At 40.4% G+C, this 57,671-nt stretch carries 55 protein-coding genes (2 of these 55 only partly in view); 33 read left to right on the top strand and 22 right to left on the bottom strand.

Features of this window, described 5'->3' with window-relative positions; translation table 11 throughout:
- Both L3V38_RS09210 and L3V38_RS09215 read left to right on the top strand, forming a co-directional pair.
- Window positions 1-95 carry the final stretch of a LysR family transcriptional regulator gene (locus L3V38_RS09210; RefSeq protein WP_237119194.1) on the top strand. Its footprint begins 790 nt before the window's first position, so only the last 95 of its 885 coding nucleotides appear in the window; its start codon lies off the left edge, out of view; it ends in the stop codon at window positions 93-95.
- A 45-nt stretch (window positions 96-140) separates the two neighbouring features.
- Window positions 141-392 carry a TIGR03643 family protein gene (locus L3V38_RS09215; RefSeq protein ID WP_130151843.1) on the top strand — a complete coding sequence of 84 codons (252 nt, stop codon included), beginning with the start codon at window positions 141-143 and terminating at the stop codon, window positions 390-392.
- Window positions 393-394: 2 nt separating this feature from the next.
- On the opposite strand, the gene L3V38_RS09220 is transcribed toward L3V38_RS09215, so the two are convergent.
- The 3 genes from L3V38_RS09220 to L3V38_RS09230 all read right to left on the bottom strand — a co-directional run bounded on the left by L3V38_RS09220 (window position 395) and on the right by L3V38_RS09230 (window position 3,586).
- Complete coding sequence (locus L3V38_RS09220; protein WP_237119195.1) at window positions 395-1,711, bottom strand: PAS domain-containing methyl-accepting chemotaxis protein; 1,317 nt, start codon at window positions 1,709-1,711, stop codon at window positions 395-397.
- A gap of 198 nt (window positions 1,712-1,909) precedes the next feature.
- Window positions 1,910-3,229, bottom strand: coding sequence for a PAS domain-containing methyl-accepting chemotaxis protein (locus L3V38_RS09225; RefSeq protein ID WP_237119196.1), 1,320 nt, complete (start codon window positions 3,227-3,229; stop codon window positions 1,910-1,912).
- Between the two features lie 102 nt (window positions 3,230-3,331).
- Complete coding sequence (locus L3V38_RS09230; RefSeq protein WP_237119197.1) at window positions 3,332-3,586, bottom strand: YfhL family 4Fe-4S dicluster ferredoxin; 255 nt, start codon at window positions 3,584-3,586, stop codon at window positions 3,332-3,334.
- A 589-nt stretch (window positions 3,587-4,175) separates the two neighbouring features.
- Here L3V38_RS09230 and L3V38_RS09235 point away from each other — a divergent pair.
- From L3V38_RS09235 to L3V38_RS09275, 8 genes are all read left to right on the top strand, one after another.
- Window positions 4,176-4,676: an N-carbamoyl-L-amino acid amidohydrolase gene (locus tag L3V38_RS09235; protein ID WP_237119198.1), complete on the top strand. Its 501-nt coding sequence runs from the start codon at window positions 4,176-4,178 to the stop codon at window positions 4,674-4,676.
- Window positions 4,677-4,840: 164 nt separating this feature from the next.
- Window positions 4,841-5,314 carry a hypothetical protein gene (locus L3V38_RS09240; protein ID WP_237119199.1) on the top strand — a complete coding sequence of 158 codons (474 nt, stop codon included), beginning with the start codon at window positions 4,841-4,843 and terminating at the stop codon, window positions 5,312-5,314.
- A gap of 107 nt (window positions 5,315-5,421) precedes the next feature.
- Window positions 5,422-5,688: a hypothetical protein gene (locus L3V38_RS09245; protein ID WP_237119200.1), complete on the top strand. Its 267-nt coding sequence runs from the start codon at window positions 5,422-5,424 to the stop codon at window positions 5,686-5,688.
- Window positions 5,689-5,823: 135 nt separating this feature from the next.
- Complete coding sequence (locus tag L3V38_RS09250; protein WP_237119201.1) at window positions 5,824-6,498, top strand: hypothetical protein; 675 nt, start codon at window positions 5,824-5,826, stop codon at window positions 6,496-6,498.
- 85 nt (window positions 6,499-6,583) lie between these two features.
- Window positions 6,584-7,669 (top strand): addiction module component, encoded by a 1,086-nt coding sequence (locus tag L3V38_RS09255; RefSeq protein ID WP_237119202.1) that lies wholly within the window; start codon window positions 6,584-6,586, stop codon window positions 7,667-7,669.
- A gap of 639 nt (window positions 7,670-8,308) precedes the next feature.
- Window positions 8,309-8,683 (top strand): hypothetical protein, encoded by a 375-nt coding sequence (locus L3V38_RS09265; protein ID WP_237119203.1) that lies wholly within the window; start codon window positions 8,309-8,311, stop codon window positions 8,681-8,683.
- Between the two features lie 142 nt (window positions 8,684-8,825).
- Entirely contained in the window at window positions 8,826-9,296 is a 471-nt protein-coding gene (locus L3V38_RS09270) for a GNAT family N-acetyltransferase (protein ID WP_237119204.1), read from the top strand.
- Between the two features lie 110 nt (window positions 9,297-9,406).
- Window positions 9,407-9,553 (top strand): hypothetical protein, encoded by a 147-nt coding sequence (locus L3V38_RS09275; protein ID WP_237119205.1) that lies wholly within the window; start codon window positions 9,407-9,409, stop codon window positions 9,551-9,553.
- A 347-nt stretch (window positions 9,554-9,900) separates the two neighbouring features.
- On the opposite strand, the gene L3V38_RS09280 is transcribed toward L3V38_RS09275, so the two are convergent.
- The 4 genes from L3V38_RS09280 to L3V38_RS09295 all read right to left on the bottom strand — a co-directional run bounded on the left by L3V38_RS09280 (window position 9,901) and on the right by L3V38_RS09295 (window position 14,522).
- Window positions 9,901-11,334 (bottom strand): S41 family peptidase, encoded by a 1,434-nt coding sequence (locus tag L3V38_RS09280; RefSeq protein WP_237119206.1) that lies wholly within the window; start codon window positions 11,332-11,334, stop codon window positions 9,901-9,903.
- 197 nt (window positions 11,335-11,531) lie between these two features.
- Complete coding sequence (locus tag L3V38_RS09285) at window positions 11,532-12,023, bottom strand: DUF6653 family protein (protein ID WP_237119207.1); 492 nt, start codon at window positions 12,021-12,023, stop codon at window positions 11,532-11,534.
- A gap of 162 nt (window positions 12,024-12,185) precedes the next feature.
- Window positions 12,186-13,787 (bottom strand): ATP-binding protein, encoded by a 1,602-nt coding sequence (locus tag L3V38_RS09290; RefSeq protein WP_237119208.1) that lies wholly within the window; start codon window positions 13,785-13,787, stop codon window positions 12,186-12,188.
- 12 nt (window positions 13,788-13,799) lie between these two features.
- Entirely contained in the window at window positions 13,800-14,522 is a 723-nt protein-coding gene (locus L3V38_RS09295) for a response regulator transcription factor (RefSeq protein ID WP_237119209.1), read from the bottom strand.
- A gap of 567 nt (window positions 14,523-15,089) precedes the next feature.
- Here L3V38_RS09295 and L3V38_RS09300 point away from each other — a divergent pair.
- The 4 genes from L3V38_RS09300 (at window position 15,090) to L3V38_RS09315 (ending at window position 18,650) form a co-directional block, all read left to right on the top strand.
- The gene (locus L3V38_RS09300; protein WP_237119210.1) at window positions 15,090-16,004 is read left to right on the top strand and encodes an alpha/beta hydrolase; all 915 of its coding nucleotides are present in this window, start codon (window positions 15,090-15,092) and stop codon (window positions 16,002-16,004) included.
- Window positions 16,005-16,063: 59 nt separating this feature from the next.
- Complete coding sequence (locus L3V38_RS09305) at window positions 16,064-16,999, top strand: alpha/beta hydrolase (protein WP_237119211.1); 936 nt, start codon at window positions 16,064-16,066, stop codon at window positions 16,997-16,999.
- Between the two features lie 107 nt (window positions 17,000-17,106).
- Window positions 17,107-17,727, top strand: a complete 621-nt coding sequence (locus tag L3V38_RS09310) for a flavodoxin (protein ID WP_237119212.1) — start codon at window positions 17,107-17,109, stop codon at window positions 17,725-17,727.
- Between the two features lie 17 nt (window positions 17,728-17,744).
- Window positions 17,745-18,650, top strand: a complete 906-nt coding sequence (locus L3V38_RS09315) for an AraC family transcriptional regulator (RefSeq protein ID WP_237119213.1) — start codon at window positions 17,745-17,747, stop codon at window positions 18,648-18,650.
- A 12-nt stretch (window positions 18,651-18,662) separates the two neighbouring features.
- Here L3V38_RS09315 and L3V38_RS09320 read toward each other — a convergent pair whose 3' ends face one another.
- The 5 genes from L3V38_RS09320 to L3V38_RS09340 all read right to left on the bottom strand — a co-directional run bounded on the left by L3V38_RS09320 (window position 18,663) and on the right by L3V38_RS09340 (window position 27,504).
- Window positions 18,663-21,986 (bottom strand): EAL domain-containing protein, encoded by a 3,324-nt coding sequence (locus tag L3V38_RS09320; protein WP_237119214.1) that lies wholly within the window; start codon window positions 21,984-21,986, stop codon window positions 18,663-18,665.
- A gap of 124 nt (window positions 21,987-22,110) precedes the next feature.
- Window positions 22,111-23,496: a tRNA 5-hydroxyuridine modification protein YegQ gene (gene yegQ, locus L3V38_RS09325; protein ID WP_237119215.1), complete on the bottom strand. Its 1,386-nt coding sequence runs from the start codon at window positions 23,494-23,496 to the stop codon at window positions 22,111-22,113.
- Between the two features lie 214 nt (window positions 23,497-23,710).
- Entirely contained in the window at window positions 23,711-24,196 is a 486-nt protein-coding gene (locus L3V38_RS09330) for a hypothetical protein (protein WP_237119216.1), read from the bottom strand.
- Window positions 24,197-24,271: 75 nt separating this feature from the next.
- Window positions 24,272-26,893, bottom strand: coding sequence for a hypothetical protein (locus L3V38_RS09335; protein ID WP_237119217.1), 2,622 nt, complete (start codon window positions 26,891-26,893; stop codon window positions 24,272-24,274).
- Window positions 26,893-27,504: a hypothetical protein gene (locus tag L3V38_RS09340; RefSeq protein WP_130151873.1), complete on the bottom strand. Its 612-nt coding sequence runs from the start codon at window positions 27,502-27,504 to the stop codon at window positions 26,893-26,895. The genes L3V38_RS09335 and L3V38_RS09340 overlap by 1 nt, the downstream gene beginning before the upstream one ends.
- 516 nt (window positions 27,505-28,020) lie before the next feature.
- Between L3V38_RS09340 and ndk the strand changes: the two genes are divergently transcribed.
- The 10 genes from ndk to L3V38_RS09390 all read left to right on the top strand — a co-directional run bounded on the left by ndk (window position 28,021) and on the right by L3V38_RS09390 (window position 38,813).
- On the top strand, window positions 28,021-28,452 hold the full coding sequence (gene ndk / locus L3V38_RS09345) for a nucleoside-diphosphate kinase (protein ID WP_036972405.1): 432 nt from the start codon (window positions 28,021-28,023) through the stop codon (window positions 28,450-28,452).
- Window positions 28,453-28,627: 175 nt separating this feature from the next.
- Window positions 28,628-29,758: a bifunctional tRNA (adenosine(37)-C2)-methyltransferase TrmG/ribosomal RNA large subunit methyltransferase RlmN gene (locus L3V38_RS09350; RefSeq protein WP_062567705.1), complete on the top strand. Its 1,131-nt coding sequence runs from the start codon at window positions 28,628-28,630 to the stop codon at window positions 29,756-29,758.
- 114 nt (window positions 29,759-29,872) lie between these two features.
- A complete protein-coding gene (gene pilW, locus L3V38_RS09355; protein ID WP_237119218.1) occupies window positions 29,873-31,531 on the top strand; it encodes a type IV pilus biogenesis/stability protein PilW in 1,659 nt (552 codons plus the stop codon).
- Window positions 31,528-32,406 (top strand): RodZ domain-containing protein, encoded by an 879-nt coding sequence (locus L3V38_RS09360; RefSeq protein ID WP_237119219.1) that lies wholly within the window; start codon window positions 31,528-31,530, stop codon window positions 32,404-32,406. Before pilW ends, L3V38_RS09360 begins: the two co-directional genes overlap by 4 nt.
- Window positions 32,407-32,411: 5 nt before the next feature.
- Window positions 32,412-33,530 (top strand): flavodoxin-dependent (E)-4-hydroxy-3-methylbut-2-enyl-diphosphate synthase, encoded by a 1,119-nt coding sequence (gene ispG / locus L3V38_RS09365; protein WP_130151876.1) that lies wholly within the window; start codon window positions 32,412-32,414, stop codon window positions 33,528-33,530.
- Window positions 33,531-33,662: 132 nt separating this feature from the next.
- Entirely contained in the window at window positions 33,663-34,937 is a 1,275-nt protein-coding gene (gene hisS / locus L3V38_RS09370; protein ID WP_237119220.1) for a histidine--tRNA ligase, read from the top strand.
- A gap of 24 nt (window positions 34,938-34,961) precedes the next feature.
- Window positions 34,962-35,582 (top strand): tetratricopeptide repeat protein, encoded by a 621-nt coding sequence (locus L3V38_RS09375; RefSeq protein WP_237119221.1) that lies wholly within the window; start codon window positions 34,962-34,964, stop codon window positions 35,580-35,582.
- 9 nt (window positions 35,583-35,591) lie between these two features.
- Window positions 35,592-36,770 (top strand): outer membrane protein assembly factor BamB, encoded by a 1,179-nt coding sequence (bamB, locus tag L3V38_RS09380; RefSeq protein ID WP_130151879.1) that lies wholly within the window; start codon window positions 35,592-35,594, stop codon window positions 36,768-36,770.
- 75 nt (window positions 36,771-36,845) lie between these two features.
- Window positions 36,846-38,315, top strand: coding sequence for a ribosome biogenesis GTPase Der (der, locus tag L3V38_RS09385; RefSeq protein ID WP_237119222.1), 1,470 nt, complete (start codon window positions 36,846-36,848; stop codon window positions 38,313-38,315).
- A gap of 117 nt (window positions 38,316-38,432) precedes the next feature.
- A complete protein-coding gene (locus L3V38_RS09390; RefSeq protein WP_237119223.1) occupies window positions 38,433-38,813 on the top strand; it encodes a glyoxalase in 381 nt (126 codons plus the stop codon).
- Here L3V38_RS09390 and L3V38_RS09395 read toward each other — a convergent pair.
- Entirely contained in the window at window positions 38,810-39,235 is a 426-nt protein-coding gene (locus tag L3V38_RS09395) for a MarR family transcriptional regulator (protein ID WP_130151881.1), read from the bottom strand. The genes L3V38_RS09390 and L3V38_RS09395 overlap by 4 nt on opposite strands.
- A gap of 190 nt (window positions 39,236-39,425) precedes the next feature.
- On the opposite strand from L3V38_RS09395, the gene L3V38_RS09400 reads away from it, so the two are divergent.
- Window positions 39,426-40,424 carry an NADP-dependent oxidoreductase gene (locus tag L3V38_RS09400; protein WP_237119224.1) on the top strand — a complete coding sequence of 333 codons (999 nt, stop codon included), beginning with the start codon at window positions 39,426-39,428 and terminating at the stop codon, window positions 40,422-40,424.
- Between the two features lie 45 nt (window positions 40,425-40,469).
- Here L3V38_RS09400 and L3V38_RS09405 read toward each other — a convergent pair whose 3' ends face one another.
- Window positions 40,470-40,985: a zf-TFIIB domain-containing protein gene (locus L3V38_RS09405; protein WP_237119225.1), complete on the bottom strand. Its 516-nt coding sequence runs from the start codon at window positions 40,983-40,985 to the stop codon at window positions 40,470-40,472.
- Window positions 40,986-41,006: 21 nt separating this feature from the next.
- Window positions 41,007-41,594, bottom strand: a complete 588-nt coding sequence (locus L3V38_RS09410) for a DUF4202 domain-containing protein (protein ID WP_237119226.1) — start codon at window positions 41,592-41,594, stop codon at window positions 41,007-41,009.
- A 279-nt stretch (window positions 41,595-41,873) separates the two neighbouring features.
- Here L3V38_RS09410 and L3V38_RS09415 point away from each other — a divergent pair, with 279 nt between their 5' ends.
- Window positions 41,874-44,282, top strand: coding sequence for a bifunctional diguanylate cyclase/phosphodiesterase (locus L3V38_RS09415; protein WP_237119227.1), 2,409 nt, complete (start codon window positions 41,874-41,876; stop codon window positions 44,280-44,282).
- Here the strand turns inward: L3V38_RS09415 and L3V38_RS09420 are convergent.
- Window positions 44,257-44,721 (bottom strand): thioredoxin domain-containing protein, encoded by a 465-nt coding sequence (locus L3V38_RS09420; RefSeq protein ID WP_237119228.1) that lies wholly within the window; start codon window positions 44,719-44,721, stop codon window positions 44,257-44,259. The genes L3V38_RS09415 and L3V38_RS09420 overlap by 26 nt on opposite strands.
- Before the next feature lie 151 nt (window positions 44,722-44,872).
- Here L3V38_RS09420 and L3V38_RS09425 point away from each other — a divergent pair, with 151 nt between their 5' ends.
- The 3 genes from L3V38_RS09425 to cueR all read left to right on the top strand — a co-directional run bounded on the left by L3V38_RS09425 (window position 44,873) and on the right by cueR (window position 48,310).
- Window positions 44,873-45,208, top strand: a complete 336-nt coding sequence (locus tag L3V38_RS09425) for a zinc ribbon domain-containing protein YjdM (protein WP_130151886.1) — start codon at window positions 44,873-44,875, stop codon at window positions 45,206-45,208.
- Window positions 45,209-45,526: 318 nt separating this feature from the next.
- Complete coding sequence (locus tag L3V38_RS09430) at window positions 45,527-47,893, top strand: heavy metal translocating P-type ATPase (protein ID WP_237119229.1); 2,367 nt, start codon at window positions 45,527-45,529, stop codon at window positions 47,891-47,893.
- Between the two features lie 12 nt (window positions 47,894-47,905).
- Entirely contained in the window at window positions 47,906-48,310 is a 405-nt protein-coding gene (gene cueR, locus L3V38_RS09435) for a Cu(I)-responsive transcriptional regulator (RefSeq protein WP_237119230.1), read from the top strand.
- Window positions 48,311-48,389: 79 nt separating this feature from the next.
- Here cueR and arsJ read toward each other — a convergent pair whose 3' ends face one another.
- The 4 genes from arsJ to L3V38_RS09455 form a co-directional block, all read right to left on the bottom strand.
- A complete protein-coding gene (gene arsJ / locus L3V38_RS09440; protein ID WP_237119231.1) occupies window positions 48,390-49,598 on the bottom strand; it encodes an organoarsenical effux MFS transporter ArsJ in 1,209 nt (402 codons plus the stop codon).
- Window positions 49,599-49,603: 5 nt separating this feature from the next.
- Window positions 49,604-50,614, bottom strand: a complete 1,011-nt coding sequence (locus L3V38_RS09445) for an ArsJ-associated glyceraldehyde-3-phosphate dehydrogenase (RefSeq protein WP_237119232.1) — start codon at window positions 50,612-50,614, stop codon at window positions 49,604-49,606.
- A 76-nt stretch (window positions 50,615-50,690) separates the two neighbouring features.
- A complete protein-coding gene (locus L3V38_RS09450) occupies window positions 50,691-51,455 on the bottom strand; it encodes a metalloregulator ArsR/SmtB family transcription factor (protein WP_346729898.1) in 765 nt (254 codons plus the stop codon).
- A gap of 167 nt (window positions 51,456-51,622) precedes the next feature.
- Entirely contained in the window at window positions 51,623-52,432 is an 810-nt protein-coding gene (locus L3V38_RS09455; protein WP_237119233.1) for a sulfite exporter TauE/SafE family protein, read from the bottom strand.
- 377 nt (window positions 52,433-52,809) lie between these two features.
- Between L3V38_RS09455 and L3V38_RS09460 the strand changes: the two genes are divergently transcribed.
- The 4 genes from L3V38_RS09460 to L3V38_RS09475 all read left to right on the top strand — a co-directional run bounded on the left by L3V38_RS09460 (window position 52,810) and on the right by L3V38_RS09475 (window position 56,090).
- Window positions 52,810-53,787 carry a DUF1852 domain-containing protein gene (locus tag L3V38_RS09460; protein WP_130151900.1) on the top strand — a complete coding sequence of 326 codons (978 nt, stop codon included), beginning with the start codon at window positions 52,810-52,812 and terminating at the stop codon, window positions 53,785-53,787.
- An 11-nt stretch (window positions 53,788-53,798) separates the two neighbouring features.
- On the top strand, window positions 53,799-54,827 hold the full coding sequence (locus L3V38_RS09465; protein ID WP_130151901.1) for a methionine synthase: 1,029 nt from the start codon (window positions 53,799-53,801) through the stop codon (window positions 54,825-54,827).
- Window positions 54,828-55,094: 267 nt separating this feature from the next.
- Window positions 55,095-55,604, top strand: a complete 510-nt coding sequence (locus L3V38_RS09470) for a M23 family metallopeptidase (protein WP_237119234.1) — start codon at window positions 55,095-55,097, stop codon at window positions 55,602-55,604.
- 150 nt (window positions 55,605-55,754) lie between these two features.
- The gene (locus tag L3V38_RS09475) at window positions 55,755-56,090 is read left to right on the top strand and encodes a hypothetical protein (protein ID WP_130151903.1); all 336 of its coding nucleotides are present in this window, start codon (window positions 55,755-55,757) and stop codon (window positions 56,088-56,090) included.
- Between the two features lie 594 nt (window positions 56,091-56,684).
- Here L3V38_RS09475 and L3V38_RS09480 read toward each other — a convergent pair.
- Complete coding sequence (locus L3V38_RS09480) at window positions 56,685-57,065, bottom strand: hypothetical protein (RefSeq protein WP_237119235.1); 381 nt, start codon at window positions 57,063-57,065, stop codon at window positions 56,685-56,687.
- Window positions 57,066-57,183: 118 nt separating this feature from the next.
- Window positions 57,184-57,671 carry the 3' portion of a hypothetical protein gene (locus L3V38_RS09485; protein WP_237119236.1) on the bottom strand. It continues 100 nt past the right edge of the window, so 488 of the gene's 588 nt are visible here — the last part of the coding sequence; the start codon falls outside the window, past its right edge; the stop codon is at window positions 57,184-57,186.

The raw sequence follows: 57,671 nt of genomic DNA on the forward strand, positions 1-57,671 counted from the left end.
TATGGGCGGTGTATTTATCACGTAACTTCCAGCAAAATGTAGTGAGGGCGTTCATCGACTTTTTAGCAGAGCACTGGCAACAAGATATCTTATAATCTAAATCCGCTGCAGCTACGTATAAGCTACAAAAAGGAGCCGTAATGCAGCACTTAGATCATGAAATATCTCGTATTATAGAGATGGCGTGGGAAGACAGAACCCCGTTTGAAGCAATAAACCAACAGTTTGGCTTAAATGAAAAAAGCGTTATCACGTTAATGCGTGAGCAATTAACAAACTCAAGTTTTAAACTTTGGCGAAAACGCGTATCTGGGAGGCAAAGTAAGCATATAAAACTTCGCCACCCTGATATTCTACGTGGTTATTGCAAAACCCAATACAAGCACAGGTAACACTATTTAAGTTGGTCAGCGAACTGACCAACCGCATCCACCACTTTTTGCGCGCCGTTTTGAATGTCACTCATCACTTTTCCGGATTCAGTTGCAAGGCTGTAGCCCTGCTCAGCTTTACTTTTTCCTTGCTCTATCACCTCTACCGTATTTTGCGTCAGTGCCCTGTTTTGCTGTACAACATCAACAATTTCAACTGTCGCTTTCGAAGTGCGTGAAGCTAGCTGCCTTACTTCGTCGGCAACAACCGCAAAGCCTCTGCCTTGCTCACCGGCCCTTGCAGCCTCGATTGCCGCATTTAGAGCAAGTAAATTAGTTTGATCTGCGATACTGCTAATGCTCTGTACAATATTAGCTATATGCTGAGATTGCTTATCAAGTGCTGCTATTTCCGTTGCTGCTTGCTCCATTTTTTTTGCAAGTTCGTCCATTACATTCACCATATCACCTAATACCTCAGCGCCTTGATGAGCGATTTGGTCAGTTTCTGTTGAGGTGTTATATGCAATTTCAGCAGCTTGAGATACAGCTATTTCACGATTAATTTGCTCTGTTATCACTGTTGCAAATTTTACGATTTTATAAAGCTCCCCCTGCTCACAAAAAACAGGATTGTAGCTTGCTTCAAGCCAGACAGGTTCACCATATTTATTAACACGTTTAAAGCGCGATGCAATAAACTCGCCCCTTTGAAGCTTTTTCCAAAAATCGGCGTAGTCTGCTGAGTTTGCCTCCTCGGGTTCGCAAAATATACTGTGGTGTTTTCCCACTATTTCTTGTTTTGTGTAGCCAACGCCTTGTAAAAACTGCTCATTGGCAGTAATTACATGGCCAGATAAATCAAACTCAATCACCGCCATTGAGCGATGAATCGCTTTTACTAAATCTTGGTTTTCTCTTGATGTTTCTATGGTTCGGGTAAGTGCACTGGCATGCAAAGTAAACTGCTGGAACTGCTGCTGCCTATTAATAACCGGATGCAAAATAACCCGCAACCACGCTTGTTCATTATGGGCATTTACAAGCTGTACAGCACCTACCCATGCCTCTTTATCATCAAGCGCTTTTTTAAAGCTGTGGTAATGGCGTGTCGTTCTTGCCAGTTCAGGCACTAAACTAAGAAGTGGTTTGCCTATCAGTTGATTCTTCTCATAACCTAGCTCAACGGTTGCTTGTTCATTCAGTGACAAGATATGTGCATTTTTATCTAATTCTAAAGTAAGCATTTTACTGTCGAGCGTATTTTTTACTTGTGAAACAGTAAACAACTCATCGTCTAATTCAGTAACTTTATTCTTTAATGATTGACTAAAAAACATGGGACTCTTCACGTTAAGGTAAGAAAAAATACACCTTGGTCTGATGTATAGGCATGCACATAGCAAAATAGTATATGCATGCTTACTTTAACGTATTCGTTACAGTAAAGTCCCTATTTTTGCGATAATAGGAAAATTCTTAAGACGAAATAAGAATTAACTTAACAATTTGAATATAAAAAAGAAAAATACGCATATTTAACTTGTTAGTTGATTAGCAAACTGCCCAACGGCATCAACAACTTCCTGCGCTCCTTGCTGAATATCTTCCATAACTTTTCCTGATTCATTCGCTAATACTTGCCCCTGCTCAGCTTTAACTTTACCTTGCTCTATCACTCGCACGGTATTTTGCGTAAGAGACTGATTGTCTTTTACGACATCAACAATTTCTTCTGTTGCTTTAGACGTACGAGACGCCAATTGCCTTACTTCATCAGCCACAACAGCAAAACCACGCCCTTGCTCTCCGGCACGAGCAGCTTCAATAGCAGCGTTTAACGCCAATAAATTGGTTTGCTCAGCAATACTACTAATGCTTTGCACAATATTGGCTATTTGTTGTGATTGCTTATCAAGCGCTGCGATTTCCTGTGCTGCCTGCTCCATTTGCTGCGCAAGCTCATCCATCACAGCCATAGTGCTTTGTAAAACGTGTGCACCTTGTTTGGCTAGCTTATCTGTTTCTGTTGATGTGCCATAAGCAATTTCTGCTGCTTGAGAAATAGCATGCTCACGGTTCACTTGATCAGTAATGACAGTGGCAAACTTCATTACTTTATACAACTCACCAAAATCATTCGTAATAGGGTTATAAGACGCTTCAAGCCATACGTCATTGCCATAACGGTCAACGCGCTTGAAACGCTCAGCAATAAATTCCCCCCGTCTGAGGCGCTGCCAAAATGCTTCATATTCTGCGGATTTAGCGACCTCGGGTTCACAAAACATACTGTGATGTTTACCTACAATATCGTCTTTTTTATAACCCATGGCTGCTAAGAAAGGCTGATTCGCATTGAGTACATTACCATTTAGATCAAACTCAATAACGGCCATTGAACGGTAGATAGCATTAATAACATCCCGTTGCTCACGGGAACTGGCAATTGCATCAGTTAGCACCGTGCCGTAAATCGCAAAATAGTCCAGCTCCCCTTCTGCGGTATGAACTGGATGAGCAATTAAACGTAACCATTCGAGCTTGCCATCGAATCGAGCTATTTGTAGATGACCGACGCCATGCTCTTGACGATCAATTGCACGTTTTAGCGCTATAAATTGATCACTACTTTTAGATTGAGGTGTAATTATGTTTTCAAAAGGAGAGTTAATTAGCTGCTCAAGAGAGTAGCCTAATTCATCTAAAAAGTTTTGGTTAATATAAGCCATAACCCCATCAGCATTGAGCCTAAGAACCAGCATTTCTTCATCAATGCCTGCTGTTAGATCTTTAAGCGGGTAGAGCTCTGCTTTTAATGCTGCAATTTCAGCTTCTAAAGACTTACCAAACCACATAACACACCTTAATTAATAATAACGTATTGTTGTACCTAGAATTGTAGAACAATTAGCGCAAGCTGCTACTTTAAAATCATTAAAAAGAATGAGTGTACAATACTAAGACGCTTGAGAAGTGAGTTTGACGTACTTATCAGCAAGTTCATCAAGTGATTCTCGATGATTTGGATCAGGTTTAATGCAATCGATTGGGCAAACACTCACGCAAGTCGGATTATCGTAATGGCCAACACACTCAGTGCATTTATTAGGATCGATTTGATAAATCTTCGCGCCCATGTAAATAGCCTCATTCGGACACTCAGGATCGCACATATCACAATTAATACATTTGTTATTGATGAGTAATGCCATGACACACCTTTAAGCATGAAAATGAGTATTGCCATTAAAATCCACATTATGGATTTCGGACGCAACGAAATTGCAGCCGCGTAATATAGATTGCAGCGAATGAAATTTCCTTGATCTAGATCAACCTTAGAAGTACCAAGGACTCTCTTCGACTGATGTTCTAGAGTTACTGCATCAGCGATTATTTACCGAGCTAAATTGTTTGATGAGGAAGTAAGATGCTTTTTATGGAAGCTAAACAGATTTTTGGTGCCTGCAACAGTTATTAAGAAGTAACTCGTTTCTGTTCCAAAATGAGTTAACGTAATTGATTTAAAGGTGGCTTTAAGCAAACAGCAAACATTGAATATTTTCTTTTGATATGGTTTTTATATTCAGAATTTACAACTTTCCCCTATATTCAGGAAAATGAGCAATTTGCGCATGTTTATCGTAAGACCACTTTACCAAACTAAAAATATTTTGTTAGCTAGTAAAAGGTTAGTTAATTTGATAAAAATGTAGTAATCATAAGGATGGGCAGTTGTGTGGTAGAAATTTGCGCAATTTGCGCACTATTAAATTGTTAGGGCTCACAACAGGACAAGTCATGATTGAGAAACAATCCCCTTACCTTGCTCATCAACATAGGCTTGCTGATGTAATCGCTGCAATCCAGGTAATGGGTACATATAGGTATTCGGGACGCAAGGTAGAGTCATGGGTTAATTTGCTCGGCGAAAAGCCAAAGAGCGCGAATGACTGGCAATCCATTTTTAATGAGCATCCCGAATTTTTTCGGGCCGGTAAAGGCGATGACGATTTTCAGTCTCTAGTCGTTCGGCGCGCTCAACCTAAAGTCTATAACACAAAGACTGAAGAAGTAATTACGGTAGAGCAATTTAAGGCATTGCCGAAAGACAATAGGTCTCATATCTCCCGTTTGCCTCTGTCCTCGGAACAAATCCTTGCATTAATAGATGTAGCAGTGAAGCTACAAACTCAAGCAGTTGTTCGTCGTAAGGAGCTTCGATGGTGGGTGCCGGTGGTCATCGGCGTGTTGTCCTCATTGGTTGGTGTATTTGTCGGAGCGGCAATTAAAGGTGGATAGCGCTAAGTCACGCCCTAACAATCGCAGGCAATCCAACAGCTTTTCCGTTGCGCCTGCGGCTCCACTACAAAGCTGCGGTTGCTGCGGGCGTTACATGCCTTCTGTAGGTTAAGCATATTACGGAGATATAATTCCAATGGAAGATAATTTATTAATTGCTGTTGTTGGTAACAGGAATTCAGGTAAGACGACCACGTGGAAGGAGCTATTCGGGAGCAGTAAAAACAGGAGTTAATCTAAGAAAGCTTTATATAACAGAAACTGAATATGTAGAAGTTTTCTTAGTTAGTGGCTCACCTGAAGAAAGGGAAATGTACGTAGGGGATTTAATTACGGTGGAAAGGCCAAGAATTGTACTATGTTCTATGCAATACATTGAAAGTGCACGCGATACATTCAATTATTTTTTTGAGAATGAATATTCTGCGTATACTCACTGGCTCAATCCAGGTTATTCCGATGTCGAGTGTAAATATTTTGATAGCCTGGGTTTGGTGAATTGGTTACTTGAGAAAGAACACTTTATTTCTATTAAAAATGCAAAACACTCTCCTGAAGTAAGGGTTCAGCAAATAAAAGAACATATTTATGGTTGGGCGAAATATCGTGATTTAATTATTGTGGATGAGGGCACATAACAAGTTGCTTAAAAGGAAAAAAACAGTTGGTTTTTGCTCCTTCGTCGCTTATTTTAACCAACTGTTTTTAGCCTCTTAGCGAGGCGTTAGGTATACAAGGAAGATAGGTGCCAATTTACATTAAAGTCGAAGGCTCAAAGGAAACGATAGCCACATTGTCAAAAGGTGTTTGGGATCTTCCATCTCAAATACAGGAACTAGAATCTTGGATTTTTGAAAACTCATCAAATCTCCCTTCTTCAAATTACATCGCTGATGTTGGTTTCAGCATCAGAGAAAATGCTTGCGGTGGCGGAGCTATTCTCTCACCTAAGGCTATGAGTATAATGGGAAAGCTAGGTTTAAAACTGTACTTATCTGAGTACGGTGAGTAATGTATACCTAACAAGTGCATTAAGTGACGGGACTGCTAAAGTTTGGCTCGGTTTCGCTTCGCTACACAAGTTTAGCCAAACATTATCAGCCCCTTATGCGGGCGTTAAGTTCCTTTTATTAATCCGGAGATCCATTTGAGTAATTGGTTTGAAAATCATCCTGCTAGATCTGTTATTGGCCATTCAGTTATTGTTGCGGCAGCAACTTGGGCTGCTTTCTACTTTGTATTCGATGAAAACAAGATAAAGCTAATCGAAGCTAAATCTAAAAAAATAGCAGCAGAAGCAAAAGAAGTTAATGCTAGAAACACTGTTCTTCTAACTAGACTAGACCAGTTAACAAAAGACAATGATAAATATCTTAGGTGGTTGGAACAAACTCCTAATACATTACCTTTCTATGAGCTAGAAATATCGAAGTTTGAAAAAGAAATTGAGTCGTTAAAAAGCGAGCTAACCAATAGACCTAAAATAAATAATCCATTTGAATACAAAAAGCCGGATAGTTACGAATTTGGTTCAAGGAAAAGCGTTGGTGATACATTTTTAGATCCAAAAACAAAAGCATCATTAGGTATACAAAAAATAAATATAGATAAATTTGCATCAGTAAAAATTACACTTCCGGATGGAGTTAAGCATTCTACTGAAAATGCAAAACCTGGTGATACGTGGGATTTTGAACTTAATGGTATTAGTTATTCGCTTCTTTTAGAGTCCTTAGATTGGACTGCTCAACGCTTTACCGTGAAAGTTTATGAGAGGCCAAGTAAAAGCGGAACTTCACAAACGCATCAACGCATGGACTAATAAAGCTTGGCTTGGTTCGTGCCTCACCAATTATAGCCAAGCTTTATTAGCCCGTTATACGGGCGTTAGGTTTATGGAAGGTTAAATGAAAATACAGAATTTAGAATTAGAGTTTTTTCTAGAAAAAAATAATATAAGTGCTGATGATTGGAACTCAAGCGATATTGAGTGGCAAACCTTAATGGATATTGGAATAGACCATCAGTCAAAGGAAGAGCAACGAAAGGAAACGGCGGAGCTTTTTGCTAGAATAATTCAGCGCTGTTCAAAAGTTCACTCTGTTAGGTGGAGAGTTAAAGACTCTGAGCATTTAATGGAGAAAATTGTTCGGAAAACAATTAACGGAGCGGACTCATTTAATAGCGACTACATTGGCATTAATAAGGATAATTATCATGAAATAATTACAGATTTAGTCGGTATAAGAGCACTTCATTTGTTTAAAGACGATTGCTTAGAAATTGATAGTTACCTTTGTGGTATATGGAATACTAAAGAAAAGCCAACTTACTACGTTAGAGATGGTGATGAAACTAAGGATGAACTTGAACAGTTTGATGTTAAGCAGCATCCTGCGGGTTATAGATCATTGCACTATGTGTTCGAATCTCAGCCGCTTAACCAAATTGTTTATACAGAAGTTCAGGTAAGGACTATTTTTGAAGAGGGCTGGAGTGAGATTGACCATAAGATCAGATATCCTAACTTTTCGGATAATCCACAAATATCTTATTTTTTACGCATATTTAATAGATTGGCGGGTAGTGCTGACGAAATGGGGTCTTTTGTAAAAGAGCTCGTGAATGAATTCGAGTCGACAGCGAGAGACCTGGAAGCTGTGAAAAAAGAGAATGAAGCTTTTAAGAAAGAGAATGACAAAAATATAGCAGAGATCGATAGACTTTTTACAGAGTTAGATTCATCTAATGGTAAACATCAGTCTCAAACTAATCTTATTAAGGACTTGAAAGCTCAGGTTGAGAAGCTTAAAGCTCAAACGCAAAATAGTGCTGATAAAGTACATATTACAAGACATTCTACGGGGTCAGGAAAAACTACTACTACCTCCGCACATTTGCTGAAACTTTTAGGACAATATCAATATAATGCTGAAGTAGAGCAAAAATCTAAAAGGCCAACAGTAAAACCAAAGTCGGTAAAAAAAACTTAATAAACTGCTCAAGAGGGATTCGCAACGCGTGGTATTTTTACTATGCGTTGAATTTAGTGATTAAGGTGGTTTGCGGTGGCTTCGGTATTGCGTTGCTCACCCCTTAGCAGGGCGTTAGACAAAATTTTGAAGGACAATAATCTAGGATTTATCTACGACTTTCTAGGTGAAAGAGATAATGGCTTAGTTTTGCCTTTTTTCGCCAAGTGGACTTCCCAAAATCATTCAAAGAAAATGCTTTGGAGTCGAATTTGAGCGTAGTACGGAATTTACTCAAAGCATAACGGTTGAGCAGCTAGGTAGCTGCTTAAAATCAGTTAGTTAACCCGCTTAATTGCTCGGACTAGCGGCCTCCGTGTACGTAAAAATATAATTGCTTATTAATGAAAATTTAGGTGTAATGAATACATAATAAGCGCTGAGAAATGCAGGGAAAGCTTACTTAACACTATCTAAGCTGATTAAATTAGCGAGGAAAGTGAGAGCCTCCAAAAAGCCTATTTTTTATAAGTAAAGCCATAGCATAAACAACACCAATTCTGACACACCGAGCTGGTAGCGGCTCAGTCCAATAAGCGATTATGCAACTCAAACAGCGTGTTGCATAAATACTAAAATGTTATGTGGATGGAGGAGAAAATGGAAAGTCTTTTATATTTCGCAGCTTTCTTGCTAATGGTTGTATCTATTGCTCATTCTTACCTCGGAGAACGCTTTATCCTTTCTAGGTTGTTTAAGCGTGACAACTTGCCAAAGATCTTAGGAAGCGATGATTTTACTAAACGTACGTTGAGATTTGCATGGCACTTAACGTCAGTTGCCTGGTTGGGGCTAGCTGGCATTATTGTGGCTCTAGCGCAGCCAGAGTTTGGTAAACAACTGGTTGGCCAAATAATCGCTATTACATTTGGTGTGCACTTTCTGACGGCCCTATTAGGATCAAAAGGAAAACACCTATCATGGATACTGTTTGGTGCAATTACCGTTTTGGTGTTGGTGGGAGCATCCACATAACAAACTGCTCAAGAGGGATTCACAACGCTTAGCATTTTTGCTGCTTCTTCAAATTTAGTGTTTATGGCACAATGCTTTAGGTAAGGTGGTAGCGTTGTTCACCCCTTACTTGGGTGTTAGGTTCCTTCAGGAAAGTTTAGTAATGATTCGAAAAGCAGAAAAATCAGACTATGAAGAAATGGACTTAGTATTCAGAGAGTCAGCCAAAGCACTTTGCATTAGAAACTATGAAACATCACAAGTTTTAGATTGGGTTGGTCAACCTTGGGCTGAGCGTTTTATCGAAAGCGCAAATAAAGGTAATGATCAATTCGTAAAAATCAGTAATGGAAAAGTAGTATGCTTTGCTGAACTGAATATTAAAAACCTAAAGTTAAATTCTATATTTGTTTTACCTACATATGTAGGTAAAGGCATTGGGCAAGAAATGCTGAACTTTATATTTAGCGAAGCTCAAAAAGCAGGCTTACAATATTTAGATCTTGATGCTTCTTTAAATGCTGTTAATTTTTATATGCGTAATGGTTTTAAAAAGTACGGCATTAGTAAATTTACAACTCAAAATGGCGTTGTTTTGGACTCTGTGCAAATGAGGTGTGTACTCGGAACATAATAAGCTGTTCAAGCGGGACTGTTAGATTTTTCGAGGTTTAAATGGATTTCACTTTTATCAAAGTCAAAGAAGACGATATTCCTTTTTTATTGGAACTTAGAATAAACACCATGAGTGAACATTTCGATAAAGCAAATATAAGCCTATCTATCGCCGATCATTTAGAATTGGTAAAAGAGAACTTTGAGTGTATGTATTTTGTACTTTTCGGCGATGTAAAAATAGGGATGCTAAAATACGAAGAGATGGGTGTATAGGCAAAATTCATCAACTTCAGATCATGCCTAAACAACAAAACAAAGGGTATGGACGAGCTATCTTATCTTGGTTTATCAAGCACTCAACGTGTAAAGTATTAGAGCTTAATGTATTAAAACAAAATCGTGCTTTAAATTTATACCTTTCTCTGGGCTTCGTAAAGGTTGGAAAGGACAAATATGAGTATCATTTACGCCACAAACTCTAACAAAATCTCTCAAGGCGCTCGCTTCGCTCGAAGGGATAGCAACACGTCTTTGTACAAAAACAAGTTGTATGCCTGCTTACTCATTTCAATAAATCAGAATACATTGAGAAACGACTCAATGTATTCTAATTATAAGCGCTAGTCTTGAGAGAGAAGCCATTCTACAGCTGCGTCAAAACCTTTATCTGTTCCATTAACGCGATCTTGCAGGTTAAAAAATGACGTTTGAATCATCGGTGGGATACCTGTTTGCTCATATAACACGCGCTTATTTGATAATTGTTTCATATTAGACAGTCCAAAGATAAAACCATTCGGTAGTGATTTAATTAAACTACCCGATAACATTCCTTGCGTTGCCTCTCCTATTAATGTCACTTTTTCTGATGTACTAAGCATCACAGTTGCAAGCTCAGCAGCAGAAGCCGTTGTATTGCTTATCAGCACTACAACGGGTTTACCATAATTGTGTGCTGCAGGTGTGAGTGTTACAAACTGCTCAGGGGTAAACTGATTTCCGTAACGAGTACTTTTAATGTAGCCCGTTTGTGGGCTGGCAATAAAATACTCAGCGAGTGCCTTTGCCAAATAAGTATAGCCGCCACCGTTAAATCTTAAATCAATAATCACACCATCTGTTGATTCAAAATCAGCGATAACTTGCTTCATTGTGCTATGCAGTAAAGCAAGTGCTTCAGGGTGCTTATTCTCTTCGGTATAGTCGTTAAAGCTATCAATAAACAGATAACCTAACTTTTCGTGTGTCCCCCAAATAATGTGGTCGTTAGCTGCAAATGATAAAGTATCTGAGGATAAATTACTTAAAATAGCAGCCTGAATGAGGTCTTCACTCTCTTTGATGTACTCTGCTAAGGCACTATTTTGAGATATAGTTAACGGCGGCGTTAAATCATTTTTAGTAAGAAATTCGTTTCGTAGGCGCTCAAATAATATAGGCTTTTCTGACTGACGATAAACGGCCACTTTATCGCCGTCTGAGATAAAAGCATGTCCATTTTGCAACGGCTTAATTGCCTCAGACATTATTTCAAATAACTCTGCTCTTGAGGTTTGCTCTGATACAGCCCACCTAGCTTGTTGAGCTACCTCGGTCCAATCTACACCCACAGATTCAAAGCTATAATGGTATTGTGAAAAGGTTTGCAGAAACATCTCTAATATCACTTCGGGGGAGTTGTTATCAATCCCTGATGTTAAATCAAAAATATCATGGCGACATATTTCAGGCAGTTTTGATGATGATTCGTACTCAATGCCAAAGTCATTATCATCCACCGACAAGCCTGGGTATGTTGGGCTGAATAGTTCGTTGTCTGCTATTTGATAACGGCTTAAAAACTCGCTTTTACTTAAGGTTTCGATTTTAGAAAGTAAACAGTAGTCTGGTGTAAACTCATAATGCATAACAGCATCAGCCACGATATGAAGTGCAGAACCATAAGGCTCGGATACCCAATAACCTTGCTCGGGTTCAGACAGTCTACTTTCATCACACCCTCCCAATAAAAACAAAACAGGTAGTGCTAGTGTACCTAATCGACTCAGTTTCATAACATCCTCTTAATGCCAGTTTATCCAGTTCGTGATTAGTCGCTAGAAATTTTACTTACGATGAGCTACAAATCTCATCGCTTCCATTTCATGGCTAAACGAACCAGTATTGATTAAATTGTCTGCATGATAATCAAATGGCGTAGTAAATATCGGGTCGTTATGTGTCGAAATAAGACAGTTTGTGACAGTGCTCGTTAAAACGTGTCAAGGTTTACGTTGTCATGGTAAAGCCACACCATGCGGTCTAAAAACCAGCTTTTAGCTAAATAAGTTATTAAAACCCCATAAACACAGTGAGTAATATTAAAGCTATATGCCCCCCACAAACTTATGAAAACACCCACTGAAGCCGTTATTTTCAGAATCTGATACAGTCGTATTTGATGATGCTCAGGCAAGCTACTGCGATCACGGTTTAAGTATACCTGTTCGCCAAGCACAGCTTTCGTTGCCCAGCTAGACGCATCTTTAGGTTTTGAGAAAATAATGGGATTAATAAACGTCCAAACAACAGCTAATATCAAAACGACTATCATCAAAGTGATGCTGTAATTTCTTAGCCAAATAGCAGCTAAAAAGAGGGGCAATACGCTGTATCGAGACCACACACTTAAAGGGTTTGCATGCCTACCCCAACCATCGTGATCGAGCCTAAATAAGCGAGCCAACTTGCGTTCAATTGTCATACTGTGCTCCTTGGTATAAAAGAGTTTTGATAAGTTTCATACTATGTACAAATCAAAACCAGCAAGTAGCAGTATAACGAATAGAATACAGGCTTAATGTGACAAACTGGGACAGTGTTTTATTCGTCAGCCCCCTCTTTATACCTCACATTACTTAACAACTCACTCAGAGCATCTATACTCAGATGGCAAGTTAAAAACAAATAGTGCACCACCTAAAGCAGAACGCCCCGCAGTAATAGTGCCGCCATGCCACCTAGCTATTTGACTCACAATGGCGAGCCCTAAGCCATAGCCGTTATTTGACTCTGCTCTTGTGCTGTTAAGCTGCTCAAAAGGCATAAAAATGCGTTCCAGATCAGCCTCATTTATACCTGGGCCATCATCACTTACCTCAATTGTAAATTGCTCCGCTTGTAGGTTATATACAAGGGCGACTTCAACCTGAGAGTGAGCATATTTGCATGCATTGATGACTAGGTTGCTAACTGCACGCTGCATAGCAGTTTTATCAACATAAGCCAGCTTATCTCGACATTGAGGTTCGATATTTAACGTGTGTTGGATTGTCGGGTATAACTGAAAAATATTGTGGCATTCCCACTCTAATATTGAAGAAAGGTTATAACTTGCAAAATTAGCTAATTGTATTTTGTTGCTGTACCGAGATAACTGCAGTGTTTGATTAACCAAATGCTCAACATCATCAATACTGTTAAGAATAGTTTGTCGATACTGGTTATTTTGCTCTTTTGACGTTGAGTCATCAAGCATCTCAAACGCAAATCTAATTCGATATAACGGAGTGCGTAAGTCATGCGCTATAGCATTAGTGAGTGTTTTTTGGCCTTCAAGCAGCTGCTCTATTTTCTTCGCCATTTGATTAAATGTACTACCTAAACTAGCAACAACAGATATTTTTGATACTTCCGCCCTACTGTGTAGGTTTCCTTTACCAAACTCCGATGCAGCAACCAGCAGGTTTCGAAGATCACGCCATAATGGATATACCCATAAAAACATACAAACAGAAATCAGCAGTACAAACACGACTATCAATATCAGTACCACTGAAAGATCCACAGAAGTCGTTGGTATTAAATTAGCGTTCAAATACCCTTTTTTTGCTGGTAGCTGAGCATAAAATGATAGATCCCCTGAAGACTCTTCTCGCCAGAAAAAACCATCTTGCTCAATTTGTTGTTGTTCATCCAATGTGGGATTAAGTAAGTTAGGTGCGATGATTTCCATATCAAAAGAAAATGTTACCGACAATTGCTCAAGAAGCGACGGCCAGTCCTGCGAAGGTGTATTTTCAAATGCTTGTTGAAGAAGGTATATAGACCCTTGAGCGCCGCGTCTGATTTTTTCTTCTGCTGAAACATCAGTAAAAAACTGTAAGACTTGATCGCTTTGGGGTACTGTTTTTAAAAGACTTTCAGGCTCTGCATTAATGAATAGTATTTCACCTTGCTGTAAAAGTGCTTTTTTCTTATCACTCAAAGACAAGCTAGTTAAAGGCACGAGCCTAATATCAAAACCAAATTTCTGTTTCAGTGAAGCAATACTTTTTTGCCTCTCAGATTCAGGAATAATCGTTAATCGCGACTCAATTAACCTCAGTGTACCTTGATAGATATGAATAAACCGCTGACCTTCAATATGCTCATTAAATCGCACTATTGGATTATACTGGCTAGGATATAAAAGAAAGAATAGAGGGCCAAACACCAGCAACCATAATCCTGCAAACGATTTAAGCATACGCCATACCCTCTAATATACGCATAACTGATACCCCAGTCCTCTCACAGTTTTTATCATCTCTTCAGAGTGGTACATATGTAGTTTCTTTCTTAACCTTGACACGCGCCGATCAATAGAGCGGTCTAATCCATCGTATTCAAATCCTCTAATTGTCTGGATTATGTCATCGCGTGACACCACCTTACCTATTGAGCGAGCCAGTAACACCAATAGTTCAAATTCTGCACTCGTGAGTTCAACTGAATGACGATTTAATGTGACTGAGCGGTTGCTCAAATTAATGACTAAGGGGCCACATTCTATAGCCGTATGAACTTCGTCATTAGGATGATATGGGTTTGCTCTTTGTGAACGACGAAGTAAAGCATTAATTCTCGTTAGGAGTAACCGAGGTTGAACTTGTTTTACTATGTAGTCATCAGCCCCTATCTCAAGGCCCAACATTTGGTCAATATCATCGTCCAGTGCAGTTTGCATCATAATAAAACCGTGATACTCACTGCGGATCTGGCGGCAAACATCCAAACCATTCATCCCGGGGAGCATAATATCCAAAATAACGAGGTCAGGTTGGCAACGTAAGATTTCCTTTGCAGCCTCCGCCCCATTAGAAAACACCGACACATTAAATTGATATCGCTCTAAAAAGTCTCTGATTAAACAGGATAACGCTAAGTCGTCTTCAACAAGGAAAATAGATTTTTTGGGGTTGGCTTGTGGTGATAAATTCATCCTTTTCCTCTATCAAAGAACTGAGGGCTTCAAGAACCCGATTAAACTTCACAGCATCATTTAACCTGCAATGTGTACTGAAGAATGCTAATCTTTGTTATACTATCACTCGGTTTCTAAACTCGCTACTGTTACGATTTCATGTCTAAGTGTGCAGCATTTCCCCTCTTAGCGCTTGTCGACCAATAAGAAATGAACATCACTTCCTGTAAAGTAACTATTTAATTAAAGCAAAACAGGCAATTTGGCTTCCATTATCCACTAAAGTATACAGCTACTCTTCTAGGCAACTAGAACCTGTATCTTCACTGATAAAAATGAACGACAAGCAATATTATTGTATGTTAGTTAAAATAACCATAAGCACAAACAATCACCACTTCGCTTTTATTTAAATTACTGCACTTATTGTCTTTCGGCATTTTAGACAAACACCCTGTCATTTTAGGCAAACATTCGTTTCAACCGACTTCTATACTTAATCTCAATGAAGGACGCAAAGCAAACAGCTCTGCAATCGAGAATAGTCTCTGTCCTTACTTATTAACCCAACGAGGATATACGCTCATGAACAAAGTTACTTTTCCAAACACTAACGGTTTAGATATTACTATCGCTGGCTTATTAAATTTACCTGCTGATTTTGATGAAACGAAAACCTACCCAGCCGTTGTCGTATCGCATCCAGGTGGTGGTGTTAAAGAGCAAACAGCAGGGACTTACGCACGTAAACTAGCTGAGCAAGGTTTTGTCGCTATTGCGTACGATGCATCTTACCAAGGTGAAAGCACTGGCGAGCCACGCCAACTTGAAAACCCACATGTTCGTACCGAGGATGTAAGTGCAGTAATCGATTACTTAACGACCTTACCTTATGTAGATAATGATCGCATTGGCGCAATGGGTATCTGTGCAGGGGCAGGTTACACCGCAAATGCTGCAATTAACGACCGTCGTATTAAAGCCGTTGGCACAGTAAGCATGGTAAATATTGGCCAAATGTTCCGTAATGGCTGGGATAACAATGTAAAAGACAGCGACGCTATCCCATATATCCAAGCTGGCTCTGATTCTCGCACATCGGATGCAAGTGGTAACGACATTGCGACCATCCCAATGGCACCGCTGAAAGAAGAAGATGCACCAAACGAAGAGCTTCGCCAAGCGTGGGAATACTACCACACAGACCGCGCAGCTTATTGCACTGCACCGGGTTTTGCGACTGCACGCAGCTTAAATCAAATCATCACTTATGATGCATTCTTTAAAGCTGAAGCATTTTTAACACAACCATTACTGACCGTTGTCGGCAGCAATGCAGGCAGCAAGTGGATGAGCGATGACCTAATGGCGCGCACTGCATCAAGCAGCAAAAACATGCACATCGTTGAAGGTGCAAACCACATGGATTTATATGATGGCGAAAGTGAAATCACTGAAGCTATCAGCGTATTAGCCCCGTTCTTTACAAGCAATCTGTAATTATTAATACGTATGAGCCCAAACAGGGCTCATACCTAAACGGTATTTAGGAGAAAAACATGAACATTCAAACAGTTAGTATTCAAAACCACGATATGGCATGGGCTATCTCAGCACTTGTTTTAACACCTGCTAATTTTGATGAGTCAAAAACCTACCCAACCATGATCAGTGTTCACCCATTTGGTAGCTGTAAAGAACAAACCTCAAGTAGTGTATATGGTAAAGCACTTGCTGAAGCGGGTTATGTGGTTATTGCCTTCGATGCCAGCTATCAAGGTCAATCTGGCGGTACACCTCGCTTTATTGAAAACCCATCACAACGTGTTGAAGATATTAGCCATGTTATTGATTATGCAGTGACACTCCCTTATGTCGATAACGAGCGCATTGGCAGCATTGGGGTATGTGGTGGGGGTGCTTATGTATTTAACTCAGCACTGACTGAAAAGCGCGTGAAAGCCGTTGTGGGCATCACACCAGTTAATTTAGGTCGTTTATTTAGAGAAGCATTCACCGAGTTTAACCCAGTCGGCGCACTTGAAGCGATGGCAGCACAACGGACTGCTGAAGCACTTGGTGGTGATTTACAAGTTAACGAATTACTCCCACCAAGTATTGAATTTGCCCGCGACAATGGCCTGACTGAACGTGATGTTTTCGAAGCGACCGATTACTACAAAACATCGCGTGGTCAAAGCGAAGGTGGCGCAACACGTATGTTATTTTCTCATGCACAAAAAACCCTCACGTGGGATGCCTTCGCGTTTGCCGAAACATTAATGACTCAACCTATGATGGCTGTAATTGGTCAAAAAGTAGGGGCATTTGGCGCGTACCGTGACGGTAAAGAAATTTACGGAAAGTCATTTGCATCAAAAGACCGACAACTCGTTGAACTAGAAGATTGGTCACACTATGACCTGTACGATAACCCTGAGCCAGTTGCGTTAGCGATGCAGCAAATACTGCCTTTTTTAACCAAGCATTTATAAATCGGGCGCTTATAAACTGAGCATGCATAAAACAAAGAAGTTAGGCCCATGCTTGGCCTAACTTACTTTTGTTGTTGAATTGAATTTGCGATTTTAGGAGTTAACGAATGATTAAATGGCTATTTATAATACTCGCAGTAGTCGTATTAGGGCTTTTATCTCTTGCCATTTGGGTCACACAAACTGAAAAATCACAGCATGCTAAAAACAGCTTACGTCTACACAATGCGGAGCCGAGAATCACGCTTGATGCCAAAACAGCCGTTGTGGTTTTTTCTCGCTCTGGGAATACTGGGGTTTTAGCAGATCACATAGCGCAAAAGCATAACGCGGAGCTGTTTGAGATAACGGCTACCGATTACGAGTTAGGTATTCCTGGTTGGATAGCAGCTCTCAATGATGCCAGAAGCAACGTAGCAACAATTACCCCGAGCAATATAAACCTTGAGAAGTATCAAACCATTTATTTAGGCTCACCTATTTGGCTTTATAGCCCTGCCCCACCGATTTGGCAGTTTGCAAAAAATAATGACTTTCCAGGTAAAAATGTGATTTTATTTAATACCTTTAACAGTAAGTTCGAACAGCATTTTATTGATGATTTTGAAAAGCTAGTTCGGGCAAATGGCGCAAAAACGTTTTCTCACAGGTACGTGAATCGTGGCCGTATGGGCTCTCAAATTAGTAGCCAAGATATGCTTGATAAATTTGACAGCCAAGATAACTAACCGTGAGTTTTTAAAACATGATAGACACCAACCATCAAGAGATTGCTAAACCGCTCGCGCAAAAGATTATGTTATTCGCTAATAAAGCGGGTGATATTACCTCTCATACGCCAGAGCTCACATTGCACATTCGTAACGCACCAACCGACCCCTTGCATTGTATTTACACATTAAGCCTTGCGGTGGTGCTGCAAGGTGCAAAAATGCTTTCAGTTGAAAACAGTGTACTGTCCTGCTCTGGTGGGCAAACCATGTTAACGACTTTCGATTTACCCGTGGTATCCCATGTGACCGAAGCAACACGCCACCAGCCATTTGTTGCCATGGTACTAAAGCTTGATTACAACTTAATTTTGCAAACAGCCGCAGAACTTAAACTGCCAAAGCAATCACGCAACGAAACGTTTGAGCCGATTTCTATTCATAATATCGATGCTGGCCTAACTGATGCACTCACTCGGTTATTCGAGCTTGAATATAATCCCGCACTTCGCGACGGCTTACAGCCATTACTCATGAAAGAAATTGTTATTCGCCTTTTACAGGGATCTCATGGGCCTCACCTTAGAAAACTAGCATCAGAGGGGTCACCAAGTAGTCATATAGTTAGAGTTGTGAGCTGGCTTAAAACCAACTTTATGCGCCCAGTACAAATTGAAGAGTTAGCAAAACAAGCGCATATGAGCTCATCAACATTTCGCCAGCACTTTAAAACCATTACTGGCACCAGCCCATTGCAGTATTTAAAAACCTTACGCCTGCAAGAAGCTCGCGATCAAATGCTGATCAATGGTCTTGATGCTGGTCAAGCAAGTGGTGTGGTCGGTTACGAAAGCCCTTCGCAATTTAGTCGCGAGTACAGCCGTTTATTTGGCCTGCCTCCGCAAAAAGATATGCAAAGGTTAAGGCAACAACAAATTTAAACAAACTCGTTATTATTTGCTAATTAAAGCCAGCTTAGATTGCTTACCTTTCACAAACTCATACAGCATTTTAATTGGCAGGGGTTTACTGAAGTAATAGCCTTGTACTTGGGAGCACTCAAGCTCTTTTAGTATGTTCAGTTGCTGCGGGGTCTCGACCCCTTCGGCAATTGACTCCATATTTAACGCGCTGGCTAAATCAATCATAGCCTTAACAATTGCCTTATCAGCATCGCTGGGGTTTTCTAAATCATCAATAAACGATTTATCTATTTTGAGCTTATCGAGTGAAAAGTCTTTTAAATAATTCATCGACGAATAGCCTGTACCAAAATCATCAATCGACATTTTAAAACCGGCTTCACGCAATTTTGTGATGGTGTTTAAGGCAAATTGAGGGTTACCAATGGCAATGGTCTCGGTCAACTCGAGCTCAATACATTCAGGGCTAACGGAATGTGTTTGCAAAACCGCAATTAAATCACCAAGTAAATGCTTTTTAATGAATTTAGTCGCCGATAAGTTAATCGCAAACGTCAGTTTATGCATACCACTTTCTTGCCATTGACGAACAGTTTTAACGGCATTTTCAAATACCCAGTCATCAATTTCACTGATGCGCCCGCAACTTTCAGCGATAGGAATAAATTCAGCGGGTGATACATCACCCAGTATTTCTGAGTGCCAACGTAGTAACACTTCTGCGGCAACGGTTATACCCGTTGCAAGTTCGATCTGTGGCTGAAACACCAACGAAAACTCATTATGTTCAATCGCATAATTAAGCGCATTTATAATCTGTAGCTGTCGCAGCCCAGACTTATTCATCTCCTCAGCGTAAAATAGCGTATTATTACGACCTAGCTTTTTAACTTCGAACATCGCTGATTCTGCCATTTGCAATAACGGCTCAAACTCTTTGCCATCAATAGGATATAAAGCAATACCAATAGAGGCCGTAACAACAATTAATTCATCATTGACCAGTAACGGCTCGCTTATCACCCTTAATAATTCTTGTGTACTTTTATTTATGGCGCCTGTCGATGTATAGGGAGTAATAAATGCAAAACGATCGCTTTGTAAACGCGCCACCATTATATGCTCCCCTAAAAAGCTGCGGATTCTGGCGCTTAACTTTTGCAGCACAAGGTTGCAATGAGCTATCCCCATTGCTTTGTTTAGTATTTTAAAGTTATCTAAACCAATTAATATAAATGCAGCTTTCGAATCTTCGTGTGGCTTGGCAATTCCTTCAAATTCCATTTTTAATCTGTCTTGATTTGCCAGTCCAGTTAGTTGGTCAAAATAGGAAAGTTGATGAATGCGTGTTTCACTCTCAACTTCTTTAGTCATATCATGTTGAAATGATATGTAATTACTCACCTTGCCTTGTTTATCTAAAATTGGATAAATGGTTGTTTGCTCAACAAGGGTTTTGCCATGCTTAGTCATATTAACTAACGCCCCTACCCAAGCTTGTTTATTTTTAAGCTGCTGCCACATATCTTTATAAACAGAGGGGTCTGTTTGCCCTGCACTGATTGTTTGAGGGCTTTGTCCTATTAGCTCATCGTAGTCATACTGGCACATGTCTAAATAAGCGCGGTTCATATACTCAATTTTGGCATCTGTGTTGGTAAACATAATGGGGTGTGGGTTTTGTTCAACCGCTTGTGACAGAATATGCATGCGTTTATTTAGGTTTATTTTATTAAACCACTGCCAAACAGACTCAGCCCATACTGTAAGCATGTTTTTGTCATGCACTGTGAACACTTTTTCGATATGTTGCAAAATGATAGCCATATGACATTTTCCATACCGAAGAATTGGCACAACTAAAAAAGAGTTTGAATCGCTTGGTAAACCAAATTCTTTTGCTTGTTTACGATTAACAATAACAGCTTCGCCAACGGCCACTTTTGCTTGTAGTTTTTCGGTACACACGGCAAATGTAGAACCGTGTTCAGCTCTATAGGCAAGTTGCTTTTGTTCATTACAGATAAACAGCGCAGCGCCATCACAGTTTGTTATCGCACGTGCTTGCTCGACGGCATAATTTAGCAATACATCTTGGTCATCTTGAAAAGAGATTTCGGTCAAATGTAGCAGACCTCGATTAAACTTACTTTGCTGTATAAGTGCAGCTACGCGGCCCACTTTTTCAGATACATCGCGAGCATTCACTAAATAGGTAGGGCCATTATTATCATATTCAAATAATGTGATAGAAAACTCAAAATGAATCACACGCCCCTTAGATGCAATAGGTAATGGATTCAACAAACACACCCCAGAACATTTTGACTCTTTTAACCCCTTTATAAACTCTTGCGCATCTAAATCCGAAAATAGCTTTAGGATGTTTTTTCCTATCATGCCTTTAATGAAAATATGATTATCAGAATTATCACTAAAAACCTCACGAAATGTGCCATTTTCTTCAAGCTCGAATACTGAATCGGGTAAGGCAGTCAGCGTTGCTGATAATTGCTTAGTTGAGTTTTCAAGTGCTGCATAGGGCTTAGTAACGGTTTCTACAAAGAGAATTTTATAGAGTAAGAAATAAGTTAACCCTTTATAAACGTGACCAAAAAAGTTAAAGATATTGGTCGTGTGAGAGGTGTCATTAAATACTACAAAACATGTTTCGCTCAAAATAGCGAGTACGCACACAAGGGTTTTACCTGCTATGTTCAAATTTGCTCTAGGCTTACTTAACTGAGAGGCGAACATAAAAGCTGCACTGGTATAAAGGACTAATACACTCAGCTCTATTATAAATTTTACGTGACTTGCCCCTTTTCCTTGAATGTATATAGCTGATAACCATTGCGGCGAATAGAACATTGCGCTAGCAATACAGAAACTGAAGAGCAGTAATGAAGTTAATAATATATTGGCATTAAGAGGCTTATATTTAAACCAGATCCCCATCGCAATAATTAAAAATGCTGCGGCATTAAAAAGTCGTGCAATTAACCAAAAATTAAGCACTAAACTCATTTGCTCTGCACTTTCATGCATATTGTCATAAGCTAAAAAGTGCAAGGAGTCGAAAATAGCAACACACAACATTGTGCATGCAAGCAACAACAACTGATAATTTTTAGTAAAATGCCAAGTATTCCAACCAATGGCGAAAATCAAAAACGAAATAACAACCGAAAACAACTCTACGCTGGTATGCATAGCAACATAAAATGGTATTTCAGCAATTAAACCAAACCACTCTAGTAGCAATACAACTGCACTCAAAACAATACCCGCAGCAATATATGGCAGCGTGTGTAAAAGCTCTCGATGATGGGATTTATGGACTAAAAATTTCACCACAATTTTTAATTAAATTTGTTATTTGCCTTATAAAAAGGATAGTAAAAATAATTATTAGCGACAGTGAAATAGCAAAAAAGGTGAATAAAATGCGCTAAGTATGACCTAGCGCATCTTGTTGTTAAGCTTTATTGAATGGATTGCGGGTATCTTGGTCGGCATCTAGATTACGCATCAAAATTGCGTGATCTAAGTCGATGTCTTCTGGCAAAGGAATTTTTACAATATGGCCCGAGCCTTTTGCATCGCTAATGGCTTCGCCTTTTTTATTTTCCATAAACTCAAGGTTAAAATTGATATTGCCTTTTGGCGTCATTAGCTCAAGTGAATGACCAGTACAGAATTTATTTTTCACATCAATTTCAACTAAACCATTGTTAGTGCGGCCTAATACTTCACCGACAAATTGCTGCTTATCAGATACCGAATGACCGTACTCATAATTTTGATAGTCTTGGTGCGCATGGCGCTTTAAAAACCCTTCGGTATAGCCTCGATGCGCTAAGTTTTCGAGGGTTTTAAATAAGTTTGCATCAAATGGACGGCCTGCAACCGCATCATCAATGGCTTTACGATACACTTGCGCAGTACGTGCAACATAATAGAAAGACTTTGTACGGCCTTCAATTTTTAAACTATGTACGCCCATTTTAGTGAGTTGATCAACATATTGAACTGCACGTAGGTCTTTTGAATTCATAATGTAAGTACCATGCTCGTCTTCAAAAGCAGGCATGTATTCGCCAGGACGCCCCTGCTCTTCCAGCATAAATACTTCGTTACTTGGTGCGCCATCCCCAAGTGTTGGGATCACCGCTTTAGGGTCGATTTTATGTACCATTTCACCGGTTTCATTTTCGATGCCTGGTTTTACATCGTAATTCCAACGACATGCATTAGTGCACGTTCCTTGATTTGGATCGCGTTTATTAATATACCCTGATAACAAACAACGACCAGAATACGCCATGCAAAGTGCACCGTGAACAAACACTTCAAGTTCTGTATTCGGGCATAGCTGGCGAATTTCAGCGATTTCTTCAAGCGATAATTCGCGCGATAAAATGACACGCTCAATACCTTGCTTTGCCCAAAAATTCACTGTGGCATAGTTCACCGCATTGGCCTGAACAGATAAGTGAATTGGCATGTCAGGCCATTTTTCACGAACCAACATAATAAGCCCAGGATCAGACATGATCAGCGCATCAGGCTGCATAGCAATGACAGGCTCAATATCGCGTAAATACGATTTTACCTTGGCATTGTGGGGAGCAATGTTCGACACCACATACAATTTTTTATTTTGTGCGTGCGCTTCATTGATACCTATTTGTAGGTTATCTAGGTCAAACTCATTGTTACGAACACGAAGGCTGTAACGAGGCTGACCTGCATAAACAGCATCTGCACCATAGGCAAAAGCATAACGCATATTCTTTAAACTACCCGCAGGTGATAACAACTCAGGCGTAAAAGGACGAGGGGTCAAAATAGGTGACGACATGAAAGCTCCACACATCGAACCGAGTACAAGTCGGTTGCATGAATTAATAGAATAATTGAGCGCGGGAGTATAATAATCTGCCTATTTTTTTTATTGATCTAGATCATAATTGGCGAAGCTCTCTTATCACACACCATCGATTACACAGCTATAAAGAGATGCCCAAATCGGTCGCCATCTCTTTACAGCAGACTCAGTTTTAACTTAATAAAGGTTATACACCACTCAAACGGTCACGACGCTTGTTCCACAGTAAAAATTGATAGCCAAGTAAACCATCTGCTTGAATATTGATTCGTCCACCTGCTGCTTTCATCACTTTTAAAGCACCACTTTTATTATTAAACTGAAATTCAAACGTATAGGTACTTTGCGTTTGTTGTTGTAGGCGAATATCTATTTGTTGCTCATGCTGACCTTGCAAACTAACCAGCTTGCCATCTACAAAGCGGTATTTTATGGGCTTGGTTGTTGCAATTAATTTGGGCATTAATTTAGCAATATTCTCATCCCAGTAAGCTGATTTTTTAGCGTACTCTAAAGACGCTGCTTCATCTAACTCCCACACTGTAGCAAGCTCTTCAGGGAAGGTTTTGTTCGTGTTGAGTTTATCTTGCTGTAAGCTCGATTGCGCACCTGAGTTAAATGTAATGAAGCAAAAAATCAACAGATATAGTGTGTGCATCGCATGTTTATACATTACCTGCTCCTTTTATAACTTAATTAGAAAAGGCTCACTGTAGCAGTGAGCCTTTGGGATCTTACGGAGTAAATACTAGTCTGCTATATGTGCGCAGCGACCAAATTCAGCGCCTTTCTCAACCGCCTTAACAACTTGCTTAGGGAAGCTAAGCTCATAATCAGTGCCGTTATCACACACGAATGCTTTGTTTGCATCAACCTCAATTGATAAGGTTAACCCTGCAATACCGGCCATCATCTCAGAACCATTGGCACTCAAACCAAATATATTGTCTGTTAACAAGCCTTTCGCTTCGCTTACACCTTGTTTTGAGAAAAACTCTTTTGATGACATCCAGCCAATTCCCTCAAGATAAATAGCACCAACAAAACCACCTGCTAGCGGGCTGCCTGCACGACCAGTGATCATTGAAAGATCTTCATTTGCATCAAGCACTATCACTGAAGGAAGGCCAAAGCCTAAGTCAACAAGTTCATCATGGCTGTAGCCTAAGCCACAATAATCAGTCCAAAGGTTAATCGCAGGCACATGTTCACACCAACGTAGGCTGCCAATTTCCTTCGTGTTACCCGTTGTTGTATCCCAAACTTTAACACCTTGTGGACGTCGATTTTCAATCGAACCAAATGCAACGTAACGACCATCTTCAGAAATAACAGAGTTATCAATTGCCCCATACTCAGTGTATGTATCAACTAGTTGACCATTTACCCATGCTATTTGGGTGTAGCCATTAGTCGAACCGGTAATCGTTGTGCCATTGCCTGATACCCTATCAGCTCTAACCCAAGCAGTACGGCGGATCTCTGTGTCTCCATCCATGATTGCAGCTTCCTTACCTGAGCCATAGGAACGATCTACCGCTTTTACACCTTCTAAAAGAGTCGCCTTACCTGTACTGGCATCCCATACGGTAGGGATACCTATTGAAAACGAGCCTTCACCTGGCGCACAGCTGTTACTGCCATCGTATGGGAATCGCGTAGTACCAACGACAACCTTACCTGAGTCATCTATATCCCAAATACTATGTGAACTATTACCTTGCTGGCTTGAAAGTGAGCAGGTGTTGCCTGTTAAATCTTCGAGCATGGAAACCTTGCCTGAATTAATATCCCAAACACCACCTTGCATAATACCGTTATCATTAAAGTGAGCTGTAATAGCCGCTTTAGTAGCCGTTTTATTCATAGCTGCATTTGTAGAACTAAGTAATGCATACCCTTGAGGTGTGGTAAGTGTATCTATTTCGTTGTTAGCACTGTCATAGATAAATGGAATACCTGATGAAGTTACACCAAGCGCCTTCTTACCATTTTTAGCATGGTCCATCACAAACGCTGAGATAAGTGGTGTATATTGGATACCATCAAGATAGCCATTGAAAACCATCTCCACTTCTTTTGTTTCACCTGCCGATACAACAATTTCTGTCATTGCACACGCATTATCGACACTTGGATCTGCGCTTTCGTTTTCATTCCAATACTCTGACTCTGAAAGAATATTGGTTTGTGTTGTAGGGTAACCACCGGCATTAATCTCTTGAGTATACAGAGCATAGCGCGCGCCAGGCTTTAAACCATTGATGGTAAATGAGCCATCAGGACCAATTAGGCCTTGCGTCATATTGCCTGATTGTTGACTGATCACGTCTTGATATGGGTCATCTAGATTACGTGCAATTAAGTTAACCCCCGAATATTCAACGCCTTCCTTGGTAAGTAGCTTACCTTTAATGCGACCGAACTGAGATTTATATTCAGCCGTTGGATAGAGATCTGAAATATTAACAATATCGTCTTTCACATTGACCGTATGCTGGTTCGCACCGGCTGAACCACGCACATTAATAAATGGAAACATTGTTTCAATACCTGAATGGTCAAGCATAGATCCATTTGTGAATTTAGTAACGCCAGCACAACCTGGTACACCATCATATTGAGGGCTATAACTTGCCGACATATAAACTAAGTGACCATTGGCTTGCGAATGCGACATATTAATCGCATGACCAAATTCATGAGTGAAAACACCCCCAACCTGCGTACCTTCTGTGTCACTAATATCCACAAACCAGCCATTCATCAGCGCTGTTGCTTCTATAATTTCGCCTGTTTCTTCGTCCGCCCACTCAGGAAAAGCAATCCCCAGCACTGAGTCTCTAGGAACACCGAAGTAATTCTCAAGAATCGATCCATCGGTATCATAGTTAACCCAGAAGCCATAGCCATTCTCAACACCATAAATTTGATCCACATTATCAGCTGTAACATCAGCAATACCTGTTTTCTCAAAAATAGTGCCCTGAATAGACATTTCAAATGTCGATGTTTCAACATCTGACCATTCTTTAACAGCTTTTGCTGTGACTTTATTTGCTTGCTCAATTGATAAGAACGTATAGTCACGTTCAAGCTCAGTATTAGCAGGAAGCACAGTGCCGTCAGGTAAGGTCACATCAATATTAAATACTGTGCCTTTCTCAAGTACAGTAAATGTTTGTACATCATTACCGTCTTTATCTTTGATTAGTTGACCACCATCAGTCCAAACTGGAATACTTCCTTTTGATGTATCCCATTTGTAAGGGGTCATTGTTGGTTCATGAATATATAAAGGACCGCCAGCGAAGGCACCAGATGTGACGGTCGCTAAGGTTAAGGCTGCTGCAATTTTTGAAAATTTCATTATTGTTGTGCTCCAGTCAATTTACCCACTAATCCCATAAACACGCCTACATCTACGGCGCCTGGTGTTGTTAAAATATTTTGCTGTTCAGTCGTTAAATCACTGGTGTCAACGCCTTCAAAAAGGCCATCGTTAGCAAAGCTGTTCTGAACTTTTCCGTTACGTACAACAAACTTACCTTGCGCTAAACCTACCGTGGTTTGAAAACCTGTCATTGCAGCAGGTTTATACATAAACGCAATAACCTGCTCGCCTTCGCGCCATTTAGAAAATCCTTCCGGTGTAGCACCTAGGTAAACCTTACCGTTACCCATAGAACGCGGTTTCAGTAAGCCAAACTGTCTAAATGTGTAGGTAGAATCATTTTTTAACTTTCCTTTGGCATCAGATGCTACTTGCAATGTCACCTCTGTGTATGGGCGCTTATTATCAAACCCATCCGTCACTTTAATAACTTTGCCAGAAATAATATTTTTTGACTGAACCGCCATCTCTTGCAGATTTTGTTGTTTTAATTTCATTGCATGAGCAACAGGTGATAATGTCAGCACGGCACTTAACGCAATAGCGGATGCGCAAGACAGCTTAGAAAGTAGGCTGCGTGATCTCATTTTTCTCTCCTTTATATTTATTTTTAATCGAATGCATACTTAAGAATTCAGTTTCTTAATAGAAAACTAATTCACGTATATTTTATGATTGATAAACACCTAAAACTCACGCAAAACCATGTAGCGTTTTGTACATTAAAATTAACATTTCAATTACAATTTAAAATTAGGAAAGACAGTTGAAAGTGGTAAGATAAAGTTGAGGAAAGATTTAAAAACACAAAAAATCAAAAACTTATATTTATGGCATTTTATTTAAAACAAAATACACAACAAAAGTGAACACCAAGTTAACAAAATAAAGAAAGCCAACCGTTGTTAATAGCTGATCAATTACCGATCAAAAAAATGGCTTAGCCAGCACATAAAAACTGACCTGCAATTACCCCTCAAATAAGGTCATGAAAATGACATTAATGCGCTATTTAATAAAATTAGGAATTTTAACGTAAAGCGCGTATAATTCGCGGCCGTTAATATTTAACCTTTTAAATTTAAAATTATTGGAGCATAAAGATGGCTTTAGAGCGTACTTTTTCAATCGTAAAACCTGATGCAGTTGCTAAAAACCACATCGGTGCTATCTACAACCGTTTCGAAACTGCGGGTCTTAAAATCGTTGCAGCTAAAATGGTTCACCTTTCAAAAGAAAAAGCTGAAGGTTTCTACGCTGAGCACAGCGAGCGTCCTTTCTTCGGTGCTTTAGTTGAGTTCATGACATCTGGTCCAGTAATGGTTACTGTTCTTGAAGGTGAGAACGCAGTACTTAAAAACCGTGAAATCATGGGTGCTACTAACCCTGCTGAAGCACTAGCTGGTACATTACGTGCTGACTACGCAGACAGCATCGACGAAAACGCTGTTCACGGTTCAGACGCTGTTGAATCAGCTGCACGTGAAATCGCATACTTCTTCGCTGACGAAGAAATCTGCCCACGTACTCGTTAATTTCGAGTTCACAGCTAAGTCTGTGATGCAGAAGAAAAAGGGCTTTCGGGCCCTTTTTTAGTCATTAGCTAAGCCTGTTATAAATCTGTTTAGCTAATGACTAAAGCGATTAAATAATGTACAATCGCGCACCCAAATTATTAATACCATCACCGTCACTGATTGAGGTTGTTTCATGGCCACTGAAAAAAAGATTAACTTATTAGATTTAAACCGAGATGCAATGCGCGAGCTATTTGTATCGTTCGGTGAAAAGCCATTTCGTGGCGATCAGGTGATGAAATGGATTTATCATTTTGGTGTAGATAATTTTGACGATATGACAAACGTCAACAAAAAGCTGAAAGAGAAGCTTAAAGCTGAATGTGAAATTGTTGCTCCTGAGATCTCAGTTAAACAAGTGGCAAGTGATGGCACCATCAAATATGCTCTTTTGCTACAAGGTGGCCAAGAAGTTGAAGCTGTGTGGATCCCTGAAAAAGATCGTGCAACTTTATGTGTTTCATCACAAGTTGGGTGTGCTCTTGAATGTACATTCTGCTCAACAGCACAACAAGGCTTTAACCGAAACTTAGCTGTGTCTGAAATCATTGGTCAAGTTTGGCGTGTCGCAAAAGACATCGGTTTAGATGGCGACAGCACTAAACGTCCTGTTACTAACGTTGTAATGATGGGCATGGGTGAGCCATTGCTTAACCTTAAAAATGTTGTCCCAGCGATGGAACTGATGATGGATGATTGGGGTTTTGGCCTGTCAAAACGCCGTGTAACATTAAGTACATCAGGTGTGGTGCCTGCGCTTGATTTATTAAAAGAGAAGATCGACGTCGCACTGGCTATTTCACTTCATGCGCCAAACAATGAGCTGCGTGATGTGCTTGTACCAATTAATAAAAAGTATCCAATTGAAGAGTTTTTAGCGGCGTGCCGTCGTTATATTGATGGCTCTAAAGCAAACAAAGACGTGACAATTGAGTACGTCATGCTGCAAGGTGTCAACGACAGCACAGATCAAGCCCATGAGTTGGTTAAAACACTCAAAGGCACACCATCGAAAGTAAACCTTATTCCATTTAACCCATTCCCAGGGAACGAATATGGTCGTTCGAGCAATAGTCGCATAGACCGTTTCTCTAAAGTATTACAAGCTGCGGGTATTACCTGTATTGTTCGTCGTACTCGCGGTGATGACATTGATGCAGCATGTGGTCAGTTAGTCGGTGATGTTGTTGACCGCACCAAACGCCTAGCGAAAAAGAAAATGCGTGAAGATAATGCAATTTCGGTGAACATTCACCAAGCCTAAACGCGAAAATAAAAGATAAGCCTTTGTAGCAAGCCTGTTATTTTTAAAATAATAGATGCAACACAAAGGCTTTTCGGTAAGATAGGCATACGGAATCAAACAAGAGATTAGGTAATGCGATCTTTACTTGCCATAACTGTTAGTACTTTAGCATTAGCAGGATGTGTCACAGAAAACAGCTACAACGGCAGTAATAAACCCGTTGTAGAGAACAAAATCAACAATACAGGTGCGGCACGCACACGTATAGCACTTGCTCTACAGTATCTAAAAACTGGCAATAACTCGCAAGCAAAATACAACCTAGAACGCGCTGCTGATTTTGCTCCTGAACTCCCTGAAGTCCATTACTCTCTAGCTTATTATTATCAACAGGTTGATGAACCTGAACTTGCAGACAAAGCCTATCAACAAGCATTACGCATTGACCCTAATGATCCTAATACATTAAATAACTATGGTGTGTTTTTGTGCGGTATTGGTGAATATGACCGCGCAGCCGAAGAACTGCTAAAAGCTATTTCGATTCCGAGCTACATCCGGGTAGCAGAAAGTTATGAAAACTTAGCCTTATGTGCTATTGAATTTGATGACTTTGAAAATGCAGAAAAATACTTAAAATCGGCCCTAAGTCATAGTTCACAACGCCCTTCTTCGCTGATCAGCCTCGCAGGCTTATATTACGCTAAAAGCGACTTACATAAAGCACAAGAGGTGGTTGAAAAATATGAAGCAACAGGCAGAGTGACACCACGCGCGCTCATGCTAAGTTATTTAATTCAGCAACGCATGGGACACATAGAAAAAGCCCAAACCACCGCTGGGATTATTTTACAAACGTACCCTGGTTCAACTGAGGCCAAAGCAATTTCATCAGAGCAACTAAAACGCACTGAATTTGAAATTTTGCGCGAAAAGTATCGTCAATCACAGCTCAAAGAATTACAGATCTCAAACAACACCTTTGCTGTCAGTAAAGATCAACCTAAAATACGCATTGTGAAGAAAAAAGCACCGCCAAAAACTTCGCAGCCACAAGTAATAGCAACAAACGTAGCTGCACCAGCAGCCCAACCATCAGCTACAAAAGCTGAAAGTGCGGTCGTTCAAAATACGCCAACCGATAATTCAGTAAACCAAAAAACAATTGTAGAAGAGCCAACTAAAGCAACAACTTCACCAAGCACCCCAGAGGCAGCTCCCGTTGCAACACAGAGTGACGATATTACTATTGTTTCATTTGGCGCGCCAAAAAAACCAGCCACCAAGCAGCAAACAACAAGGCAATCTCAAGCGAAAAGTAATGACGCGAGCACGGTAGTTTTTTACGAAGCAGAAAAAGATGAAAGCGTGTTTAATGCAAACTCACAAGGGACTCAAAACACCACCCAAACGCACTTTAGTGTAACGAACGAGCATACAAACTTACCGATGCTAAACCCAAGTGTACCTGCGCTGAATATCCCTTATCATATTATTCAAAATGGCGAAAACCTGTTTAGCATTTCGGTGCGATACAATGTTAAACTACAGAAAATTTTGCAGTGGAATGGCCTTAAGGAATCGGATCGCGTGCAAAACGGCACAAAAATCTATTTAAACGATCCGCACATTTATCACAACATAAATACCGGTGATACCCTTTTTGGCATTGCCACTGAGCACAGCGTATTGATCGATCAATTAATGCGCTGGAACAAATTAAGTCCAGATGTTGCCCTCGAACCTGGACATAGACTCTTATTGGTAGACCCTAACTCATACGCATTATGAATGAAGAAAAAAATACAGAACAACCGCAAGAAACGCTCGGCCAAGTACTAAAACAGCACCGCGAAAAAGCGGGAATGAGCCTTGAGCAGCTTGCAGGTGCATTGAAATTATCAGTGTTACAATTACAACGTTTAGAAAATGACGAGCACACACTTCTTGGCCCTGCTACTTTTGTAAAAGGCTATGTAAAAAGCTATTGTCGAGAGCTAAAACTAGACTGCCAAGAGATTCTCACTCTCTTACCAAAACATGTTGAACCAACTAAAAAGTCCAACATGCAGAGCTTTTCTCGTCGCACAGAAAAAGAAGCACACGACAGTCGATTAATGCTGTTCAGCTATTTTATTTTAGCGATAGTCATTGGCTCATCCGTATTTTGGTGGTGGCAAAATAGCGCACCAAACTTAGAAGAACCGGTCAGTGCAGCCATGCCAAATCAGCTTGAAAAAAATGAGCCTGTGATGCCGACCGAAGATACGACAGCCGTAGCTCACAATACAGAGCAAACTACTGATTTATCTGCGCCGCAAAACACACCGGTAGATGAAAAACCAGCGACACAAACCGTAGAGTCATCAACACCTGCGGCATCTACAGCAATTGAACAAACGAAAAAAAATGACCCTGAACATAGCACCATTGTTATGAACTTCAATGAAGATAGCTGGGTCGAAATACATGACGGCAATGGCGATCGTGTAGCCTTTGGTGTAAAAAAAGCAGGCTATGTGATGACCGTAACTGGCGCACAGCCGTTTAATATTGTGTTAGGCAAACACCAAGTTGTTGATATTACTTTCCAAGGTGAAGCTATCGACACCTCACACTTTGCCAAAAATCGATTAGCTAAATTTACTTTACCGTTATCAGAGTAACCACAATGTTTTCAGAATCTCCTATTAAACGCAGAAAATCGACACGTATCAATGTAGGTAACGTTCCGATTGGTGACGGCGCCCCGATTGCCGTTCAGTCAATGACAAATACTGATACGCTTGATGTTGATGCCACAGTGGCGCAAATCCAAGCTATTCAAGATGCTGGCGCCGATATTGTGCGTGTTTCAGTCCCAACAATGGATGCTGCTGAAGCGTTTAAAAGCATTAAAGAGCAAGTGACAATTCCACTTGTGACGGATATTCATTTTGACTACCGAATTGCGCTAAAAGTAGCGCAATATGGCGCTGACTGTTTACGTATCAATCCTGGTAATATTGGTAGCGAAGAGCGTATTCGTGCTGTCGTTGATTCTGCGCGCGAGCATAATATTCCAATTCGTATTGGTGTAAATGGCGGCTCATTAGAGCGTGACCTACAAGAAAAGTACGGTGAACCAACACCAGAAGCCCTGCTTGAATCAGCAATGCGCCATGTAGAAATTCTACAACGTTTAGATTTTGATCAATTCAAAGTGTCGGTTAAAGCATCTGATGTATTTTTAGCTGTGGGTGCGTATCGATTGCTTGCAAAAGAAATTGACCAACCATTACACCTAGGTATCACCGAAGCAGGCGGTATGCGTTCTGGCTCTGTTAAGTCAGCCGTAGGTTTAGGAATGCTACTTGCCGAAGGCATTGGTGACACATTGCGCGTTTCCCTTGCTGCCGATCCGGTACAAGAGATAAAAGTGGGTTTTGATATTTTAAAATCACTGCGCATTCGCTCACGCGGCATTAACTTTATTGCCTGCCCTAGCTGCTCACGCCAAGAGTTTGATGTGGTAAATACCATGAACCAGCTCGAAGAGCGTTTAGAAGACGTTGTTGAACCCATGTCGGTATCAGTGATTGGTTGCGTGGTAAATGGCCCAGGCGAAGCGCTGGTTAGCGATATCGGCCTTGCTGGTGCCAACCGTCGTTCTGGCTTATACATCAATGGTGAGCGCCAAAAAGCGCGTATCGATAACGATAACATTGTTGAGCAACTTGAAGGGTATGTGCGTGACTTTATCGCTAAAAAAGAAAAAGAAACGCCAATCGACATCAAAATCGTAGAATAATTCGCATATAGTCGGCAAACCCTTAGGTTTGCCGTTTACCTTTACCGTCCAAACGGTATAATAACGGGTCAATTTTTCAGTTTTCTTGATGCGCGATTTTTTCAGCGCAAGTACAGTATTTAGGATTTATCAGTGGCAAAACAAATTCAGGCAGTGCGTGGTATGAACGATTGTCTGCCAGGCGATACGCAAATTTGGCAGAAAGTAGAAGACATTTTACGTGAAACAGTTTCATCGTTTGGTTATCAAGAAATTCGTTTTCCTATTGTTGAATCAACCGACCTCTTTAAGCGTTCAATCGGTGAAGTAACCGATATCGTTGAAAAAGAAATGTACACCTTTGCTGACCGAAATGGCGATAACTTAACTCTTCGTCCAGAAGGGACTGCGGTATGTGTGCGTGCAGGTAATCAAAACGGTTTACTGTACAACCAAGAACAACGTTTATGGTACATGGGTCCGATGTTCCGTCACGAGCGTCCACAAAAAGGCCGTTACCGTCAATTCCACCAATTTGGCTTAGAAACATTCGGCATCGCCACTGCTGATATCGATGCAGAAGTTATTTTGCTAACAGCCCAATTATGGAAAGAATTTGGTATCAGCGAGCACGTTCGCCTTGAACTTAACTCACTAGGCTCAAATGAAGCACGTGCTGAATACCGTGATGCACTCATAGCTTACTTAGAGCAACATGTCGATGTGCTTGATGAAGACTCTAAACGTCGTATGCACACTAACCCATTACGCGTTCTAGATAGTAAAAACCCTGATGTACAAGCTATTTTAACAGATGCTCCTAAGCTATCTGAGCACTTAGACGCTGAATCAAAAGAACATTTTGAAAATTTATGTGAACGTTTAGACGCCGCAGGCGTCGAATACACGGTAAATGAAAAGCTCGTGCGCGGCCTTGACTACTACAACCGCACCGTTTTTGAGTGGGTGACAGACAGCCTAGGCGCACAAGGAACGGTTTGTGCCGGTGGCCGTTATGATGGCCTAGTTGAACAACTTGGTGGTAAAGCTACGCCAGCCGTTGGTTTTGCAATGGGTCTTGAGCGCTTAGTACTGTTACTTCAAGCGTTAGAATCCGTTGGTGACATTCGACGTAGTGCTGATGTATATTTGGCAGCCATGGGCGATAAAGCCAGTATTCAAGCACCGCTTATTGCCGCTCAATTACGTAAAGATGTTGCGGGCTTACGTGTGATGGTGCACGCTGGCGGCGGCAACTTTAAAAAGCAATTAAAACGCGCAGATAAGAGCGACGCATTAGTCGCGGTAATTATCGGCGAAGATGAATTAGAACAAGGCGTTGTGACTATTAAGTACTTACGAGAGCGTAAAGAACAAGTCACCCTAAAATTAGAAGAAGCGAAGACGCTACTTGCTGCGCTTATATAAGCCCAGTGAGCAATAGAGGTAAGCATGGATATTTATTCAACAGAAGAACAACAAGCAGAAGCAATTAAACGCTTTTTTCGTGAAAATGGTGTCGCACTAGCTATTGGTATTGTTGCTGGTTTAGGTGGTTTATACGGTTGGAAAGCGTATAACCAAAACCAAATCACAACGGCTGAAACAGCATCAGACTCTTTCACAAAACTTGTTGATAGCGGCGCAGTGTTAGACAAAGCAGATACGTTTATCAATGAGAATAGCGAATCAAGCTACAGTACCCTAACAGCATTTGTTGCAGCAAAAGAAGCGGTAGAAAAAAATGATCTTGATGCAGCAAGCGAAAAGCTTAACTGGATCATCACGAATGAGAAAAACCCTGAGTTAAAAGCAACAGCTACAACACGTCTTGCACGTGTTCATATTGCCCAAAAACAATATGAGCAAGCCCTAGCTACTTTGAACTCGCAGTTACCTGAATCATTTGCAGCAACTGTCGCTGAACTTAAAGGTGATATTTTTTCTGCGCAAGGTGATAAGGCTCAGGCTCGTACACAGTACCAAGCAGCTGCTGACAAAGGGGGTCTTGAGAATAACCCTTTATTACAAATTAAACTTGATGACTTAGCACAAACTAGCCCAGCGGCGTAAGGGGTTAAGATGAAGAAGTTAACAGCGGCTACACTTGCTCTGTGTATTGCAACCCTAACAGGGTGTTCGTCAAGTGATGACGAAGAAGAGTTAGTGCTGCCAGAAATCGTTAATCAATTTGAAACAGATATCATTTGGCAAGAATCAATCGGTGATGGTGTAGAGCATTACTTTTCTCGCCTAACACCTGCGGTGCATAATGATGTTGTGTTTGTTGCAAACCGTGAAGGTGAAGTTGAAGCCCTATCGCTTGAAAATGGCGATACACTGTGGCAAACAGACGTACGTGAAAACCCAGCGTTTTGGCCATGGGAAAGCACTGAAAGCGCAAAGCTTTCAGGCGGTATTTTACAAGCATATGGCAAAATTTTTGTTGGCTCTGAGCATGGCTACTTAACCGCGCTTGATCGCGAAACAGGTGAAATTGTCTGGCGTAAAACCATGCCAGGTGAAGTGCTGTCTAAACCAGCCGCCGGTGATGGTCTTGTGTTCGTTAACTTGGGCTCAGGTAAACTATTAGCTGTTCACCCAGATACAGGTGAAGAGCGTTGGCGCTTTGAACAAGAAGTTCCACCTCTTACGTTACGCGGGCAAAGCTCCCCAACCGTTGCAAATGGTGGTGTTCTACTTGGCCTTGAAACGGGTCGATTAAGCGTGCTTATTTCAGAAAATGGCTACTCTGCATGGAGTGCTGAAATTGCAACGCCAAAAGGGGCTTCTGAATTCGAGCGTCTTGTTGATGTTGATACACAAGCATTAATTAGTGGCCCATATGCTTACGCTATCGCCTATAATGGTAACTTAGCAGCTGTTGATATTCGTTCTGGTAATGTTGTCTGGAAACGAGAGTACAGCAGCTATCGTGACTTATCTATGGATAGCCAACATATTTACGTTGTCGATAGCGATGGCGTAATTTATGCTCTAGATAAATCATCAGGCATTGAACGTTGGAGTCAGCCAGCACTACGCGGTTGGTACCTTACAGGACCAACCATTGCAGGAAACTATATAGCCCTTGGCGACCAAGAAGGTAACCTACATTGGCTAAATAAAGAAACAGGTGAACTTGTTTCTCGTGAAGACTTTGACAGCTCAGGTTTCTTCGTTGAGCCTGTTGTGGCTGGTGACAAATTAATTTTATACACCCGAGATGGTGAAGTTAGCGCGGTTAAAATTCCAGACTAACTTATTAATATTACTTGTACTTTTTATAAGGCTTCGCTTAGCGAAGCCTTTTGTTGTTTTTTTAAGAGGTAGTTTATGCTTCCCGTGATCGCTCTTGTTGGGCGACCCAATGTGGGCAAATCCACATTATTTAACCGTTTAACACGTACTCGTGACGCCCTCGTTGCCGACTTTCCTGGCTTAACACGAGATAGAAAATATGGCCAAGCTGATTACGATGGCTATGAATTTATCGTGGTAGACACGGGCGGTATCGACGGCTCTGAACATGGTATCGAAACAGAAATGGCTGAGCAGTCGCTGCTTGCGATTGAAGAGGCTGATATCGTGCTATTTTTAGTTGATGCCCGTGCGGGTATGACTGCCGCAGACCAAGCAATTGCTAATCACTTACGTAAACAGCAAAAAAAATGCTTTGTTGTTGCCAATAAAGTAGATGGTATTGATGCAGACTCATACTGTGCAGAGTTTTTCCAATTAAGCTTGGGTGATATTCATCATATTGCGGCGGCTCACGGCCGTGGCATCACACAACTACTTGAAACAACTCTGCAACCTGTGATCGCTGAACTTGCTGGTGAAACAGAAGATCTTGAAGAAAGTGATGACGAACTCGTTGATCTTTATAGTGAAGATGAAGAAGGCGAAGACAACGCGCAAGCCTTTGCCGATAAACCTGTAAAGCTCGCTATTATTGGTCGTCCTAATGTAGGTAAGTCAACACTAACAAACCGTATCTTAGGCGAAGAACGTGTTATTGTTTACGATATGCCGGGCACAACACGCGATTCTATCTATATTCCGATGACCCGTAACGATAAAGAGTACATCTTGATCGATACCGCTGGTGTTCGTAAGCGTAAGAAAGTAAGCGATGTAGTTGAAAAGTTCTCAGTGATCAAAACCCTTAAAGCAATTGAAGATGCCAACGTTGTATTACTGGTTGTTGATGCACGCGAAGGTATTTCTGATCAAGACTTAAGCTTACTTGGCTTTGCTCTTAATGCGGGGCGATCGTTGGTTGTTGCGGTAAATAAATGGGACGGCCTTGACGATTACGTGAAAGAGCGCATTAAGTCTGAGCTTGACCGTCGTTTAGGTTTTATTGACTTCGCACGTTTACACTTTATTTCTGCTTTACATGGTACCGGAGTTGGTCACTTATTTGAGTCAGTAGACGAAGCGTACGAGTCAGCAACTAAGCGTATTAGCACAGCGATGCTACGTCGTATCATGGATATGGCGCAAGCAGATCACCAGCCGCCACTCGTTCGCGGTCGTCGTGTTAAGCTTAAGTATGCGCATGCTGGTGGTTATAACCCGCCACGCATCGTTATTCATGGTAACCAAGTGCATGACTTACCAGACAGCTACAAGCGCTACCTGATGAATTACTATCGTAAAGCATTAGGTATTATGGGCACGCCAATCAAAATTGAATTTAGAGAAGGCGATAACCCATACGCAGGCCGTACTAATAAAGTAACGCTATCGCAAAAACGTAAAATACGTGCCTTTGCGAAAGAAAACCGTAATAAATCTTAACGACGGTATCTATTAAGATGAAACCTTGTAATTAACACTTACAAGGTTTTTTTATCTCTGCAAAATCGTTAAAAGTATGCTTTATTTAAAGAATCAATAATCACTTAGAGTGTACAAATGGAGTTTATAAGTCAGGTTATTTACGTCGATAACGTAGAAGAAGTACTCGACTTTTATTATCAAGCATTTGCTTTAAATACCAATCATATCAGTGACGATGCAGAGTATGGCGAGCTCGTAACGGGCACGGTGAAATTAGCATTTGCCACTCACCCATATGCCCAATCGTATTTTAAACAAGGCTACATTCGCGCCCACCCAAAGCAACCTGCGCTTGGATTTGAGCTACGTTTTAATTGTAACAACTTAGTTGAAAGCTACGATAAAGCTGTGCTTGCTGGGGCAGAACCTTTATGCCCACCAACCAAAAAAGATGCTCAGCACTATGCCTATGTTCGCGCAATCGAGGGTACCCTCATTTGTCTAATAGAGCTTTAGCTTTTTGTTAGATCTGAATGAAGCTCTAATGTAAGTAGGCGAAGTTGCTCTAAGCGTTCCAAGCTCATATTTGAGCGCGCCATTAATTGTGAGGTAAGTTCTTCAGCGTCAGTTTTCAGCTGCATGCCCTGCCCTGTTAACGAAATCACTTTTTTTCGTTCATCTTCACTAGACACTTGGCGAGTTAATAAGCCTTTTCCTTCAAGACGCTTAACAATGGGCGTTAACGTACCTGAATCTAGATGGGTATCACGCGAAAGCTCTTTTAAACTCACTTGATTCTTGTACCAAAGAGAATGCATCACTATGTATTGTGGGTAAGTTAAATCATAAGCTTCAAGAATTGGTCGAAACGCTCTGATCAATGCATTAGTCGCACTGTATAGCGTGAAGCATACATTGTCTGAAAGATTTTGACTCATAGTATTACCTTTGCGTGAAATAGGTGGCTATTATTACGTTAATTTAGTTTGCGCGCAAATTATTTTCTCAGATCACTTGCTATTTTATAAAAAGATCATTAAATTGATCGCAAACAGTTTGCGCGCAAATAGTTTGTGCTCATCTAAACTTATAGCAATCACTTTTAATGGTTAATACCCCGAGGTTTTTATGGTCACAAGTCAACAAATTCATTTGGTTTCACGCCCTACAGGTATCCCAACACATGACAATTTTTCACTCGTTGATATCCAACTTCCTGATTTAAAAGATGGCGAAGTACTTATCAAGAATACTTGGATGTCGGTTGATCCGTATATGCGTCCACGTATGATTGACCGTGAGTCATATATTGCCCCATTTAAGTTAAATGAAGTTATGGAAGCTGGTGCTATCGGCGAAGTGATTGAATCTCGTAATGATCAATTTCCTGTTGGCAGTAAAGTAAGCCATATTAGCGGTTGGCGCACCGAGCATATTAGTGATGGTAGCGATTTAACATTACTGCCAGATGTGCCACTACCTGATCAACTATTCTTGAGTACCATGGGCATGACAGGCTTAACTGCATGGGCTGGCCTGACTAAAGTCATCACACTAAAAGAAACCGATACGGTATTTGTATCCGCTGCCTCTGGTGCTGTTGGTAGCGTAGTGTGTCAAATTGCTAAACTCAAAGGATGTAAGGTTATTGCATCTGTTGGCTCTGACGAAAAAGCGCAAATGGTCAAAGAGTTAGGCGTAGATGAAGTTATTAATTACAAAACGGTAGATAACCTCACTCAGGCACTAAAACAAGCTGCTCCAGAAGGGATTGATGTTTATTTTGAAAATGTCGGCGGCGAGCACTTAGAGGCTGCGCTCAATGTCATGAATGATTATGGCCGCATTCCTGTATGTGGCATGATCTCTGGCTACAATAACGATACTGCGCAGCCTGGACCAAGTAATCTATTTTTCATAAACTCTAAAAAGCTTACTGTGCAAGGGTTTATTGTTATTGATTACTTTGACCAGTTTCCTGAATTTATTGAGCAAATGAGCGCATGGATGAGTGAGGGTAAAATTAAATCTGAAGAAACGATTTACCAAGGCATTGAACATGCTGTCGATGCATTTCTTGGCTTATTTGAGGGTAAAAATAAAGGTAAAATGTTAGTTAAGTTATAAAGTTAGCAAAAGCCTGTGCACTTTTTTGTGGCAGGCTTTGCTCATCTAGTCGCTTAATAAAGACAAATACGCAAGCTCTGCGAGCTTTTGCAGGTTCGAATTTTCACCGGCAGCAGACTTTTCTACATGAATATGATGACGCCGTTTTGGGATTTTAACTTGAATAAAGCCATTGTTATTTGCCATGTCGATACGCAGCATTTCACGCTCTTTTGGGGTTAGGTGATTCTCATGAATTTTTTCAAGTTCCCCATTATCTAGCCAAATTGCAGCGCAGTTCGGACACTCATCAATTTCCACCACTTTGAGCGGCGTAAAAAAGCGCCGCATCATGACAACATCAGGACACTTAGGGCAGTGAATCCGCTTATTTAAATCTATTGACTCTAGTGGCAGAGTTTGTAAATGAGCCACCAGCACTTGTGCGGGCTTTAACCTTGGATCGCTGAAATGAAAGATTTGTCGATTATCAAAAAACACACCGCCAGTTGGGGATAAATAAACCTTAATATCACCAATAGTGGTTTCTTCAAGCGCTACTTTTGTTCGCGGGCAATACATTTTACATCCTTGTCTATTACTTTAGCTTAGTGCTTTTGTAATTAATGGTTTAAGCGGCTCTGGTAATTTAATGTTACCAGTGAGTACAAATTCATGTGCCTTGTCCGACATTTTTTGCCATGTTTTACGAATAATGCCCAGCCATTTTTGCTCATCGTAATCAGGTTTGCTACTTGCAAAATCAAGCATGTAATGTTCAATAAACACAAGACTTGCGATATCTTCAATGAGTTGGCTGTCGGGGTTACGTTTTATATTCTTTTTAGCGACTGCTGCATAGACACGCTCGCATTCATCTGACGAATAGCCCGCCTGTTGCATTAACGTTGTAACACGTTCTGCATGAAAATCATATAAAGCAGTACGCCATTGATAGTAGCCTTGTTTTCCTAATGGAAAGTCACTTCGAGGGGAGCGCCAACGTTCAATGTGTTGTCCGTGGGCTGCGATACACATCAATTCATCTGCCGATGGATTAAAACGCTGCAACATCTCACTCATACGCATCGCGTAGAGGCTCTCTTTGGCATAGGGATTCCCATCTACAGTCACTTTATTAGGGTCTGCAGCATTCGCTTTATCTATGGCTTTAATCACACTTTGGTACATTGCTTTTACACTTCTCAATTTCAAGTTACTGTTTCTCGGTACAAATATTTGTACTTTAAACAGTAATAAACGTCCAATTTTATGCCTACTAACTAGACAATAAAACAACCCTAAACTAGTATTTTTAAGAACAAGCTCAATACTTAAATTGCAATATTAATCGGGAATACGAACTCTTTGCGAAATAATAACAAATCCTCACTTAGTGTGATCTCTTTCATTCTAACTTTTTGCTTATTTTCGATTATTGCATTTAAAGTTTATCTCGACAGACAAACAATGCATCGTATTGAGCAAGAGTCTGTTCTTGATAGTTATACAAGCGATTTAAAAACAAACCTAGAAACAGCATTGCTCGGCCCTTACTTAATTAGAGATGCGATGCGTGATAACAGCTATACCAAAACACAGTTTGAAACACTCGCCAAGCATATCCTTAAACATAGTGACGGTAGTCAAACCATTCAACTCGCTCCAAATGGTGTTATTACTTATAGTTATCCGCTTGTTACACACGAAGGAGTCATTAACAGTAATTTGTTTGCTGTCCCTTCAATAAAACCCTCCTTAGAAAAAGCCATTCAAACTGAGCAAATGCAGCTTGATGGCCCAAAGCAACTCTCTCAAGGGGGAGCAGGATTAGTTGCCCGCTTACCTATATTCAACAAAGACTCTTTCTGGGGATTTAGTATAGTAGTGCTTCGCTTTCCTGAGTTTATTAATAAAATAAAATTAAAACATGTATCCCACTCCCATATTATCGAAGTGTGGCAAAACAACGATGGGAACTACATTCCTTTACTAGGAGAACATGCGTTTAATAATGCTAAATGGGAAACACGTTCACTCCCTGTCAAAAATCAATTATGGGTAGTAGGGATAAAAGATGAATTTGAATATCGTGCTTATGCTGAGATAGGCATATTAACCTTTATTGTTTTAGTTTTTTCATCTTTAATAAGTTACTTAATTAGCATTACTTTTCGCCTGCGCGAACATGAAAAAAACTTAGAGTCATTGCTAACAAAGCGAACCAATGAACTTTCTGAGCAAGCTCTAGCCTTAAAACAAGCCCAAACACTGAGCGGTGTAGGCAGTTGGTACATTTCGCCTTACAGTGAATCGAGACATCTTTCTGCGCAAGCAACTAAATTATTTAAAACGAAGTCACCTAAGCAGCCAATCCAACAAGTATGCGACCAAATCAATAATACCTACAAAAATGCATTTCTTAATTTTATTAACGCTAAACCAGCCAGCCCCAGTGAGCTTGAGTACACAATAAAAATCAATGGTGAACAACGCTGGTTTCATGAGTATGCTGAATGGAATAACAAAACAAAAACCTTGGTGGGAACAGTAGAAGATATTAGTGCTGAAAAGCAAAAACAGCATGAACTGTATCAACAAGCTCATTTTGATCCCATAACGGGGTTAGCAAACCGCCACTACAGCGAAAAATATATCACCAGCCTTTGCCCTAAAAACCAATACAACTCAGGTTTAACTCTAATTTGCCTAGAAATTAAAGGCTATAGGCAAATTGAAGACATGTACGGATATAAGGCGTCAAATGAACTACAAAAAGCCTTAGCCAATCGCTTAATTGAGTTTGCAGAGCAACACCAAGCATTCTGCTCTTCTATTAAATCAGGCTGCTTTATGCTCTTGCTAAAAGAAGGCGTTTTTGACGAAGAACTTGCGACTCTCATCGATGAGCTACAACACCGTGTCGCAGGGCTGATTGAAACAGCGGGCACAGCTCATTTTTATCATTTTTATGTTGGCATAGGCTATCCGCACTTACAGAATTTAGATGCAGCAGAGCAAATTAACACAACGTTAATTGCCATGAATGAATGCCATCGACAGAAAAAAGCCTACACCATTTACAGTCAGTCTCTTAAAGACAAATTAATCGCACAAAGTGATTTAGAAAGTGACTTAAGGCATGCACTTTCAACCGATAAACAACTTAGTATGGTGTATCAACCCATTGTAAATACAAAAGATGGAAAACTGATAGGCTGCGAGGCACTTGTTCGCTGGCAACATCCTGTACGGGGTTTTGTATCTCCACAGGAGTTTATCGCCATTGCTGAGCAATCTGAGCTAATTAACCTCCTTTCACGCTGGATTGTCGCAAGAGTCGCAAAAGATTGCCACAGCCTTGTGGAGAACAATATCCATGTAAAAATGTCGATCAACTTATCACGTAAACAGTTTTCAGATGCGCACCTTGTTAATCGACTAACAAGTGAAAAAGCGCAGCTATTTCCTGCTACACAAAAAATTAATTTAGAAATTACCGAATCAGCGCTATTTCAAAATACACAGTACGCCATTAGTTTAATGCATGAACTCAAGGCCGTTGGATTTGACTTATCACTTGATGACTTTGGCACTGGCTATTCATCACTCGCCTCGATTCAACAATTCCCATTAGATAATGTAAAAATAGACCGCGCCTTTATTTGTAACTGTGTTGAAAATCCACGCGATGGTTTATTTTTGCAGACCATGAGTGACTTAGCCCATCAATTGAATCTTACTATCACAGCTGAAGGGGTTGAGAGTTCAGAGCAGTGGGAGCTGGTCAGCGATAAAAGCATTGATTATGTGCAAGGGTATTTAATTTCAATGCCTTTACCGATTGAGGAGTTTATAAAATTTGACCCTGAATTGTGAGATCAACAGCAATACTTTGCTTTGGTTTCTCAATCATACGCACAAGCTCTTTTTCACCATCGCTGACAATGATGGTAGGCGTATAACGTACATCGTATTGCTTAGCCAGACCATTAGGGTCGAGTTTATCATAGCCTACCGCCACTAAACGCAGCGAATCTAACTGTACCTTTGCAGCATTGAGTAATTTTAAAAAGCGCGGTACTTCTCGTTTTGAGTCATGACACCAAGTACCCAAAAATACCAATACTTGCTTACCTTGCAGTGCTTTAATTTTTACAAGCTCTTCTTTGCTTGGCGAAAAGCTCCCATACTCTTTATTAAATGCAGGGTAATCTTTGAGTAAATCATCGGTGGTAATGTCTCCTCTGTGAGGGGCGTCCGTTGCATAAGCCATACTTGAAAATAGCACTAACAAAGCAGCTAAAAATCGTATCATTATTATATTTCCCTTTCATAAAGCTGTATCACATTAACTTAGACAAAACTCGTTAATTTAATAAAATCAACGCTCATAAATGAGCAAACAATCGAATCCTTTTGCCAAAACGGTTAAACTACAAAGAATCAAATGATTAAGAGTGAAGTGTATGTCTTATCCTCCCTGTCCACAATGTAATTCGGAATATGTTTATCCGGAACAAAATAATCTTATCTGCCCAGAGTGCGCCCATGAATGGAATCCTGATGCGGTCAATGAAGATGACATCATCAATGTAAAAGACGCTAACGGCACGTTATTGGCTGATGGCGACAAAGTAACCGTTGCAAAAGACTTAAAAATCAAAGGCAGCTCACAAGTCATTAAAATCGGCACCAAAGCGTTAATCCGCCGAGTGCTTGATAAAAAAGATCACGAACTCGACTGTAAAGTTGATGGTGTCGGTGAAATGATGGTGACAGCTAAGTTCGTTAAAAAAGCCTAGTATTGAGCCAGCCTTTTGCTCACTTAAAAGTGGCTCAAGAGCCATATCAAAAAACCATTTGCTAAAGGCTAAGGACTAAGCTTGGCCTCTAACAAGTATTACAATTTCTAAAATTAGTAATCCCTTTGTTCTTTAGCTTATTTTATCAGCCTCTATTAAGCTTCATTAATTCAATCAGAAAACGTCAATATTGAAATAAATCAACATGTCATAAGCCATCGCCATGTTAAGGTAAATATATTCGCTGAAAAACTGTTTGACCTTCCCCTTGTGGTAAGGTTTAGCCTAGCACTATCTAATTATTTAGGAAGAACTATCATGGCAACGAATATACAGCTGATCATAAAAGGTATGTCCTGCGCTTCATGTGCAAACCGAATTGAAAAAGCATTAAACTCTGTTGCAGGTGTGACACAAGCGAACGTAAATTTCGCAACAGAAACAGCCAATATACAAGGCGATATGTTGTTTAGTGAGCTTCAAAAAGCAGTTAGTTCTGCAGGCTATGAAATAGAAACAACCGAGAAATCTTTCAAAGTCATAGGTATGACTTGCTCATCCTGTGCAGGCCGTGTAGAAAAAAGCTTATTAAATGTGCCTGGGGTGATCTCTGCTAATGTAAATTTAGCGACTGAACACGTTAACCTTGTTCTAGCCTCTTCCGTTTCCGATGAGAGTTTACAACTTGCTGTTGCTAACGCTGGCTATGAATTACTTATTAAAGATAAAGCCTTTAAAGCAGAGCATCAAAAAATAGAGCCTAGCTTTTTTAAAAAAGACAAATGGCCTGTTGTTGGCGCGGTAACTCTAACAATTCCATTAGTGATGCCTATGATAGGTATGCTATTTGGCGCTGATTGGATGTTACCTGCATTTTGGCAATGGCTATTAGCTACGCCTGTACAATTTTATTTTGGTGCGCGATTCTATAAAGCTGGCTGGCATGCACTCAAAGCACGCACGGGCAATATGGACTTACTAGTCTCGATTGGGACAAGTGCCGCGTATGGTTTGTCTTTATACACATGGCTCAGCTTTGAGGGCCATCACGGTGCACCTCATTTATATTTTGAAAGTAGCGCGGCCGTTCTTACTCTTGTACTGCTAGGTAAATATTTAGAAAAGCGCGCCAAAAAACGTACTACAGATGCATTACAAGCATTAGAAAATTTAAAACCGACATCTGCAACAGTATGGCGTGATAATCAGTGGCAAGCGATTAGCGCAGCTGAGCTTAAAAAAGATGACTTAGTCAAAGTTCTCCCCGGCGAGCGGATCCCCTCTGATGGCATCATATCCAAAGGCACTAGCCACGTTGATGAAGCTTTAATAAGTGGAGAAAGCATTCCACTTTATAAAGGGAGTGGCGATAAAGTAACGGGTGGTGCAGTAAATCTGGATGGCGTATTAGAGTTTAAAGCCTCAGCCGTAGGCGCTGAATCAACATTAGCCAAAATAATTAGTTTAGTAGAACAAGCACAAGGAGCTAAAGCTCCCGTTCAAGCCATGGTTGACAAAATCAGTAGTGTCTTTGTGCCAGTAGTACTAATTATTGCTCTGGTCACATTTTTAGTTTGGGGTGTGATTTTTAATGATTGGACGCAAGGCATTCTGCATGGCGTGGCTGTACTTGTTATAGCCTGTCCTTGTGCCTTAGGTTTAGCAACACCCGCAGCTATTATGGCAGGTACAGGCACCGCAGCACGTCATGGTATCTTAGTCAAAGATGCAATAGCGCTTGAGCAAGCCACAAAAATTAACTATGTAGTATTTGATAAAACAGGCACTTTAACTGAAGGAAAGCCTGAACTTATGCAAATAACGCCATTGCAAGGCACTGAAGAAAATACGCTAACTTTAGCCTACGCACTATCACAAAATAGTGAGCACCCACTATCGAAAGCCGTAGTTAACTATGCTGAAAATAATCAATTTAAACTTGAAGACGTTTCAGCGTTTTTAGTGGTTGCAGGTAAAGGTGTAAAAGCCAAAATAGGTGAGCAAGAGATATTGTTAGGCTCAGGTAACTGGATGCAAGAACTAGGGCTCACACTACCAACAGAACTGATTTCTATTCAAGGGGCGTCAGTTTCTTGGTTAGCAAAAAAGAGCAATGATAATGTTGAACTAATAGGGTTATTCTGTTTTGCTGACAAAGCTAAGCCTGAAGCAAAAAATGCGATAGAAAAGCTGCAAAGAGCAGGCGTAAAAGTTGCAATGCTGACTGGCGACTCAAAGGCAAGTGCTCAGTATATCGCCAAACAATTAAAGCTTGATGATGTGCAAGCCGAGGTGTTACCACAAGGTAAAGCGAAGGCTATTGCTGAGTATCAGCAACAAGGTTATAAAGTTGCTATGGTAGGAGACGGTATAAATGACGCTCCTGCTCTTGCCAGTGCAGATCTTGGTATCGCCATGGCAACTGGCACTGAGGTTGCCGTGAGTGCTGCTGCCATCACTTTAATGCGTGGTAACCCAGAGCTAGTTTCATCGTCTTTAAAACTAGCTAATGCAACCTATCGCAATATTCAGCAAAACCTATTTTGGGCTTTTGCATTTAACACGATAGGAATACCTTTAGCCGCGCTTGGTTTTTTAAACCCAGTTATCGCCAGTGCAGCAATGGCATGTAGCAGTATATTTGTTGTAACTAATGCATTGAGATTACAACGTATGTCGCTTTAGTGAGGAAGTTAAATGTCCGAATTGCTAACAATAGGTGAAGCCGCTAAAGCTAGCGGCTTAACGGCCAAAATGATCCGTCATTACGAAAAGTCGGGGTTGCTACAAAAACCACCTCGCACTGAATCTGGCTACCGTCTATATAATACAGAACAAATCAACCAGTTAAGCTTTATTCATCAAGCCCGTAAGTTAGGCTTCTCTCTTAACGAAATTCATTCGCTTATTGAACTATGGCAAAATCCTGAACGCGAAAGCAGGGCTGTAAAACAGCTTGCAGAACAGCATTTACATGAAGTCTCCACCAAGATATCAGAGCTTCAGCATATACAAAAAATATTAACCACACTTGCAAAAAGCTGCCGCGGTGACAGCAGCCCAAATTGCAGTATTTTAAAGCAATTAGCAAAGCCGAAATAATTTATTGAAAGCGGCTTTCTTCAGGCTGTGTCTCTTTAGGCTAACTGAATGTAAATAGGCTATTCGTTAATATCACTCACTAAATTTGTTTTGGCAATTTAGTCGAAATAAGTACGGTAATAACAATAAATAACAGTGAGATAGCTAAACAGGCTGCTAAGCCATAAAGCTGAAATACTAAGCCCGACAACACAGTACCAATTAAGCGTCCCATGGCATTGGCCATATAGTAAAAACCGACATCGAGTGATACGCCATCGGCATTAGCCATGCTAACAATTAAGTAGCTGTGCAAAGATGAGTTAATCGCGAATAACACACCAAATAACATCAACCCGCCAATCAGCATTGGTTTTACAGCCCACTCAAAACCAATAGCAAGGGCAATGGCTAAGGTGACTAAAGCAAGCAATGATGCCCACTTAACTGTTTCTGCGCTTGGTGATGTTTGCTTATTAAGCTTAATGATTTTAGGTGCAAAAGATTGCACAGCCCCATAGCCAATGACCCAACTAGCTAAGAAGGCCCCCACGGTCCAATGGTCCCAATCAAAGGCTTGAGATAAAAACACCGGTAGTGCAACTACAAACCAAACATCACGCGCACCAAACAAGAACAACCTCGCGGCTGACAAGATATTGATTGAACGGCTTTTTGAAAATATCTCGTTAAACTTAGGTTTGTTTTTAGCTTTGCCTAAATCATTTTTAAGTGCATAAAGACTAAAACACCACACCACCAGCAAAGTGGCAGCCATCACGAGCATTGCGCCTTTAAACGACATTAATGTGAGAAGTAAGCCACCTAAAAAGAAGCCCACACCTTTTAAGGCGTTTTTAGAGCCCGTTAGTATCGCCACCCATTTAAATAAAGTGCCTTCTTGGCCACTGGCAACCAGCATTTTAATTGAGCTTTTAGCACTCATTTTATTGAGATCTTTAGCAATACCCGACAGTGCTTGCGCTAACATCACATAGGCAACACTTAGCCATTCAGGGGGGGCTGCCAACATGAACAAGGCTGCAACCTGTATGGCAAGGCCAATGTTCATGGTTTTGTTTAAACCAAGCCTTGTGCCTAAATAACCGCCCACTAAGTTAGTGACAACACCAAAAATCTCATAAAACAAAAACAGCATGGCAATACTCAAAGGCGAGTAGCCAAGTGCATGAAAATGCAGTACTACCAACATTCTCAATGCGCCATCTGTTAGCGTAAATGCCCAGTAATTCCCGGTAACAATTAAGTACTGCTTTATATCAGCGGGAAGATTAGCCAAACGCGTCATTGCTTTTAACCTTGTAGTGATCGCGCAACTTTACGGGCAAGTTCAGCAGTGCGGTTTGCGTAACCCCATTCGTTATCGTACCAAACATACAGCTTAACTTGTGTCTCGTTCACAACCATAGTTGATAACGCATCAACAATGCTTGAGCGTGGATCAGTTTTGTAATCGATAGAAACAAGTGGCTTTTCTTCATAACCTAAAATGCCTTTTAGCTGGCCCTCTGCGGCTTCTTGCATCCATTGGTTAATTTGAGCAGCGGTGGTTGGCTTTTCAACTTCAAACACACAGTCAGTGATTGATGCATTTGCTAAAGGCACACGAACCGCGTGGCCGTTTAATTTGCCTTTAAGTTCAGGGAAAATATGTGTAATCGCTGTTGCTGAGCCCGTTGTAGTTGGAATTAAGCTCATGCCACATGCGCGAGCACGGCGTAAATCTTTATGGGGCGCATCTAAGATAGTTTGCGTATTAGTGATATCGTGAATAGTGGTCATTGAACCATGTTTGATACCAATTTTTTCTTGCAGTACTTTAACCACAGGTGCTAAACAGTTGGTAGTGCACGATGCTGCTGTAACAATATCGTGCTGCTGTACATCGTATAAATCATCATTTACACCCATCACTATATTCAGCACGCCGTCTTCTTTTACAGGGGCAGTGACAACAACTTTTTTCACACCTTGATCAAGGTAGGCTTGCAGTAATTCGGTTTTTTTCATCACGCCAGAGGCTTCAATAACAATATCGCAACCAGACCAATCAGTGTCTGCAATTGCTTTATTTTGTGTGACGTTAATTTCGTGGCCATCGATGATCACAGCATTTTCGTTACTTTCAACCTCATGAGGCCAAATACCGTGTACCGAATCATATTTTAGTAAGTGAGCCAGTGTTGCTGCATCACCCGCAGGGTCATTAATTTGCACAAACTCAACGTCGTCCCATGCAAACGCTGCTCTTAGCGATAAACGACCCATACGGCCAAAACCATTAATGCCTACTTTAATTGCCATTGTTAAGCTCCTACTTTTTGAAATTGTCTAACTTGTTTTACAGGGTTTGCCGACAGTTAACAGCAAACCGCTTTGTTTAATTACAACAGCGAGCAACACGGGTTGGACGATCATCCCCCATCGCATTTAGCCTTGCTAACTCGTTTTCTATGAAATTTGGTTCGTTTACCACGGTCGAGGTAATTGTTTGTTTCATCCATATTGGTAAGGTCGGATTTAAAGAGTAAAACACCCACTGCTGGTGTTTTCTATCCGACAAAATGCCCTGCTTTTTCAGCTGCGCTAAATGCCTTGAAACCTTTGGTTGGCTTTGCTCATTAAGTGCCGTCATTAATTCACACACGCAAACCTCTTGCTCAACGGCGATAAGTAATAAGCTTTTTAAACGAATATCATCTGCAAGCGCTTTATAAAATGTGGTTGGCGAAATAGAGACGGGCTTTTCTTTGTTGTGAGATTGCACAAACTGTTTAATTCGCTCATTGATCTCTTGCAAGGTTTTTTCGAATGCGTGAGGTTCGGAGCGAGTTTTAGGATCTGCAAAATCCCACGCAAGGCAGTGATTACCATCGACTCGGTTGGCACATTCTTTTGCAGCGTCATCACATAAGGTAATGACATAATCAAAGTGTGTATGCAAAAACTCATTAATATGCTTTGAATAAAAACCATCGGTATTTAAACCAAAATGCGCTATTGCAGCCAAAGTGCGTTCATCAACTACTGATGGCTGAGTACCCGCACTGTGTACTTCAAACTTATCTTTACCATGATGTTTAAGTAGTGCTTCAGCCATAATTGAGCGTGCTGAGTTTTCTGTACAAAGGAATAGAATGTTCACGGCTCACTCCATAACAATTTTGTTATATAATATTTTTGTTATATCAATAGTGCAAGCACTATCTCCGTTTCTAAATAAATCGCTCCTACTGTAAATAAAAAAAGCAGCGTAGCTGCTGCTTCTTGAAAACATGAAAGTTTAACTTTCGATACTCGAATAGTATCGAATTAACGCAATAACATATTAATAGCCATAATGATTAAAAGCGCAGCAAACACTTTTTTAACTGTGGATACTGGCAAGTGATGCGTTGCTTTTGCACCTAATGGCGCGGTAAACCACGAAGTACACACAATACCGAACAAAGCTGGTAAATAAACAAAACCAGCAAAGCCCTCTTTTAACGTAAAGTACTGACTGCCCGAACTGATGTAACCCACTGAGCCAAATAGTGCAATAACAATACCGCACGCCGAGGCGCAGCCAATGGCTTTTTTCATATCGACCGAGAAAAACGTGAGTAACGGTACTAACACGGCACCACCACCAATGCCTATCATGGCAGATAAACCGCCTGTGATTGTTGTATAAAACGTTAAAAGCCCTTTATTCGGTAATGCGCGAGTTGTTTGGGCATTATTTTTACTGCCAAAAATCATTTTCAATGCAATAAGCACCACACTTACTGCAAAGACAATTCGTACCACATCTTGCGGTAATAATGCTGCTAAGAAGCCACTTATCAGTGCGCCTAATGCAACTCCTGTCATAACCCAAGGAGCTAATTGCCAAGGCACATTGCCATTTTTATGGTGAGCAATGGCTGATGATGTTGAAGTAAAAAGGATTGATGCGAGCGATGTTGCAATAGCCACCAGCACAACTTGTTCCGCTGGTAAAATCTGAAAATGCAGCAGTATCATACTTAATATCGGCACGATCACTAAGCCACCACCGATCCCCAAGAGCCCTGCCAAAAAGCCAACACCACTGCCGAGTATCGCGCAGGCTAGTATTAACACGATTAATTCATTCATTTTACTTGTCTTTGTTATTAGTTAGGGAGCTGAGTATAACAACTAAAAGCAGTACAAATGACTATGAAGCCAATGATAAGTGGTGAATATTACTCACGTTTTATATGAAAAAATTACAACACCGCTAAAAACATCTAGCCATCTAGACATTTAAAAGTATTTTTCCATATATTGTCCTCTCTTTGCTGCTCACTAAACTAATCCCCCTACTTAGGTATGAATCAAATTCATGTTTTACCTGAAATAAAAACGTTTTTCTTCATGATAGTAAGCACGTATAAATTCATTACCGCTGCAGAGCAACCTAAGGTTAATAACCTAGCGATTTAAGGAAGGTGAGCAGCAATCATTTATCTCAGGACATTAGGTACATTGCCATGAAACACAATTTCTCATTTACAATTAAGAGTATTCGTCTTGACGAAAATTACCATCCGTCAAACAGCACCCGTATTACCACTAACTTCGCTAACCTAGCACGTGGCGAAAGTCGTCAGCAGAACTTACGTAATGCATTAAAAATGATAGATAACCGTTTCAATGCACTAGCAAATTGGGATAACCCACAAGGCAACCGCTATTCTGTTGAGCTTGAAATTGTCTCAGTTGATTTAGATATTGCAGGCAGTGGTGAAGCGTTTCCTTCAATTGAAGTTTTAAAGACCAACATCATTGACCATAAAACCAATGAACGTATTGAGGGAATTGTTGGTAACAACTTCTCATCATATGTCCGTGATTATGATTTTAGTGTGTTATTACTTGATCACAATAAAAGCAGAGAAGAATTTAGCATTCCAGATAACTTTGGCGATCTACACGGTAAGTTATTTAAATACTTTATTGATTCAGAAACGTATAAACAGCACTTCAAAAAGCCTCCGGTTATTTGCCTAAGCGTTTCTGACAATAAAACATATCACCGTACTGAAAATCACCACCCTGTTTTAGGTGTTGAGTATCAACCTAATGAATCGTCACTCACAGAACAGTATTTCAAAAAGATGGGCTTACAAGTTCGTTACTTTATGCCGCCAAACAGCGTTGCACCTTTAGCATTCTATTTTTTTGGTGACTTATTGAATGATTACACTAATTTAGAGCTAATCAGCACAATCAGTACCATGGAAACATTCCAAAAGATTTATCGACCGGAGATTTATAACGCAAACGCCGTAGCGGGTAGCAAGTATCAACCAAATTTACGAAATGCCGATCACTCTATCACACAGATAGTTTATGACCGCGAAGAACGCAGCCAACTTGCCATTGCTCAAGGTAAGTTTACAGAACAGCACTTTATTAAGCCTTATCAATCAGTTTTGGAACAGTGGTCGGCTAACTACGCGATTTAATGAGAGTTAACATGAAAAAATTATTACCAACATCGACAGCGGGCAGCTTACCAAAACCTTCTTGGCTCGCTGAACCCGAAACTCTATGGTCGCCATGGAAGTTACAAGGTGCAGAGCTTATTGATGGCAAACAAGATGCGCTACGTGTAGCCCTGCAAGAGCAACAACAGGCTGGCGTTGATATTGTCAGCGACGGTGAGCAAACACGCCAACACTTTGTAACCACCTTTATTGAACATTTGAATGGTGTTGACTTTGAAAACCGTAAAACAGTCACTATTCGCAATCGCTACGAAGCAAGTGTGCCAAGCGTCGTTGGGCCGGTATCACGCAGCAAATCAGTGTTTGTTGAAGACGCTAAATTTTTACGTTCACAAACCAAACAGCCAATAAAATGGGCACTACCAGGCCCTATGACCATGATAGACACCTTGTATGACGCGCACTATCAAAGCCGAGAAAAGCTGGCATGGGAATTTGCCAAAATACTCAATCAAGAAGCCAAAGAGCTCGAAGCCGCGGGCGTTGATATTATCCAATTTGATGAGCCTGCGTTTAATGTATTTTTTGATGATGTAAATGACTGGGGCATTAAGTGCCTAGAAAGAGCAATCGAAGGGCTAAACTGCGAAACAGCCGTACACATTTGCTACGGCTATGGCATCAAAGCAAATACAGATTGGAAACAAACGCTTGGGAATGAATGGCGTCAATACGAAGAAGTGTTTCCAAAACTACAAAAATCGAATATCGATATTATTTCGCTGGAGTGTCACAACTCTCGCGTACCTATTGAACTGCTTGAACTTATTCGCGGTAAAAAAGTAATGGTTGGTGCAATTGATGTGGCAACCACTGACATTGAAACACCCGATGAGGTGGCCGCAACGTTGCGCGAAGCTCTCAAATATGTAGACGCTGACAAGCTTTACCCCTGCACCAACTGCGGTATGGCACCACTTTCAAGAGATGTAGCTACGGCTAAACTAAGTGCACTTAGTCAAGGTGCTGAAATCGTAAGAGCTGAATTAGGCGCGTAGTTAATAAGCTCGCTCCCCACGTTATTCTTAAATCTACATATTAATCTATTCATTAAAAGTGCTTCATCATACCTTGAAGCACTTTCTTCCCTTTTACGGCTCACGCTTTAAACTAAAGATAAAATTCACTCTAAAGTACATAAAGTTCCCCCCTCATTATGAATCAGAGTAGTCCAAACAACAGATGGCGTTGTTTTGTATTGTTTTTTAGACTATTAATGAGTTTAATGGGTCAGCTTTAATTAAAAATATGTCATGGATAAGACAATGAAATACATAAAATATAGCTTCCTTACTTTAGGCTTGATAATCTTAATTGGTATGTTGATACCAGAAAAAATCATTATTCCTGTTAAAGGAGCGACACCGAATGATTGGAACCATGAAACTTTTTGGTTCGAGCCTTGGGGCTCTTCTGTTGTACATAAAGGTATTGATATATTTGGCAAGAAGGGAACCACCGTTTCAGCTGCAAGCTCTGGTATTGTTGTTTTTTCGGGTCATTTCAACAAGGGTGGTAAGGCTATTGCTATTTTAGGGCCAAAGTGGCGTATTCATTACTTTTCTCACCTAGATAGCCTTTCAGTCGCGAGTGGGAGCCTTGTTAAAATAGGTGATACCATCGGCACATTAGGTAATTCTGGTAACGCAATTGGTAAACCGTCACACGTTCACTATTCAATTTTATCTCTGCTACCACTTCCTTGGTTAATGACAAATGAAACCCAAGGATGGAAGAAGATGTTCTATCTAAACCCTCATGAAAAACTACTGTAAAGAGCTGAATTAATTACTCCTTCTACTATTTTATTAACCCTCATTCAGAGAGGGTTAACTAAAAATCTGCAAAATAGCGTTGGCTAGATTTATTATTCTTTGCTAGATTTTAGTTGTACCCAATGGATGGGCAAATATTGAGGGATTAATATGAATGAGTTCGATATTTTCATTAAAAATATAGTCATGGATTACATTCGAGACCATGGTACTTGCAGTGATATTTGTGAAGAAAATGAACAGCTAACCTTCTACGTTGACATAGAAAACCCAGATAACGTCATCTCACATCAGCAGTTTAAAGTCACCTACCCTATTACTTACTCAATTCAGTCAGCTATTAAACATGAAGTTGATTTACTGAGGTATTTAGACTCTGGCGAAATAAGAACACCGTTTACAACCGATATCGTCGAAGTACTTAAGTCGGAACTCGAGTCGTTCATGTACAGCAATAAACCTAAAGGTGAATACCAGATTTATTGATGGGTTTGTTGTGCTCCTAGATGGCTCATAAGCGACCTTAACCTATTAGCTCTAAATCGTTAAATGGCAAAAGCTGAGTTATATTTAAAACCCGTTGATGGACATTTTCGATTTAGGACTGAAATTTAGTAACGCTGTTGTAACCGACTAAAAACAGTTGGCTAAAATTTTGTGAGCCACGAACAAAGCCAACTATTTTTTGTCCGAGTTTACAACTTTGTTATGTTCACTTTTAACTTTTAAAGTAAGTGTTTGTTTAGTCATATTTCAATATGATAAATGTTTTAAACTTAACTAAAGAAAAAACCAATTAGCATTAAAGCGACTACAGAGTAGACCAACATCAGTTGCCATTTATTAAACCGAAAGAAAAACTCGTAACCACAAACAGGGCAAAGCCTTTTTGTATATTGAGGTGCAACTCGCTCTTCTCTAGGAATAACATCGGAATTGCATTTAGGGCATTTCAACTGATTTCACCTGTGAACATAACGCCCGCATAATAGGCGGATTAAGCTTGGCTGAAATTAGCGAAGAATGAGCGCAGCCAAGCTTTTTGCGTCCACCCTTAATGCGATTGTTATGTGCCTTGTACTACAAAACGTGAATATCATTTATAGTGGCACTAAACTGATTATTTTTGACCCGAGAAAACTCGAACTCTACGGTTAAATCTGTGATTTCATCATTCACAGGGAAATAGAAACCAAAAAGGTAACTACCGTCATTACATTGCAGGAATTCTGGTGTACAAAAAGCTATATCAGTATTCTCGATTTTAAATTCTGATTCGTTACCGTAATAATCAAAAACAGCTTCTCTTATTTCTTTTTCACCCCAGCGTGCACCGTAATTATTAGGTACAGTTACCAAACTAAGTGCTTGTTCAAAACTATCCTGCGACAGGTAGCAAAGCCATTTTTGACAGTATGCTTTTAACTCAGGTTCAACATTTTGGTTTAACAGTTTTAGCATGACTTTCCTTAGGCACATAACGCCTTACTAATGGGCGCAAAATGTAGCTTGGCTAAACTTAGCGACGAAGGAGCACAAGCCAAGCATTTTGCGTCCTTTTGAGTAACTTGTTATATGGCTATTTGCTGTCTAGCCAACACTTAGAAAATACTATGTTATTAGAGTTTGAAACAACAAGTTTATGCACATAGTTTAAACCATGGGCAGGTTCTGGGTCTTTACCAACCATATACACAGTATTAGATGAGGAAACCAATTTTTCATTAATACTTACCGATGCATCATTATTTAGTAATACTCCTTCGAATAATCCTTGGTAACCTGCCATAACATGAATTGCTTTATTTAATTCTTGCCCACGCAATCCTTCTGTCGGTATCCAAAGGCTTGAATGATCAACAAGTTTGTTTGGTGGCAATTCAGACAAGCTATTAATTATGAATGCTTTTGCATTTTTTAAATAAGGCTTATGAGTTGCCATATTTCTTTCAACAAAGTTTATTGCTTTTGAAACAGAAACAATAACTTTTGAGTTGTTAGTTTTATAGAAAATAGCAGGTAGCTCGTAAGATTCGGGATGGCTTAAATTGGATTTCCATTTAACTG

The organism is Pseudoalteromonas sp. L1 (assembly GCF_021728095.1).
Lineage (GTDB): Bacteria > Pseudomonadota > Gammaproteobacteria > Enterobacterales > Alteromonadaceae > Pseudoalteromonas.

Coding starts and splice junctions, on each gene's coding strand:
- L3V38_RS09215 (WP_130151843.1), top strand. CDS start 141: ATGCAGCACTTAGATCATGAAATATCTCGTATTATAGAGATGGCGTGG.
- L3V38_RS09220 (WP_237119195.1), bottom strand. CDS start 1,711: ATGTTTTTTAGTCAATCATTAAAGAATAAAGTTACTGAATTAGACGAT.
- L3V38_RS09225 (WP_237119196.1), bottom strand. CDS start 3,229: ATGTGGTTTGGTAAGTCTTTAGAAGCTGAAATTGCAGCATTAAAAGCA.
- L3V38_RS09230 (WP_237119197.1), bottom strand. CDS start 3,586: ATGGCATTACTCATCAATAACAAATGTATTAATTGTGATATGTGCGAT.
- L3V38_RS09235 (WP_237119198.1), top strand. CDS start 4,176: ATGATTGAGAAACAATCCCCTTACCTTGCTCATCAACATAGGCTTGCT.
- L3V38_RS09255 (WP_237119202.1), top strand. CDS start 6,584: ATGAAAATACAGAATTTAGAATTAGAGTTTTTTCTAGAAAAAAATAAT.
- L3V38_RS09265 (WP_237119203.1), top strand. CDS start 8,309: ATGGAAAGTCTTTTATATTTCGCAGCTTTCTTGCTAATGGTTGTATCT.
- L3V38_RS09270 (WP_237119204.1), top strand. CDS start 8,826: ATGATTCGAAAAGCAGAAAAATCAGACTATGAAGAAATGGACTTAGTA.
- L3V38_RS09275 (WP_237119205.1), top strand. CDS start 9,407: ATGAGTGAACATTTCGATAAAGCAAATATAAGCCTATCTATCGCCGAT.
- L3V38_RS09280 (WP_237119206.1), bottom strand. CDS start 11,334: ATGAAACTGAGTCGATTAGGTACACTAGCACTACCTGTTTTGTTTTTA.
- L3V38_RS09285 (WP_237119207.1), bottom strand. CDS start 12,023: ATGACAATTGAACGCAAGTTGGCTCGCTTATTTAGGCTCGATCACGAT.
- L3V38_RS09290 (WP_237119208.1), bottom strand. CDS start 13,787: ATGCTTAAATCGTTTGCAGGATTATGGTTGCTGGTGTTTGGCCCTCTA.
- L3V38_RS09295 (WP_237119209.1), bottom strand. CDS start 14,522: ATGAATTTATCACCACAAGCCAACCCCAAAAAATCTATTTTCCTTGTT.
- L3V38_RS09300 (WP_237119210.1), top strand. CDS start 15,090: ATGAACAAAGTTACTTTTCCAAACACTAACGGTTTAGATATTACTATC.
- L3V38_RS09305 (WP_237119211.1), top strand. CDS start 16,064: ATGAACATTCAAACAGTTAGTATTCAAAACCACGATATGGCATGGGCT.
- L3V38_RS09310 (WP_237119212.1), top strand. CDS start 17,107: ATGATTAAATGGCTATTTATAATACTCGCAGTAGTCGTATTAGGGCTT.
- L3V38_RS09315 (WP_237119213.1), top strand. CDS start 17,745: ATGATAGACACCAACCATCAAGAGATTGCTAAACCGCTCGCGCAAAAG.
- yegQ (WP_237119215.1), bottom strand. CDS start 23,496: ATGTCGTCACCTATTTTGACCCCTCGTCCTTTTACGCCTGAGTTGTTA.
- L3V38_RS09330 (WP_237119216.1), bottom strand. CDS start 24,196: ATGTATAAACATGCGATGCACACACTATATCTGTTGATTTTTTGCTTC.
- L3V38_RS09335 (WP_237119217.1), bottom strand. CDS start 26,893: ATGAAATTTTCAAAAATTGCAGCAGCCTTAACCTTAGCGACCGTCACA.
- L3V38_RS09340 (WP_130151873.1), bottom strand. CDS start 27,504: ATGAGATCACGCAGCCTACTTTCTAAGCTGTCTTGCGCATCCGCTATT.
- ndk (WP_036972405.1), top strand. CDS start 28,021: ATGGCTTTAGAGCGTACTTTTTCAATCGTAAAACCTGATGCAGTTGCT.
- L3V38_RS09350 (WP_062567705.1), top strand. CDS start 28,628: ATGGCCACTGAAAAAAAGATTAACTTATTAGATTTAAACCGAGATGCA.
- pilW (WP_237119218.1), top strand. CDS start 29,873: ATGCGATCTTTACTTGCCATAACTGTTAGTACTTTAGCATTAGCAGGA.
- L3V38_RS09360 (WP_237119219.1), top strand. CDS start 31,528: ATGAATGAAGAAAAAAATACAGAACAACCGCAAGAAACGCTCGGCCAA.
- ispG (WP_130151876.1), top strand. CDS start 32,412: ATGTTTTCAGAATCTCCTATTAAACGCAGAAAATCGACACGTATCAAT.
- L3V38_RS09375 (WP_237119221.1), top strand. CDS start 34,962: ATGGATATTTATTCAACAGAAGAACAACAAGCAGAAGCAATTAAACGC.
- bamB (WP_130151879.1), top strand. CDS start 35,592: ATGAAGAAGTTAACAGCGGCTACACTTGCTCTGTGTATTGCAACCCTA.
- der (WP_237119222.1), top strand. CDS start 36,846: ATGCTTCCCGTGATCGCTCTTGTTGGGCGACCCAATGTGGGCAAATCC.
- L3V38_RS09390 (WP_237119223.1), top strand. CDS start 38,433: ATGGAGTTTATAAGTCAGGTTATTTACGTCGATAACGTAGAAGAAGTA.
- L3V38_RS09395 (WP_130151881.1), bottom strand. CDS start 39,235: ATGAGTCAAAATCTTTCAGACAATGTATGCTTCACGCTATACAGTGCG.
- L3V38_RS09400 (WP_237119224.1), top strand. CDS start 39,426: ATGGTCACAAGTCAACAAATTCATTTGGTTTCACGCCCTACAGGTATC.
- L3V38_RS09405 (WP_237119225.1), bottom strand. CDS start 40,985: ATGTATTGCCCGCGAACAAAAGTAGCGCTTGAAGAAACCACTATTGGT.
- L3V38_RS09410 (WP_237119226.1), bottom strand. CDS start 41,594: ATGTACCAAAGTGTGATTAAAGCCATAGATAAAGCGAATGCTGCAGAC.
- L3V38_RS09415 (WP_237119227.1), top strand. CDS start 41,874: ATGCATCGTATTGAGCAAGAGTCTGTTCTTGATAGTTATACAAGCGAT.
- L3V38_RS09420 (WP_237119228.1), bottom strand. CDS start 44,721: ATGATACGATTTTTAGCTGCTTTGTTAGTGCTATTTTCAAGTATGGCT.
- L3V38_RS09425 (WP_130151886.1), top strand. CDS start 44,873: ATGTCTTATCCTCCCTGTCCACAATGTAATTCGGAATATGTTTATCCG.
- L3V38_RS09430 (WP_237119229.1), top strand. CDS start 45,527: ATGGCAACGAATATACAGCTGATCATAAAAGGTATGTCCTGCGCTTCA.
- cueR (WP_237119230.1), top strand. CDS start 47,906: ATGTCCGAATTGCTAACAATAGGTGAAGCCGCTAAAGCTAGCGGCTTA.
- arsJ (WP_237119231.1), bottom strand. CDS start 49,598: ATGACGCGTTTGGCTAATCTTCCCGCTGATATAAAGCAGTACTTAATT.
- L3V38_RS09445 (WP_237119232.1), bottom strand. CDS start 50,614: ATGGCAATTAAAGTAGGCATTAATGGTTTTGGCCGTATGGGTCGTTTA.
- L3V38_RS09455 (WP_237119233.1), bottom strand. CDS start 52,432: ATGAATGAATTAATCGTGTTAATACTAGCCTGCGCGATACTCGGCAGT.
- L3V38_RS09460 (WP_130151900.1), top strand. CDS start 52,810: ATGAAACACAATTTCTCATTTACAATTAAGAGTATTCGTCTTGACGAA.
- L3V38_RS09465 (WP_130151901.1), top strand. CDS start 53,799: ATGAAAAAATTATTACCAACATCGACAGCGGGCAGCTTACCAAAACCT.
- L3V38_RS09470 (WP_237119234.1), top strand. CDS start 55,095: ATGAAATACATAAAATATAGCTTCCTTACTTTAGGCTTGATAATCTTA.
- L3V38_RS09475 (WP_130151903.1), top strand. CDS start 55,755: ATGAATGAGTTCGATATTTTCATTAAAAATATAGTCATGGATTACATT.
- L3V38_RS09480 (WP_237119235.1), bottom strand. CDS start 57,065: ATGCTAAAACTGTTAAACCAAAATGTTGAACCTGAGTTAAAAGCATAC.